Genomic DNA, 57,671 nt, shown 5'->3' with positions numbered 1-57,671 from the left:
GGAAGTCATCCTGATGGACGAGCCGACCTCGGCGCTCGACCCCGTCGCAGCCTCGAAGATCGAGGACCTCATCGACGACCTCGCAGAGGAGTACACCGTCATCATCGTCACGCACAACATGGCAGCAGGCGGCCCGTATCTCCGACCGCACCGCCGTGTTCCTCACGGGCGGCGAACTGGTCGAGTACGACGACACCGCGAAGATCTTCGAGGACCCCGAGGAACAGCGCGTCGAGGACTACATCACGGGGAAGTTCGGATAGATGCCCCGAGAGAACTACCAGGAGCGTCTCGATCAGCTCCGCGAGGACGTGGTCGCGATGGGCGAGACCGTCTGCGACCGGCTCGACGACGCGATCGAGGCCGCGGTCTCCGGCGACGACGACCTCGCTCAGTCGGTGATCGAAAGCGACCACGAGATCAACGAGACGTACCTCGCCTTAGAAGACGAGTGTACCGAACTGCTGGCGCTCCAGCAGCCGGTGGCCGGCGACCTCCGGCTCGTCGCGGCCTCCTTCAAGATCATCACCGACCTCGAACGCGTCGCCGACCTCGCGACGAACGTCGCGGCGTACGGCGGTCCGGAGGGCGGCGTCCACACCGCGGTCGACGTGCGCGACCTCGGAGACGGCGCCCGCGAGATGGTCGCGGACGCGGTCGCCGCCTACGCGGCGCGCGACCCGGACGCCTGCCGCGAGATTGCCGCCCGCGACGACGCGTTCGACGAGCGCTGTCGGGAGGCGAGCGAGGCGGTCGTCCGCGAGCTGCTGGAGGCCGACCGCGCCCGCAACGCGGCCCGAGACGGGCCGGCGCCGACGGACGGCGAGGCACTCGAAGCCTCGCTCGACGAGGTGTCGCAGGCGCTGCTCGCGGTGCGCGACCTCGAACGGGTCGCCGACCACGCGGTCAACGTCGCGGCGCGGACGCTGTACATGATCGAGAACGACGACGAGCTGATCTACTGAGCGGGCCGACCCGCCGAGCGCGGTTCGCTCCGCGGCGGGCGGTTCGCGGCCGACGAACGACACACTCCCCACGATGACGAACCCCACCGACACCACCGACGGCGGACCGACCGACGAGCCAACCGACGCGGAGACCGTCCTCACGTTCATGTGCGTCCGCAACGCCGGGCGCAGCCAGATAGCGACCGCGTTCGCGGAGCGTGAGCGCGACCGGCGCGGGCTCGGCGACCGAGTCGAGATCCGGACCGGCGGCACCGCGCCCGCCGACAGCGTCCACGATGTCGTCGTCGAGGCGCTCGCGGAGGTCGGTCTCGACGGCAACGGGCGGACGCCGAGAGAGATATCCGACGAGTCGCTCGCCGAGTCGGACTTCGTCGCCACGATGGGGTGTTCGACGCTCGAACTGGAGACCGTCGACACCGACGACTGGGACCTCGACGACCCCGGCGAGCGGCCGATCGAGGCGGTCCGCGAGATCCGCGACGAGATCGAGCGCCGCGTGATCGCCGTCTTCGACGAGCGGTTCGGCGAGTTCGACGGCGGTCGGTAGGCGACGCGAGCCGAGCCGACGGGGTTCGGGACCGAGACGGACCGCCCGCTTCCGGAACCACTAATCGGCTCCGAGCGGATCTATCGCACGGTGACGCTACTCTATGAGCTTATCGGCGACCAGTCGCTCGCCGTCTGGATCGCGCTCGGCGTGGTCGGGTTCCTGCTGACGTGGAAGGGCGCGAACATCGTCGAGTCGACGACCTCGAAGATCAGCGACCACTTCGGCGTCTCGCAGGCGATCCAGGGGGACTCATCGTCGCGGCCGCGACGTCGTTCCCTGAGCTCGCGATCATCATTATCTCGGTGCTCGTCCTCGGCGACTTCGGCGTCGGCGCCGGGGCGCTCATCGGGACCGCGGTGTTCAACATCCTGGTCATCCCGGCCGCCGTCTCCATCACGAGCGGCGACACGACGACGACACAGGGGATCGTCTACCGCGACGCCATCTTCTACATGGTCGCCGTCCTCGCCCTCTTCGGCGTGATCGCCTTGGGCGTCCTCGGGACCGACGGGCGGGAGCTGGCGCGGATCACCCCACAGATGGGCGTCGGGCTGCTGGTGTTGTACGGCGTGTACGTTATCCTCCTCGCCGGCGGCAAGAGCGGCGCGTCGGACATGAAGCGGACGGAATCGACGAACGTCCCGAAGCAGGCCGGACTGTTCGCGGCCGGACTGGTCGTCGTGCTCGTCGGCGTCGAGTCGATGGTGGGTATGACGGTGCAGATATCCGAGGCGCTCGACGCGCCGTCGTTCCTCGTCTCCGTGACGTTGCTGTCGGCGATGAGCTCGTTCCCCGACCTGCTCGTCGGCGTGAAGATGGGCAAGGCCGGCGACAAGCGGGCGGCGATCGCGAACGTCTTCGGGACGAACACGTTCAACCTCGTCGCGGCGCTGCCGATCGGCGTCATCCTCGCCGGCGGCGTCTCGATCGGCTTCCTCACGTCCGTGCCGCTACTGCTGTTCCTGTTTTACACCACTCTCGTCGTGGTGGTGATGGCCGCGACGGATTTCGAGATCACCACCGAGGAGGGGTACGTCTTCCTCGCGATGTACCTCGTCTTCCTCGCGTGGATGACGACCGAGGCGCTCGGGATCACCACGTTCCTGACCGAGTCGACGCTAAGGACGATCGTCGGGTGACCGGTCCGTGAGTCAGCCCCGAAACTGACTCGACCCCTGAACCGTCTCGCGGAGATCGGCTATTCCGTCCGAACGCGAACCTCGATCCCGTCGGCGTCGGTGACGGCGATCCCCTCCCCGCGCTCCTCGACGACGAACTCCGCGTCGCGCTCGGTCGCGACCGCGTCGAGTCGGGTTCGGACCGCGTCCAGCCCGACCGCGTCGGGGACGACCACCTCGAACCACGCGAGACCCCGCCCCACCGCCGGGGTCGTCCGCCCCCGCCACGTGTTCGCGCCGAGGTGGTGGTGGTAGCCGCCGGCCGCGACGAACCGCACGTCCGGGCCGCTCGTCCCGACCTCGAAGCCGAGACCGTCGACGTAGACCGCCTCGAACGCCGACAGCGAGGTCACTTCGAGGTGGACGTGACCCACGTCGGTCCCGGCAGGAGCGCGGTCGACGAGAGGGACCGAACCCGCTCGCTCCTCGCTCGACGCGGCCGCGGCGACCCCCTTGACGTCGAGCGGGTCGGTCGCCATCCGAACCGTTCCGTCCTCCTCTGTCGGCCACTCCTCGCGGGGCCGGTCGCGGTAGATCTCAACGCCGTTCCCCTCGGGGTCGTCGAGGTACAGCGCCTCGCTGACGAGGTGGTCGGAGGCGCCGGCGAGCTGCCAGCGGTCCCGTACGCGTCCCAGCGCCTCGCCGAGCGCGGCCCGCGAAGGGACCCGGAACGCGGTGTGGAAGAGTCCGGCGTCGGTCCGGCTCCGCGCCGGGCGGTCGGCGTCGCGTTCCAAGATCAGGAGCGGGGTCTCCCCGACGCCGAGCGTCGCTCGCTCGTCGTCGCGGTCGAGAACTGCGAGACCGACCACGTCCCGGTAGAACGCGGTCGTCTCGTCGAGGTCGGCGACCCGGAGCGCGGCGCGGCCGATCCGCGTCTCGGCGGGGAGTCGGTTGTCACCGTTGCCCGCGGAATCGTTGGGAGCGCCCGCGGCGTCGTCGCTGTCGCCGTCGGTCTCGTCGGTCATTGAGCCGTTTACGGTCGCCCGCGCGTTCAACGCGTCGGTCGCGGATCCCGCGGCGCCGATCGGTCCCGCCCTCTCGCCCGAACCTTCCCTATCTTCCGTTAGAATCAAACCCGCACGCGACCCAGAGTGGGGCATGAGCGCCGAACAGCAGGAACGGGCCGTCCGGTGTCTGGTCGCGAAGGTCGGACTCGACGGCCACGACCGGGGCGCACACGTGATCGCGCGGGCGTTCCGCGACGCCGGCTTCGAGGTCGTCTACTCCGGACTCCACCGCGCGCCGGAGGACATCGTCCAGGCGGCGGTCCAGGAGGACGTCGACGTGCTCGGCATCTCTATCCTCTCGGGCGCGCACAACACGCTCGTCCCGAAGGTGATCGAGGGACTGAAAGAGTACGACGCGTTCGACGACACCCTCGTTCTCGTCGGCGGGATCATCCCAGACGAGGACGAGGACGACCTGAAGGATCTGGGCGTCGCCGAGGTGTTCGGGCCGGGGACGCCGATGGAGGAGACGATCGAGTTCATCCGGAACAACGTCCCGGAGCGCGCGTAGATGGCCGGGCCGGACGCACCCGCGTTCGCGGACGCGCCGTCGCTCTCCGACGCGGACGCCGCGCTCGTCGAGGACCTCCTCTCGGGGAGCCACCGCGCGCTCGCCCGCGTGATCACCAAGATCGAGAGCCGGACGCCGGGGTACCGGGCGATCGTCTCCGCGCTCCACGAGCACACCGGGGGCGCGGACGTGATCGGGATCACCGGGTCGCCGGGCGCCGGGAAGTCGACGCTGGTCGACAAGCTCGCCGCCGCCTACCGCGAGCGCGGCGACACGGTCGGCGTGATCGCGGTCGACCCCTCCTCGCCGTACACCGGGGGGGCCGTCCTCGGCGACCGGATCCGGATGGGTTCGAACGTCGGCGACATGGACGTGTTCTTCCGGTCGATGAGCGCGCGCGGCCAGCTCGGCGGCCTCTCGACTGCGACCGCGGACGCCGTGAAGGCGCTCGACGCCTTCGGGAAGGACGTGGTCGTCTTAGAGACGGTCGGCGCCGGGCAGAACGAGGTCGACGTGGTCCGTACCGCCGACACGGTGGCGGTGCTGGTCCAGCCCGGCTCCGGCGACGACGTCCAGACGCTGAAGGCCGGTATCCTCGAGATCGGCGACGTGTTCGTCGTCAACAAGGCGGACATGGACGGCGCACAGCGGACCATCGCCGAGCTGGAGGAGATGGTCCACCGCCGCGAGGGCGGGACGACCGGCCGCGGCGCCGGCCACCACGGCGCGGCCTCGATGGTCTCGACCGAGGGAGGCGGATCCGGCGGGACCCACCACGACGCCGGCCATTCGGCGGACTCCGAGTCCGGTGAGTCCGACGCTCGCGACGCGGACGCCGACGACTCGTGGACCCCGGAGGTGTTAGAGACCGTCGCGAACACCGGCGAGGGCGTGGAGGCGCTGATCGAGACGTTCGACGCGCACGCGGCGTACCTGCGGGAGTCCGGCGAGATCGAGGCGACCGAACGGCGCCGGTACGCCGAGGAGATCCGCACGCTCGTTCGGGCGGACGTGGGGGCGCTCGCGACCGCCGAGATCGAGCGCCGCGGGGGGATCGACCGCCTCGCCGAGCGCGTCCGCGACCGGGAGACGGACCCGTACGCGGTCGCCGAGGCGATCGTGGGACCGATCGCCGACTGCGTGGAGGAGGTCGCGGACGGCGACCGCGACGACTGAGGCCCGGTCTCGTTCGGCGTCGCGGTCGCTCCGCGCCCCCGCCGCGTCCCACGGGTATAAGTCGCCAGCGAACCAACAGGTTTCCATGAAGCTCAGGAACCTCCTCGGCGGCGCCGCCCTCGGCGTCGGCGCGCTCGCCGCGCTCAACACCGGTCTCCGGTACGAGGGCGAGCTGGAGTCCCCGCTCGACGGCGACGACGGCACCTTCCGCTGGCGCGGGATGGACGTCGCGTACACCGAGGCGGGCGACCCGGACGACCCCGATCTGGTGTTGCTCCACGGGATCAACGCCGCCGGCTCCGCCGGTGAGTGGCGCGCGGTGTTCGACGGCCTGGCGGCCGACTACCACGTCGTCGCCCCCGACTTCCCGGGGTACGGCCGCTCGGACCGGCCGCCGCTCCGGTACTCGGCAGCGCTGTACGAGGACTTCGTCTACGACTTCCTCGCGGAGTTCGACGAGCCGGCGGTCGTCGCCTCCTCGCTGTCGGCCGCGTACGCGGCCGCGGCGGTCGACGGCGGCGACGCGGAGGGCGGCGTCGACCTGCGCGGGTTCGTCGCCGTCTGTCCGACCGCGACCGCGGGACCGAGTCCGGCGAAGGGGTGGCTCCGCGAACTGCTCCGCGCGCCGCTCGTCGGGCAGGCGCTGTTCAACGTCGTCGCCTCGAAGCCGTCGATCCGCTACTTCAATGCCGACCACGGCTACGACGACCCCGCGAACCCGAGCGCCGAGTGGACCGACTACGAGTGGCGCACGACCCACGTCGAGAACGCGCGGTTCGCGCCCGCCTCGTTCATTTCGGGGAGCCTGAACAGCGAGATCGATCTGGCCGCCGCGCTCGCGGAGCTGGACGTGCCCCCCACGATCGTCTGGGGGCGGGAGGCGACCGTGAGTCCCCTCACCGAGGGGCGCGAGCTGTCCGACGCCGCCGACGCGCGGCTCGTCGTCTTCGACCGCGCGCGGCTGCTCCCGCACGTCGAACACCCCGAGCGGTTCGTCGAGACGGTCGAGGAGGCGCTCGTCGCGGGCGTGACGGCCTGAGACCTCCGGCGGTCCGACTCGGTTACTCGTCGCGGCGCACGTACAGCGTCTTCTCGCAGGCCGCGTGGACTGCTCCCGCCTCGTCGACGAGCGAGACGAGGTACTCGCGGTCGGTCGACTCGCCCGAATCGAGCGCGTCGCGGATCGCCTCGGTCTCTGCGGCCGGCAGGTCGAACTCCGCGTACAGCGTGTCGCGGCCCGGTTCGATGAACTCCAGCGCGGCCGACTTGTCCCACACCGTGAACCCGTCACCCAGCGTTCGCCGGAGCATCGTCATGTACACCGGGTCGATCGCGCCGTAGATGCTGCCGCCGAATATCGTTCCGACTGCGTTCCGGGTGCGCCAGTTGAACGGGACCCGGATCCGGACGTAGCGCCAGTCGGCCGCGATGTGGTCGACGCGCGCCCCGGTTCCCCGGTACGCGGGCAGGAGGTTGAACCCGAGTCGCCAGAGCCGGGTCCGGCGGCTCTCCGCCGGCGGGTCCTCGCGCAGGGGCCGCGGGTCGGGGTCGCGGTCGACTCCGGTCGGGGAATCGCTCACGGCGATCCGGGACGCCCCGGCGACAAACCGGTGTCGGAACCGGCGACAACCGGCCCGGGGTTGTCGATGTCAGACGTGCGTTTACACCGACTGCGGTGGCGCGTGCCGACGAGCGCCCGGAGGGCGTGAGTCGCACGCGCGAGGTCGCCGGCGCTACGCGCCGGCTGCCAGAGGGACCTTCGGTCCCTCGCTGGAGTCAGTCGCCGGAGCGAAGCGGAGGCGACTGACGAGGCTGGGGAGGTGTGAGGTGCTGTGCTGGGCGGTGCGGGGCGGGACTCAAAGGGGCAGTCGCGAGGACGAAGCCCGGCGACGGAAGTAGCGTGGCGCTATGCGCCACGGAAAGCCGGCGGCAAAGCCGCCGGCGACATCGCAGGAACGAGCGAAGCGAGTGACGAGGAGCGCAACGAGCCGCGCGAGTCCTCGCGGCTGGGGCTTTGGGGTGGTTCGCCGTCGATCTGCCAGTAGCGGTTTACAACCGATCGACTGGAGCTTTGGCGGTGGTCCCGGCGGAGCCGTTAATCACGTATTCGGCCCGAAACCCGTATGCCCGCGCGACCGCAACCCGACACCGATGGAGTGCGACAAGTGCGGGAGCGACGCGATCCACCACGCCGCCTACTCCGGGGCGCACCTCTGTGGCCACCACCTCCGGGAGTCGGTCGAAAAGCGCGTGAAGCGTCGGATCCGCGAGGACGGTCTCCTCGACCCGGACGCGACCCCCGACGACCCCGACCGCTGGGTGATCGGTCTCTCCGGCGGGAAAGACAGCGTCGCCCTGACGCAGATCCTCGACGACGTGTTCGGGAAAGACCCCCGCGTCGAGATGCTCGCCTTGACGATCCACGAGGGGATCGAGGGGTACCGCGACGCCAGTGTCGACGCCTGCGTCGAGCTGGCCGACGACCTCTCCTTGCGCCACGAGCTGGTCTCCTACGAGGAGGAGTTCGACGTGCGCATGGACGACGTGGTCGAGGACGACCCGGAGGATATGGCCGCCTGCGCGTACTGCGGCGTGTTCCGCCGCGACCTGCTGGAGAACTACGCCGCCGAGTTCGACGCCGACAAGCTGCTCACCGGCCACAACCTCGACGACGAGGCGCAGACGGCGATGATGAACTTCCTCGAGGGCGACGTGCGACAGGTCGCGAAACACTTCGACGCCTCGCTCGGCCCCTTCGACGAGCGCGCGGAGACCGACGCGTTCGTCCCGCGCGCCAAACCCCTCCGCGACGTGCCGGAAAAGGAGATCGCCTTATACTGCCACGTTCGCGACCTGCCGACCCACATGGCCGAGTGTCCCCACGCCGAGGAGGCGTACCGCGGCGAGATCCAGTCGACGATCCACGCCTTAGAGGAGAACCACCCGGGCGCGCGCCACTCGATCATGGCCGGCTACGAGGAGCTGTCCGCGCTCGCGGCCGACGCCTACCGTGGGGGTGGCGAGAGCGGCGAGGACGACGAAGGCGACGAAACGGGCGACGACGCCGACGCCTCGGCCCTCGGCGAGTGCGAGCGCTGCGGCTCGCAGACGAGTCGGGACATCTGTCGGAAATGCCGGCTGCTGGAGTCAATCGAAGCCGTCTGACTGGACAGAAATTCCCACAAACCGTCGCAAAAAGCGGTCAGCCGTCTCTACTCCGGGAAAACGGGGACGACTCAGCGGATGACGTCGAGCCCGTTGTTCTTCTCGATCGGGTCGCTGCCGCCGTCGGACTCCCACGCGCTGCGCTCGGTGCCGCCGGAGACCGCCGGCTCGCCCGTGTCGCCGTGGCCGCCCGCGGTCTCGTTCGCCTCGGCCGCCCGCGAGCGCGAGTCGCCGATTTCGTCGCCGTTGACCGCGGCGCGGGACTTGTCTGCCTGCTTCTGGGTCGAGGGACCGAGCACCTGCGCGCTCTGGACGCCCGTCATGATCGCCATGACGCGCACCTTCCCCTTGTACTCCTCCTGGATGCGGGCGCCCCAGATCACGTTGGCGCTCGCCTCCAGCCGCTCGGTGATGTTGTTCGCGATCCCCTCGGCCTCCTTCAGCGTGAGGTCCGGGCCGCCCGTGATGTGGACGAGTCCGCCCGAGGCGCCGCGGTAGTCCACGTCGAGCAGCGGGTGGTTCATCGCGTCGTTGACCACCTCTTGGGTCTTGTTCTTGTCTTGGGTCTCGCCGACGAGCATGACCGCGACGCCGCCCTGGTCCATGATCGTCGACATGTCGGCGTAGTCGAGGTTGATGAGGCTCGGCTGGGTGATCGTCTCCGAGATCCCCTTGACCGTCTCCGCGATGATCTGGTCCATCACGGAGAACGCCTTCCCGATCGGCAGGTTCGGGACGTAATCGAGCAGCCGGTTGTTGTCGAGGACGATGATCGAGTCGGCCTCGTTGCGGAGGGTCTCCAGGCCCTCCTCGGCTTTCACCGTGCGGGCGCGCTCGACGTTGAACGGCGTCGAGACCATCCCGACGACGATGGCGCCCTGCTCTTTGGCGATCTTCGAGACGACCGGCGCCGCGCCGGTGCCGGTGCCGCCGCCCATCCCGGCGGTGACGAAGACGAGGTCGGCGTCGCCGAGCACCTCCTTGATCGTCCCCTGAGCCATCTCGGTGGCGCGCTCGCCCATCTTGGGGTCGCCGCCGGCACCGAGCCCCTGCGTGAGCGACTTGCCCACGAGGATCTTGGTGTCGGCCTCGATCATCTTGAGGTGCTGTTTGTCCGTGTTGATGGCGACGGTGTCGGCGCCGTCGACGCCGATGTTGTACAGCCGGTTGACCGTGTTGTTGCCGGCGCCGCCGGCGCCGACGATGACGATTCGGGGGTCCCCGAACTCGTCGTCGTCCATGTCGACGGAGTCCATGTCGCGCTTCTCCGCTTCCGCGTTGTCGAGGGCGTCCTGAACGAGATCTTGGATCAGTTTACACCTTCGCCCAGTTGCGGTTGCGGCCGCGCTCGTCGCGCTCGCCGTCCTGTTCGTTCAACATGTCGCGGACGGCCGACCGGATCGCCTCGCTCCGGTTCGGGAACTCGCCCGTCTCCACCATCTGTTCGACCTCGTCAATCTGCTGTTTCGGGATTCGTAGTGTCACACGCTCCATTGGTATTCCCCCGGTAAGACGGCGAACACGCGACGCGTGTGTCTTACAGCGCGGGACCGCCCGACTACGGGGCAACACCCCGAATCGGATCCTCTGTAAGACGACCGTCTTACGCAACTGGACTCACCGAGCCTACCACTATAAAACTACCGGTGGTTGTAAGACAAAATGTTAAACTACTGAATATGGCGCATACCGGTGTCTACCTCCTGTTATCGTCTTTCAGAACGTCTGCCGCCGGGGTTCTCCGCCCGCATCCCGGGCAGAACGCCCAGTCGGTCCGGAGCTCGTCGCCGCACTCGCAGAAGGCTCTGTGGGACTGCTTTTCGCCACAGTTCGGGCAGTACACGTGGTCTGAAGGCACGATATCGCCGCACCCGCCACAGGCGCCTTCGCGCGTTTGCGCGGTCGAGTCCGCATCCGTCTTACGCGCGCCCGGATCCCCGTCGGTCGCCGTCTCACGCGTCACACGAACGTCGCCTTCGGACTCGTCGGATTGGGCGTTCGGCGCGTCGAGCGTGACGTTTACGTTGATCTCTCCCGAGCTTCCGGGCGTATACGCCGGCGTCGCGGCGCCGGCCGTCGGACCGAGCCGCTCGTCGAGCACGGCGTCGAGCCGCTCCGCGATCAGCTCGTCGACGCGGTCCGCGAGGGCGTCGTCGACGCTTCCCGTCGACGCGTCGGACTCGTCCGGCGCGGCCTCGTCGCCTCCGTCGAGGTGTGTCCGGAGCGCCTCCCGCATCACCTCGCTTTTGGAGGCGTCACACGCTTCCAGCCGGTCGACGAGGTCGTCGTCCGCCCGGAAGGTGATCTTGCTCATACCGAAGGAGTATTGTCGGTCGGTACAAGTATCTTCCCCTGTTGTCTGACACGTTTCACATCTCCGAAACGTTCGGGAAACCCGCCAAATCGTGTGAATTGGTCACACATGTGTCTGACGCAGATTTATACGCGTCGCGCGAGCACACGTGTGTATAATGAGTAACCGCGTCGAGGACCTCGAACGGCAGGTCGCGGAGCTACAGGCGGCGGTCAACGGACTCACCGAAGAGCTCGTCGAGATGAAAGAGCGCGTCCGACAGCTGGAAGACGAGCGCTCGGTCGCGGTCGAGGCGGACGCGACCGGTGCGGAAACCGGTTCCGAGGACGACACGGAGGCGTCTGTCGGCGACGAGTCCGCGGCAGCCGGTAGCGAAGCCGAACGGGTGTCCGGCGGCGAGCGGACGACTCACTCTGACGACCACGTCGACGTCTTCGAGTCCGTCGAGGACTCCTCAGACGGTGCGTCCGAGGCCGACGCGACGGCCGCGGCCGACGCGAGCGACGGTGAGGACGTCATCGTGCCCGAACAGTCTGCGACGACGCCCGACGCCGACGCGTCGACCGACGCAACCGACGAGACCGACGACGACGACGGCGAGTCGAGCGACAGCGACATCATCGTCGCGTAAGCGGTCGTCCCGCCCCCATCGACATCACTGAAGTCGTTCTGGACGGGTTCAAGAGCTTCGGGCGGACGACGAGGATCCCCTTCTACGAGGATTTCACGGTCGTCACCGGCCCGAACGGCTCCGGGAAGTCGAACATCATCGACGGCGTGTTGTTCGCGCTCGGGCTTGCGCGCACCCGCGGGATCCGCGCGAAGAAGCTCACCGACCTCATCTACAATCCCGGCCACGATGACGGCGAGGCTGCGGACGGGCCGAACGAAGCCTCGGTGACGGTCGTGCTCTCGAACGAGAACGGCACCCTCGACCGATCGCAGGTTGTCTCCGCGGCCGGCACGGAGAACGTCGGCGACGTCTCCGAGATCACGATCAAGCGCCGGGTGAAAGAGACCGAGGACAACTACTACTCGTACTACTACCTCAACGGGCGCTCCGTGAACCTCTCGGACGTCCAAGACCTGCTCGCGGCGGCGGGCGTCACGCCGGAGGGGTACAACGTGGTGATGCAGGGCGACGTCACCGAGATCATCAACATGACCCCCTACCAGCGGCGGGGGATCATCGACGAGATCGCGGGCGTCGCCGAGTTCGACGAGAAGAAGGAGGCCGCCTACGAGGAGCTTGATACGGTCGAAGACCGGATCGGCGAGGCCGACCTCCGGATCGGCGAGAAGGAGGACCGGCTCGATCAGCTCGCCGACGAGCGCGAGACCGCGCTCCAGTACCAGGACCTCCGCGACGAGCTCGAGGAGTACCGCGGGTTCAGGAAGGCCTCGGAGCTCGAAGACAAGCGCGACGCGCTCGCGGACGTCGAAAGCGAGATCGGCGAGGCGGAGACGGACCTCGAATCGCTCCGCGAGGAGCTGGACGCCAGACAGGGGAAGCTCACCCGCCTGGAGGAGGACCTCGCGGACCTCAACCACGAAATAGAGACGAAAGGCGAGGAGGAACAGATCGAGATCCGCTCGGAGATAGAGGAGATCAAAGGCGAGGTCTCGCGGCTGGAGGACAAGATCGAGTCGGCCGAGTCGCGCGCCGAGTCGGCCGAGAACGATCGGCGGCAGGCGTTCGTCCAGATCGACCGCAAAGAGGAGAAGATCGAGGAGCTGGACGGCGAGATCCGCGAGACGAAAGTGGAGAAGGCGTCGGTGAAATCGGAGCTGGCGACGAAGCGCTCCGAGCTGGCCGACGTCGAGGCCGAGATCGAGGGGGCCGACACCGAGTTCGACGAGCTGAAAGCCGAGCTGTCGGAGAAGAAGGAGGAGATCGAGTCCCTCCGCGAGGAGAAAAACGAGACGCAACGCGAGAAGGACCGGCTGCTCGACGAGGCTCGCCGGCGGTCGAACGCGGTGAGCGAGGCCCGCGAGGAGCTGGAGGCGGCCCGCGAGTCGCTCCCGGAGCACAAGGCGCGGATCTCCGAGCTGAAAAGCGAGCTGGACAAAGCCGAGAAGAATCAGGCGACCATCGAGGACGCGGTCGCCGACCTGTTCGCCGAGAAGGCGGAGCAGGAGGAGCAGCTGGAGGAGATCGAGGCGACGCTCCGCGAGAAGCAGAACGAGTACGCCAAGCTGGAGGCGGCCGCCGACGAGCGCGGCGACGCCTCGTGGCCCAGAGCGGTCACCGAGGTGAAGAACGGCGGTATCGACGGCGTTCACGGCGCAGTCGGCGAGCTGGCATCGGTCGAGACCCAGTACGCCGAGGCCTGCGAGACCGCCGCGGGCGGTCGGCTGGCGAACGTCGTCGTCGACGACGACGGCGTCGGCTCGACGTGTATCGACTACCTCAAACAGCGGAACGCGGGGCGGGCAACGTTCCTCCCGATCACGAAGATGGACGACCGGAGCCTGCCGCGGAAGCCCTCGCTGCCGGGCGTCGTCGACTTCGCGCGCGACCTCGTCGACTACGACGCGGAGTACGAGTCTATCTTCTCGTACGTGCTCGGCTCGACGCTCGTCGTCGAGGACATGTCGACCGCCCGCGAGCTGATGGGCGACTTCCGGATGGTGACGCTTGACGGCGACCTCGTCGAGAAGTCGGGCGCGATGACCGGCGGCTCCGGCGGTGGCTCCCGCTACTCGTTCACGAAGTCCGGCGGCGGGAAGCTCGAACGGCTCGCGACGGAGATATCGGACCTCGAAGACGAGCGGCAGTCGGTCCAGTCGGAGATCGACGCGCTCGACGACGACATCGAGGACGCGCGCGACCGCAAGGCCGACGCGGCCGAGCGCGTGCGGTCGCTGGAGTCGGACGTCGAGCGCGCCGAGGACGACCTCGCGGAGGCCGAGAGTCGGATCGAGGAGCTGGAGACCGAACTGGAGGAGCTGGAGGCGGAACGCGAGTCGGTCGACAAGGAGATGACGGCGCTCGACGAGGAGCTGGCCGAGACCGACGCGGAGATCGACGAGCTCGCCGCGGAGATCGACGAGATCGAAGCCGAGCTGGCCGACTCGAAGATCCCCGAGCTCTCCGAGCGCGCCGACGAGATCCGCGCCGAGATCGACGACCTCGAAGAGCGGATGGACTCGTTCGACAGCCGGATCAACGAGCTGGAGTTAGAGAAGGGGTACGCCGAGGACGCGCTCGACGACCTCCACGACGACGTCGAGGAGGCGCAGAACACGAAGGCGGACGCGGAGGAGGCGATCGCCGACCACGAGGCCGCGATCGAGGAGCGGGAGGCGGAGTTGGCGGAGAAGAAGGAGGCGATCGCCGACCTAGAGGAGGAGCTCACGGAGCTGAAAGAGAAACGCGAGGACCTCCGCGAGGAGATCCGCGAGGCGACCCAACAGCGCGACGAGCAGCGGTCGCTCGTCTCGGAGGCGGAGTCGGACCTCTCGGACCTCACCGACCGGCGGGACCGCTTGGAGTGGGAGATCGACGAGCTGGAGTCGCAGGTCGGCGCCTACGACGCCGAGGAGATCCCCGACCTCGACGAGGTGGAGTCGCGGATCGAGGAGCTGGAGACCGAGATGGAGGCGCTCGAACCGGTGAACATGCTCGCGATCGACGAGTACGACGAGGTCCAGGAGGCGCTGTCGGAGATCCAGGAGCGCCGCGACGTGCTCGTCGAGGAGCGTGACGCCATCGAGGAGCGCATCGAGGGGTACGAGGCGGCGAAAAAGGAGACGTTCATGGAGACGTTCGAGTCGATCAACGACCACTTCGAGGACATCTTCGCTCGGCTCTCGGCCGGGAGCGGCGAGCTCGTCTTGGAGAACCCCGAGGACCCGTTCGAGGAGGGGCTGACGATGAAGGCCCAGCCCGCGGACAAGCCGGTTCAGCGACTCGACGCGATGAGCGGCGGCGAGAAGTCGCTCACCGCCCTCTCCTTTATCTTCGCGGTCCAGCGGCACAACCCCGCGCCGTTCTACGCGCTCGACGAGATCGACGCGTTCCTCGACGCGGTCAACGCCGAGCGCGTCGGCGAGATGATCGAAGAGCTGGCCGAGGAGGCCCAGTTCGTCGTCGTCGGCCACCGCTCGGCGCTGTTAGAGCGCTCTGACCGCGCCATCGGCGTCACGATGCAGGGCGACAACCTCTCGGCGGTGACCGGGATGCAGTTCGGCGACGACGCCGACGAGGAGGTGAGCGCGGATGACTGAGGAGGGGGGCGGCGAAGGCTCTGGCGGCGGTTCCGACGGCGGCGTTCCCGACCTCGACCTGACGAGCGAGCGCGACGGCGCCGACCCGTTCGCCGACGACGATCCGGGGGACGACGGCGGTCCCGACTCGATCGGCGACGACGCTCCGGGAGACGACGGCGGTTCCGACCCGTTCGGCGACGACGCTCCGGGAGACGACGGCGGTTCCGACCCGATCGGCGATTCCGGCGTCGACTCGACCGACGAGTCCGGGCCGGACGTGGCGGGCGTCTCACCCCCCGACGAGACCGACGACGACGAGGTCGAGCCGGTCGAACTCCTCGTCCAGCTCGCCGAGGAGGGCGAGATCGAGCCGTGGGACATCGACATCGTTCAGGTGACGGACGCCTTCTTAGAGAAGCTCGACGAGACGGACCTCCGGACGACCGGGCGGGCGCTGTTCTACGCCAGTGTCCTCCTCCGGATGAAAAGCGACGGCATGCTGGCGGACGACGACGAAGAGGCGGAGCCGGAACCGGAGCCGTGGGAGGTCGCGATGGAGGGCGGCGCGCCCGACCCGGCCGACGGCGACTTCGACCCGATCGACGAGCTGGAGGCGGAGATGGACCGCCGGCTCGAACGGAAGAACACCCGCGGCTCGCCGGAGACGCTCGACGAGCTGGTCCGCGAGCTGCGCGAGGCCGAGCGCGGCTCGTGGTGGAAGGACTCCCGCGAGTACGACACCTCCGAGTCGCCGCACGGCCACGCTCGCGGCACGCAGACGCTCGACTACCACGCGGACGACGAGTTCCGGCAGGACGGGGAGCCGACCGCGGGCGAGGCGACCGACCGCACCCACGACGAGGACATCGAAGAGGTGATAGTGGAGATCGACAACGCCCTCCGGACGCACTTCGACCGCGGGCGCACGGAGGTGCTGTTCGCGGAGATCGAGGGCGCGGGCGGCCGCCCGTTCATGACGTACCTCGCGCTGCTTTTCATGGCCCACCGCGGCTCGGTCCGGCTCCAGCAGGACGACCTGTTCGGCGACCTGTGGGTGAAGGACCCGGCCGCGATGACCGGGGAGTCGGAAGCGATCGCGGACTGATACGTGTTTGAGAGGACCGCTGTCTCCAGAACCCTCGCCGTTCGCTTATAAATCGTTGACCGCGGATCGGCGGAGAACACTTTCAAAGCCCCAGTCGCGAGGCCGCCGTACGCTCGCTGCGCTCCTCAGTCGCTCGTTTCACTCGCTCCCTGCGGTGCTTACGTCGCCTACGGCGGCCTCGCGACTGCCCCTTTGAGCCCCGCCCGACAGCGACCGCACCGCACCTCTCACCTCCCCAGCCTCGTCAGTCGCCTCCGCTTCGCTCCGGCGACTGACTCCCTCGCGCGTGCGGTTCGCGCCGCGGTGCGGCGCTCACCGGCACACGCCACCGCACCGCTTTGTCCATTTATAAGTAGTCGCCCAGCAGCGGCTCGACGCGTTCTTTGGTTTCTTCCGGAATCGCCTCCGTCGGCGTGTTGACGGTGCCTTCGAGCGCGGTGTGCGCGTCACACTCCAGATCCTCGGGGAGCGTCCGCACGGCCTCCTCGACGGCGGCCTTGATCGCTTTCTGGTTCTGCTCGGCGTTTTCGAGCACCTCTTCGAGCGTCACCTCGCTGTCTTCCTTCCAGACGTCGTAGTCGGTGACGCCGGCGATCGTCGCGTACGCGATCTCGGCCTCGCGGGCCAGCTTCGCCTCCGGGATCGCGGTCATACCGACCAGGTCCCACCCCTGGCTCTTGTAGAACTCCGACTCCGCGCGCGTCGAGTACTGCGGTCCCTCGATGCAGACGTACGTGCCGCCCTTCACGACGCCGGTGTCGGCGGACGTGGAAGACTCCGCGGCCTCAGTGAGGTGGTCGACGAGTTCGGGGCTGTACGGGTCCGCGAACGGCTGGTGGACGACGATCCCGTCGCCGTAGAAGGAGAGGTCGCGGTGCTTCGTCCGGTCGTAGATCTGGTCCGGGACGACGAGCGTCCCCGGCTCCAGCTCCTCTTTCAGGCTCCCGACCGCGTTCGACGCGAACACGTGGCTGACGCCGGCCTTTTTTAAGGCGTACATGTTGGCGCGGTACGGCAGGTCGGTCGGCGAGACGCCGTGGTCCGAGCCGTGTCGCGGGAGGAACGCCACCTCTCGGCCGGTGTCGCCGAACTCGCCGATCGTCACCGCGTCGCTCGGCTCCCCGTACGGCGTGTCGAACTCGACCTCGCGCACGTCGTTCAGGGGGAGCGCCTCGTAGATGCCGCTGCCGCCGATGAATCCGATGGTTCCCATACCCGGAGTGCGCCCGCTCGCTACTTATAAGAAGTGAACCCGCGTCGTCGCCCGGGGCGACGGCGAGCGGTCGACGGCCCGAGGGCGGGTCGACGACATGCGCGCGGCGCGCGACGCGCCTCACAGCAGCCAGCGCACCGCCACGAGCGCGACCGCGCTCACGACGAGCAGGTGGACGAGGACCGCGCCGACGGGCGCGGCGCCCACCGCGCGCATGTCGTCGACCCGGATCGAGAGACCGAGACCGACGAACGCCAGCGCGAACAGCGCGTCCGAGACGCGCCCGATAGACGCCAGCGCGGCCGGCGAGAGCAGCCCGCTGTTCGCGACCGCGGCGACGAGGAGGAAGCCGAGCAGGAACTTCGGGAACTCCGCCCACAGGCGCCGGACGCCCGGTTCGGCGGCCGAGCGCGCCGTGTACGCCAGCGAGTACGCGACCGCGACGCCGCCCAGAAGCGAGTTGCGCGCCAGCTTCGTCACGGTTGCCCACTGGCCCGCCTCGGGCGAGTGGGCGAACCCCGCGGCCGCGACGGGACCGGTCGAGAACATGCTCACGCCCGCCCAGACGCCGAACTGCCGACCGGTGAGACCGAGCCACTCGCCCGCCAGCGGGAACGCGACGAGCGTCACCGCATCGAAGAGCAGGACCGTCGCGGCCGCGAAGGTGATCGCGGCCCCGCGCGCGTCCAGCACCCTCCCGATCGCGACGACCGCGGAGACGCCGCAGACGCTCGCGCCGGCGGCCAGAAGCGAGGAGGTGGGCGAACCGATCCGGAACAGTCCGCGCGCGACGACCTCCGCGAACAGGAGTCCGCCGGCGACGAACGCCACCACGAGCCCGAGGACTGTCGGTCCCGCGGCGAGGAACTCCTCGACCGCGACCGCCGCGCCGAGCAGTACGATCCCCGTCTCCAAGAACAGCTTGTCGACGCCGACGCCCGGCTCCGCGATCTCCGGGATCCCGACGGTGTTCCCGACGATGACGCCGATCGCGACGGCGACGACGAGCGGCTGAACCCCGGGGACCGCGTCCGCGACGAGCGTCGCGGCGAGGGCGCCCCCGGCGAGCAGCGCGAGGCCGGGGAGATACGCCCGAACCCCCTCGACTACCCCCGTCACAGCGCCTGTCCGACGAGGTGGACGGCGACGATCCCGAGACCCAGCGCGAGCGCCTGCCAGCCGCGGTCGAGCGCGGTCCAGCGGTCGACGACCCCGGTGTCGGCCGCCGAGCCGTCCGATTCCGCTCTCTCGTCGCCGTTCGATGCCATGGGGGCGAATCGACCGGGGCGCTACTTACCCGTGTCGCTCGTGCCCGGTTCCGATCAGTCGTCCGCCTCGGCCGCGACCTCGTCGTCCGCGTCCGCGTCGGCGTCCACCTCCTCGTTCGCTTCGTCCTCCGCTTCCGTCTCGTCGAGCCGCGGGAAGTTCTCGATGGTCGCGTCGCGGAAGGCGGTCTCGTCGAACTCGTAGTCGTCCTCGAAGAAGCCGAGGACGGTCTCGACGTCGGTCATCGCGTTCTTCAGCGCGGTCGACGCGCCCGGCGAGGGCGTGATGTTGAACAGGATGCCGTCCTCGGTGATCTTCGCTTCGCCCATGTCCAGCTCCTTGTTCTCCGTGTCGACGATCTGCGGGCGCACGCCGCCGTACCCCTTCGCGCGGTCGATGTCGTCGACGTCGACGCTCGGCACGACCTTCTGGACGTCCGGCAGGAAGGCGCGCTTACCGACCACGGGCAGGTCGTACACGAGGTTGCGCACGACGTACGGGAAGAGGATCTTGTCCGAGAGGATGTTGACGTAGCTCAGCACGGAGTCGGGGTTGAAGCCGAACACGTCGACGAAGTCGCTCACCGTCGAGAGGTGGCCGCGTTCGAGCGCGGGCACGAGCTTCGCGGTCGGGCCGAACCGGGTGATCCCGTCGTCGTGGACGTCGGCGTCGCCGTGAACCGCCGCGAACGGGAGTTTCTTCATCTGGAGCGTGTACACCTTCCCGTTCAGCAGGTCGTCCGCGAGGAAGAAGCTCCCCGCGACCGGCAACAGCGACATCCCCTCGCCGTACCCCATCTCCTTGGCGAACTGGAGGCTGTGGGATCCGGCCGCGACGACGACCGCCTCGGCGTCGAAGTCGCCGTCGTCGGTCTCGACGAGGAAGTCGTCGCCGCGGTCGTCGACGTTCGTCACGGCCGTTCCGAGGTGGACCGAGACGCCCTCCTCCTCGCGGGCGGCGTCGACGAAGGACTTCGCGACCGCGCCGTAGTCGACCACGTAGCCGTCCGGCGTCTGGAGCGCCTTCAGCTCCGTGCCGGGGTCGCGCCCCTCGACGACCTTCGGCTCCAGCTCTTCGATCTCCTCGCGGCCAATCTCGCGGAGCTTCGGGAACAGGTCACCGAACCCGTTCTCGTGGTAGCGCTCCTCCAGCTTGGCGACCTCCTCGTCGCCGACGCCGAGGACCATCTTGCTCCGCTTGCTGTCCGATCTCGCGGTCGGGGTCCTCCCCTTCGAGGTAGCCGGCGAGCAGCTCCGCGCCCTCCTTGACCTCCTCGGCCTTCTCGAGGGTGTAGTTCGTCTCGATGTCCCCGAAGTGGAGGGTCTGCGAGTTGTTCGTCCGGTGGGAGTTGATCGCGGCGATCTCCCGCTCCTTCTCGATCAGCGTGACGTCCTCGACGTCGGTGAACTTCGCGACCGTGTACAGCAGCGACGCCCCGCTGATTCCCCCGCCGATGATTACGAGATCGGTGTCAGACATGCGTGGTGAAAGCTCACCTCGTGAGACGGACTCCCCGTTAACCCTTTTACCATCCATTGACGAAATCGAGCGGTAGAGAGCCTACAAACGTCGATTGTGTATTCGACGATCGTCGAATTTTACTCGTCCCGCGCGCTTCGGTACCGCTCGCGGACCGCCGCGAACAGCGCGCGCCCGGCGTTGGTCCGGAGCCGCGGCTCGGTCGTCGCGAAGAACTCGTCGAGGTCGTCGTACTCGCGGAACGCGTCGGGGTCGCCGCGCTCCGGGTCGTACCGGTCGCCGCGCTCGTAGCAGACGGCCTGAAAACAGGTGTCGAGGAGGTCACACTCCTTGACGAGGACCGCTTCCGGCGACTCGCGCGCCTCGTACACCTCCCACGCGTCCCGCACGCGCTCGGGGAGCGGTCCGGCGAGGTCGCGCAACGCCGCCCGCTCGGCGGCGGCCTTCGCCTCGCGGTCGACCCCCTCTGCGGTCGAATCGCTGCGGTCCGTCACGTCGGTCGCCCGAGTCGCCACGTCGCCCGTCTCCGCCTCGGCCACGTCGTGGACGACCGCGAGCCGGAGTGCGCGGTCGAGGTCGACCCCCGGGAGGTCGACGGCCAACCGGTCGCCGAGCGAGACGACGAGGTACGCGACCCCCCACGAGTGGGCGGCGACGGACTCGGGTTCGTCGATCCCGCGGAGCTGCCAGCCGGTGCGCCGCTCGTCTTTCAGGTCGTAGGCGGCGAGCACCGCGTTGAGGGCGTCGTCGAGGTCATCGTCAGCGTTGTCGTCGGCGTCTGCGTCGAGGTCGTCGTCCGCGCCTCCCTCGCTCTCGTCGTCTGTCGCGTCCATCGTTCGGCCGGCTACTCGGCGAGCGCCCAGCTCTCGTCGCCGACCGGCTCGGCCACGTCCCGCCGCACCATCTCCTCGATCACCTCATCGAGGCGGTCGGGCTGGGCGACCTCCATCTCGATCCGGCCGATGCCGTGGAACTCCTCTAAGTAGTGGCGCAGGTCCTCCCGCGAGAACGCCGACTCGTCGGCGCGCTCCATCGCGCCCTCCGTGAGGTCGACCATGTCTTCGAGGAAGTTCCACGGGTAGACGACCCAGGTCCACTGCTCCAGTCGCTCGCCGACGAAGTCCGGCTGGAACTCGGAGGTGCCGAGAAGCTGGAGCGTCGCGGTGCGGACCTCGCCCGCGTCGCGGTCCTCGACGTACTCCTCGGCGCGGCGGATCGACCCGCCGGTGTCGGCGATGTCGTCGATGATCAGGACGTTCTTCCCCTCCACGCTCCCCTCCGGCATCGGATAGCGGATCTGGGGTTCGCCGCTCTTCTCGGCGGTCCCCACGTAGTGTTCCATCTTGAGGCTGGTGAGGTCGTTGAGTCCGAGGAAGTCGCAGACGCAGCGCCCCGCGAACCAGCCCCCGCGGGCCAAGGCGACGACCACGTCCGGCTCGAAGTCGGCCCGCTTCACCGCGTCGGAGACGTTGCGGCAGAGCCCGTAGATGTACTCCCAGTTGGTGAGCGTGCAGTCGAAGTCGTCCGGGAGGTCGCTCATACGAGCGTACCTGCCAGCTGCGCGCTCATAAGGGTTTAGCTCCGCGGGCGCGCGACGACCGCACCTCACCGACCGGTGGCGTTCAGCGCGCCGCCCGCCCTCACCGAACCGCCGAGGTCAGCGCGATACCGCCCGCGAGCAGCAGCGCGAGCGCGGCCACCGGCTGTCCGCCGCCGACCGCGAGGGTGACCCCGTAGACGAGACCGGCCGCGAGCGCGCCGACGAGCAGGCTCGTCCCGCGTGGACCGCGACGTTCCGGCGGACCCGCGCGCCCCGACCGACCTGCTCGCCGAGACCGACGCCGTGGTCGGCGACGTCCCACGCGACCGCCAGCCCGACGGCGGCGACGAGCAGCGCCTCGGCGGGCGCGCCGCGGTACCCCGCGACAGCGACCCCGACCACGCCGACGGCGGCGCCCCACGTCAGGACCCGCGTCGACCTCCGGAGCGCGCCGCCGAGGAGCCCGAGCGCGGCAACCCCGAGCAGCGCGCCGCCGATCGGGCTCGCGACCGCGCCGGCGGTTGCCGCGACGCCCGCGGCCGCGAGGCTCGCGACTATCGCGACTGTCGGCGGCCGCGCGTCCGTCTCGTGGAAGTCGGCGGTCAGGTCGTCGGCCGGAGCTCCGGCCGACGACCCGTCGTCGCCCGCTTCGCTTTCCCCCTCGCTGCCCCTTCCGCTCTCCGCGTCGCGGACCGCGCCGCTCATCGCGACCACCGCCTCGTCGCGGCCGCGACCGCGACCGGGAAGGAGTCGTCTCGCCACTCCAGCGCGCGGATCCCACCCGACCGGAGCGTCCGAAGTCGCTGCCGGCGCTCGAAGGCGGTCAGCCGCTCGCCGGCCGTCCCGGTCGCCGTGGGATCCGGCGAGAGGACAGTCACGAGGTGGCCGTGCGCGTCGATCCGACGGGCGAGCGTCGCCGCGGTGTCGTCCGCGAGCGGCGTGAAGAACAGCACCTGCGCGTCGGCCGGGAGCCGCCGCCGGAACCGGCGGAGCCACAGCGACCGGTAGAACCGCTCCCCGCTCGGCGTCGGCGCCAGCGCCGGGTCGGTCGCGAGCGTCTCGCGGCCGCGGGCCGCGTGGACGGTCCCGCTGCCTGGCGGGAGCCAGCAGTCCAGCGGCGACAGCGCCGCGATCCCCACCCGGTCGCCGCCGTCGAGGAGCGCGGAGAACGCCTGGCCGGCGGCCGCGACGCTCGACTCCACCGCCGTCTCGGCGTCGGGGTCGGCGGCGACGTAGGCCGACTCGCGCGCGTCGACGAGCAGCACGACGGTGGCGGAGCGCTCCTCGCGGTGCTCGACGGTCGACAGCTCACCCGTCCGCGCGCGGCGGTTCCAGTCGATCCGCTTGACCGGGTCGCCGCGGCGGTACTCCCGGGTCGCGTGGAACTCGACGCCGGCCCCGCCCACGTCGGTCGGCACTCGGCCGTGGTGGACGGTCGTCAGTCCGCGCAGGGGAAGGTCCCCGCCGGCGGACAGCTCCGGCGTACAGGAGACGGCCGTCGGCGCGTCGAGGTCCGCCGTCCGCTCGCGGGCACCGGCCGCGTCGCGCGTGATCGCGGTCAGCGGTCCCCACTCGTGGTCGCCGCGCGCCGCCCGCACGGTGTACTCGAACGAGACCGCCGTCCCCGGCCGCAACGCGGTCGCGACGCGGGCCGGTCCGTCGACGACCGCCAGCCCCGGCGGGACGCCGTCGACGAGCCGGAGGTCCGGAAGCGTCGCTTCCCCGACGTTCTCTGCGCGAACGGTGACGCGAACCTCGTCGCCGGGCGCCGGCGTTTCGTCGCTCACCGACCGCGTCACCGCGAGCGTCGGCGTCGGCGCGTCTCCCGCCCGGGCGTACACGGCGTACCCGACGCCGACCGCGCCCGCGAGCACCAGCGACGACTGCCGGACGATCACGCCGAGACCGACGAGCGCCAGCGCCGCGCCCGCGATCCCCAGCCACCGATCCGTCTCGACCTCCCGTCTGCGCTCCCGGTCGGTCGGGGTCTCGGCCGGCCCCGTCGCGGCCGCGTCGTTCTCCCGTTCGGCCGCATCGTTCTCTCGTTCGGCCGCGTCGTTCTCTCGTTCGGCCGCGTCGCTCTCCACGCCGGTCGCGGTCGCGTCCGGATCGTCTCCCCGGGCCGAGTCGATTCCGGCCGCGACGCCGTCGTCGCCCTCGTCAGAACGCGGATCGGTCGAATCGGCCGGATCGGTCGAATCGGTCGTATCGGTCGAACCGGCGGAATCGGCGGAATCGGCCGAATCGGACGCGACCTCCCCCGCGAGTCGCTCACGCCGCACCCCCGGACTCGATCCGATCGATCTCATCTATCGCCGCCCGCAGTCCGTACCAGTAGCGCGACCGCCCCCGGACCGTGGCCGACAGACGGACCCGGATCGGGTACCGGGTCTGCGCGTCGAAGAACGCGGCGGCGACGGGGTCGTCCGTCCACGTCCCGTCGCCGACGGTCGCCTCGGCCGCCTCCCGCGAGCAGTTGCGGTCGCGGGCGACGGCGTCGACCGCCACCTCCCGGACCCGGTCGCGGAGGTCCCGGCGGTCCCGGTAGCCGCCCGGTCCCGGGCTGGCGACCCGAGCGATCCGCTCGTCGAGGGCCGCCCCAGGAACCCCGGCCGGCTCGCGGCGCTCCGGCTCTCCGGGATCCGTCGGGAGTCGCCGTCGGTCCCGGCGCGCGTTCGCGTATCGGATCCCCTGGACCACGCCGAGGACGCCGATCAGCGTGACGACGGTCGACGTGGGAGAGATGGCGGCCGCCACACCGCGGTCGAGCGCGGCGAGGAGACCGACGGCGACCGCCAGCACCCCCGCGACGACCAGGGGACGCACTACCGGTCACCCCCGTCGGCTCCGACGCGTCCGATCCCGGCGGGTCCGCGCGTCACGAGTCGCCCCCGTGTCGCTCCTCGATCCGGCGCAGCGCCTCGACGGCGCGGCGCTCGCGGTCGTCCGTCGCGTCCTCGCCGCCGTAGCGCACGCGCTCGAACGCCTCGGTGAGCGCGGTCACCGGCTCCTCGTCGACGCCGGCGTCGACCGCCGCGGTCGCGAACTCGGCGGGGGTCGAGGAGGCGGGGCGGTCGACGTCGAGGACGTCGGTCATGTCCCGCCACGCCCGGTACACCTCGTTGTCCGCGTCCGACGACTCGATCCGGTCGGCGGCCTCGCCGGCCGCCCGGCCGATCGCGTCCAACTCTGGGGGGTCGTCGTCCGTCGGATCGGGTTGGCCGCCCTCGTCGCCGTCGGTCTCGTCGTCGCCGCCGGCGAGGAGGAGGACGGCGACGCTCGCGACGACCGCGGCGAGGACGACCAGCGCGAACAGGGCCTCCGGCGTCGACGCCGCCCCCTCGCCGCCGCCGAACCCGCCGCCGCCGGGGGCGCCCTCGGGGAACAGTCCCGTCCCGTTGCCGCCGAGACCGAGCGACACCGAGAGGCTCTGTGCGGCCGATCCGCACGCCGACAGAATCCAGAAGAGGACCCCGATCGGGAGACCGATCACGCCGGCGACGGCGGCGCCCGCGAATGGCGACGCGGTGTCCCGGTAGGTCACCCCGGCGAGCAGCGCCATCCCGAGAACGAGTGCGGCCACGGCCGGCGGCTCCCTGAGGTACGGGAGACAGACCCCGGAGGTGGACAGCCCGCCCGCCTCCCCCGACGAGGTGAGGACGCCCGGGTCGCCCTCCGACTCTCCGACGCTGGGAGCGTCTCCGTCGCCGCCGCCGAACCCGCCGCTGCCGGTGTCGACGGCGGTGTCCAGCGTCGCGGCCGCGACGCCGAGCGCGACGACGGCGAGGAGGGCGACGACGACCGCGGCGAGGGCGTCCCGCTTCACGTCCCCGAATACGCCGGCCGGCACGAATACCTTTCGGCGGCCGAAGTCTGCCCGGTTATCGGGCCGGAACGCCCCGCAGTACCCGGCTACGCGTCTTCGCTGCCGTCAACGAGGCCGTCGAGCGGCGTGGTCGGGAACAGCGAGTCTACGTCCGGATCGGCGTCGACGAGGCGGTACGCGGTCCCGTCGCGCTCGACGACGCCCGCGGCCGCGAGGTGGTCGAGGTGCGAGAACGCCTCGCCGGGTCCGTGGAGGACGTGGATATTCTCCAGCGAGCCGAACAGCGCGGCCGAGACCTCCCACGCGGTCGCCGGTCCCGACTCGTCGAGCACGTCGATCACCCGCCGGGTGCGGTGGCGGTGGTGGTCGAGGATCGCCGCAGCGCGGCGGCTCGGATCGTCGATCCGCCAGCGGTGGCCGGGGTGGGCGGCGTCGAAGTCGCGCTCGACGATCCGCGCGAGGCTCTCGGCGTAGGCGGCGAGCGCCTCCTCGACGCGCACGTCCGCGCCGCCGACGTTGGGGGTGTACTTCGGGAGCAGCGCGTCACCGGTGAACGCCTCCTCGGTCGCGTCCGCGCCGGCGACCGGGTCGTGGTCCGGCACCGCTCGCGGGTCGAACGCGAACCCGGAGAGTCCGGCGGTGTGGCCGGGCAGGTGGAGCGCTTCGAGTTCGACGCCGCCCGCCTCGATCGCGTCGCCGTCGCCGAACGTCGTCACGTCGGCGGGTCGCCCGAGAGGTCCGCGCTGACCGCGTCGAAGAAGTCCGTAAGTCGCTCGCGGTCGGCGTCCGGCATCCCCCACCGATCGAACGTCTCGCGCTGGAGGTCGTGGTCGGCGAACAGCGGCGTCTCGCTCCCGTCGACGAGGGCGGCGTCGGCCTCGTGGACGTACACGTCGGCGCCCCCCTCTGCCTGAACCTCGCCCGCCAGCCCCGCGTGGTCCGGGTGCCAGTGGGTGAGGACGACCGCGTCGATATCGGCGAACGAGCGCCCGTACTCGGCGAGACCGTCGACCAACTCCCCGCGCACGTCCGGGAGCGCGACGCCGGTGTCGACGAGCGCAGTCGTCTCGCCGTCGAGCAGGTAGACGTCGTTTTCGCCCTCGAAGACGGTGTTGCCGAGCTGGATCCGTTTCACACGCACCGGTCGTCGGGAACCCTTTTGAGGGTTGCCACCGCGGAACGCGGAGCGAGGGGGGTTCGGCGACCTCGGCTCGGGCGGCACTCAGTCGAGCACGTCGACCCCGGTGAATTCGAACCGGGCGCCGCCGTCCGCGGCGTCGGTGACACGCACGTCCCAGCCGTGAGCCGCCGCGACCGTCGCGACGATTTCGAGGCCGAACCCGGTCCCGTCGTCGGTCGTGGAGTACCCCGTCTCGAACACCCTCTCGCGGTCGCTCTCGGGGATTCCCGGGCCGTCGTCGGCGACGTAGAAGCCGCCGTCGAGGTTGCCGACGGTCACCATGACGTCTTCGCCCGCGTGTTCGACCGCGTCGCCGGGCTCCGCCCGGCTGCCAGTGGAACCGTGTTCCACACTGTTTCGCAGGAGGTTCTCGAAGAGCTGTCTGAGCCGGCTTCGGTCCGCGCTGATCGCGCGGTCGGTCTCGACCCGGAGCGAGGCCGCTGCGGTCTCGACGCCCTCCCAACACGTCTCGGCGAACTCCCGGAGGAGGACCCGCTCCGTCTCCTCGATGCCCTCGCCGTCGCGGGCGAGCATCAGGAGATCCTCGATAAGCGTTGCCATTCGCTCGTGGGCGTCGGCGACGGAGTCGAGGTGTTCGGAGTCGTACTCCTCGCGGGCGAGTTCGAGCCGCCCCTGCGCGACGTTGAGGGGGTTCCGGAGGTCGTGAGAGACGATGCTCGCGAACTCCTCGAGTCGCTCGTTGTTCTCCCGAAGTACCTCCTCGCGCCGCTTCCGCTCGCGGATGTCTCGGATGACGCCGACGCGGTCGAGCTCGGACGCTCTGTCTCCGATCTCTCCGTCTTCAATCTGTCCGTCTACGAGCCGGTTGAACCGCATCTCCACCGGAAACTGGTCGCCGTCCGCGGTGAGGAACTCGTACTCGACCGCGCCGGCCGCTCGCTCTCCCGCTTCGATCTCGCGGCGAACCTCCCTCGCCTTCTCCGCGGCTTCCTCGGTCACCCAGTCATAGATGTTCGTTCCGATCAGCTCCTCGCGGCTCACGCCCTTCATCTCGGCGTACCGATCGTTGACGTACGCGATGGTCCCGTCGGGACGCACGGCGTAGACGGCGTCGTCGAGCGAGTCGAGGATCGTCTCGTACCGCCGTAGCTTCTTGTCCCGTGGTGACCTATCTGTCATGGCTACTCTCGCGTGTTCGTTTCTGCCGTTCGGTAATAAATGGGCGTCACGATCGTCGGTCGTGATGTCGTCTACTTCGTCGGTCGTGATGTCGTCTACTTCGTCGGTCGTGATGTCGTCTACTTCGTCGGTCGTGATGTCGTCTACTTCGTCGGTCGTGATGTCGTCTACTTCGTCGGTCGTGATGTCGTCTACTCGTTTCTCGGTCGACGATTCTCGGCGTTCAGCTCGTCGAAACAGGGTCGGTTCCCGCGCGGATCCGGTGTGTTTTCGTCGTCCCACGCCCGCCATCCCGTATGGAGTACCAACCGGGCGTGTCGGAACATCGGACCGACCCAACAGCGACGGCGCCTCCTCCTCGGCGTCGGGTCGCTGCTGCTCGCCGCGGCCTACGTCGCGGCCGTCGTCGCGCTCGCGTGGCCGCGGTGGGCGCTCGTCCTCTCGGTGTTCCCGCTGTACGGCGCCGCGATGGGCGTATTACAGTACCGCGAGCGCTTCTGTATCGGCTTCGCCGGCATCGGCGTCTTCGATGTCGGCGAGGGGACGAACGAGATCCAGAACGAGGCGGCGCTCGCCGCCGACCGCAAGAAGGCCGTCCGGCTCAACGCGAAGGCGGTGGCGATCGGTGTGGTCGCGACAGTGGTCGTCTACGGTGCCGTTGCCGTTCTTTTATAGGTAATTACGTGAGAGCGGTCGATCTCATATAAACGCCCTTGTTGACCAAGTAGCGAACAGCTCCAAGGAGCCGGCTGATCGCTTATAAATAGTCGACTGCGGATCGACGACGAACACCGCCAAAGCCCCAGCCGCTCACTTATAAATGGTTGACCGAAATTCGGCGGCGAATACCTCCAAAGCCCCAGCCGTGAGGTGGGCACACGCTCGTTGCGCTCCTCGTCACTCGCTTCGCTCGTTCCTGCGGTGCTTACATCGCCTGTGCCCACCTCACGGCTGCCCCTTTGAGTCCCACCCGACCGCACAGCAACCGCACCTCACACCTCCCCAGCCTCGTCAGTCGCCTCCGCTTCGCTCCGGCGACTGACTCCCTCGCGCGTGCGACTCGCGCCCTCCGGGCGCTCATCGGCACGCGCCACCGGCACAGCGTCGCGATCTGTTGGGGATCTCGATCCTCGAATACACACAAACGTGCGTATAGAAAAGCATTAGAACCGGCTCGGTAACCACGTAAGTGAATGAGTCTGTCCGATGCGGACCACGAGCTCGTGACCGCGGAGCTCGGTCGGGAGCCGACGGCGGCCGAGGCCGCGCTGTTCGAGAACCTCTGGAGCGAACACTGCGCGTACCGCTCCTCGCGACCCCTGCTGTCGGCGTTCGACAGCGAGGGCGACCAGGTCGTGGTCGGTCCCGGCGACGACGCCGCGGTCCTCGCGCTGCCGGACCCCGAGGCGGCGGATCGTCCGGCGAGCGAGCGCGACGCCGACGACTACGGCGACACCTACGTCACGTTCGGCGTCGAGAGCCACAACCACCCCTCCTTCGTCGACCCGTTCGACGGCGCGGCCACGGGCGTCGGCGGGATCGTCCGCGACACGATGAGCATGGGCGCGTACCCGGTCGGCCTGCTCGACTCGCTGTACTTCGGCGGCTTCGACCGCGAGCGCTCGCGGTACCTCTTCGAGGGCGTCGTCGAGGGCATCTCCCACTACGGCAACTGCATCGGCGTCCCCACGGTCGGCGGCAGCGTCGCCTTCCACGGCGGCTACGAGGGGAACCCGCTCGTCAACGTCGCCTGCGTCGGCGTGACGAACGAGGACCGACTCGTCACGGCGACCGCGCAGGAGCCGGGCAACAAGCTGGTCCTCGTCGGCAACGGCACCGGCCGCGACGGGCTGGGCGGCGCCTCCTTCGCGAGCGAGGACCTCGCGGAGGACGCCGAGACCGAGGACCGCCCGGCAGTCCAGGTGGGCGACCCCTACGCGGAAAAGCGGCTGATCGAGTGTAACGAGGCGCTCGTCGACGAGGACCTGGTCCTGTCCGCGCGCGACCTCGGCGCGGCCGGACTCGGCGGCGCCTCCTCCGAACTCGTCGCGAAGGGCGGGCTGGGCGCGCGGATCGAACTCGACCGCGTCCACCAGCGCGAGCCGAAGATGAACGCCACCGAGATCCTGCTCGCCGAGAGCCAAGAGCGGATGTGTTACGAGGTCGCGCCCGACGACGTCGACCGCGTCGCGGCGCTCGCCGAGCGGTTCGACCTCGGCTGCTCCGTCATCGGCGAGGTGACCGACGGGAACTACGTCTGCGAGTTCGCGGGCGACGCGGAGGAATCGGAAATCGTCGTCGACGCGGACGCGGAGTTCCTCGCGGACGGCGCGCCGATGAACGACCTCGCGAGCGAGCCGCCGAGCCCGCCCGAGCGCGACCTGCCAGACGACGAGCCCCCGCTCGACGAGGCGGTCGCGGCCGTCCTCGCTGCCCCCTCGACCGCGAGCAAGCGCTGGGTGTACCGCCAGTACGACCACGAGGTCGGCACGCGCACCGCGGTGAAGCCGGGCGACGACGCCGCGCTGCTCGCGATCCGCGAGACGGAACCCGATAGTACCTCCGCCGACGGCGTCGGTCTCGCACTCGCCTCGGGCGCGAACCCGAAGTGGACCGCGGTCGCGCCGTACGAGGGCGCCCGCGCGGTCGCGCTGGAGAACGCGACGAACCTCGCCGCGACCGGCGCGGTCCCGCTCGCCGCGGTCGACTGCCTCAACGGCGGCAACCCGGAGAAGCCGGACGTGTACGGCGCGTTCGAGGGGATCATCGACGGCCTCGCGGACGCCTGCTCGGCGCTCGGGACACCCGTCGTCGGCGGCAACGTCTCGCTGTACAACGACAGCGTCGAGGGACCGATCCCCCGACGCCGACGCTCGCGGTGCTGGGCACGACGCGGGGGTACGACGCCCCGCCAGCCGCGCTCGACGCCGAGCGCGCGGCCGACTCCGAACTCCTGCTCGTCGGCGCCGGCGGCGACGCGCTCGGCGGCTCCGAGTATCTCGCGCACGCCGGCGGGAGCGACCGGTTCCCGACGCTGCCCGACGACTCCGGCGCCGCCGACGATCTCGGCGACCTCGTCGCGTCGCTTTCGGCGGCCGCCCGCCACGAGTCGACGCTGGCAGCCCACGACGTGAGCGAGGGGGGACTCGCGGTCGCGCTCGCCGAACTGGTGACCGATGACGCGGGCGTCGACGCGACGCTCCCCGACCGCGTCGCGGCCTTCGACGAGACGCCCGGGCGGCTGCTCGTCCAGACGACCGACCCCGAGGCGGTCGCGGCCGAGGTCGGCGACCTCCCCGTCTTCCGGCTCGGCGAGGTGACGACCGACGGGACGCTCTCGCTCGCGGTCGGCGACGAGTCGGTATCGCTCTCGGCCGACGCGGTCCGCGACCACCGCGACGTGATCGCCCGGGAACTGGCCTGAACCGCCGCGGCACGCCGGACGGGCGCCGAGCCGTGCGCGACGAACTCCCGCGACCCCCGGTTTCGACGGCGCGAGAGCGAGCGATACGCTTTTAGGTACTCCTAAAGTATGTGACGGCAACCGCGGGACGCCGGTTCACCCGGCGCCCGCCACTCATCGATGGCATCCACGGAACCAGTCGGCACGACGCGCTCGGTCGAGTCGGACGACGCGACGGCCGAGGGATCGGACGACGCGACGGTCGATCACCGGGCGAGCGCCGCCTCCGACGACGACGCGAACGCCGCCGCGGACCCCGTCTTATCGCTGTCGGACGTCACGAAGGCGTTCGGTCCCGAGACCGCCGTCGAGGACGTCTCTCTCGACGTCCGGTCCGGCGAACTGCTGACGTTCCTCGGTCCCTCCGGCTGCGGGAAGACGACGACGCTCCGAACCATCGCGGGACTCGAAGAGCCGACCGAGGGCCGAATTTCAATCGACGGCGACGTTGTCGCGGGCGACGAGGCGTTCGTCCCGCCGGAGCAGCGCGACGTGGGAATCGTCTTCCAGAACTTCGCGCTCTTCCCCCACCTCACCGTCCGCGAGAACATCGCCTTCGGCCTGACGGACGCCGACGCCGCCGAGAGCGAGGCTCGCGTCGACGAGCTGCTCGAACTGGTCGAGATGGTCGACCACGGCGAGAAGACGCCGGACCAGCTCTCCGGCGGCCAGAAGCAGCGCGTGGCGCTCGCCCGCTCGCTTGCGCCCGAACCCGAGGTGCTCCTCCTCGACGAGCCGTTCTCGAACCTCGATGTCCGCCTCCGGGTGGAGATGCGCGAGGAGGTGCGCCGCATCCTGAAGGAAGCGGGCGTCACCGCGATATCCGTCACCCACGACCAGGAGGAGGCGCTGTCCATCTCCGACCGCGTCGCCGTGATGAACGACGGGACGATCGAACAGGTCGGTCGTCCCGAGTCGGTCTTCGAGCGCCCCGAGTCGAAGTTCGTCGCCTCCTTCCTCGGTCGAGCGTCGTTCCTCGAAGGGGAGCTCCGCGACGGGAAGGTCGACACCGGGATCGGCCGCTTCGACGCCGTGACGCTGGAGGGGTACGACACCGTCTACGACGGCGCGCCCGTCGACGTTCTCGTCCGGCCCGACGACCTCCGCGCGACGCCCGCGGCCACCGAACTCGCCGACGGCGTCGTCACCTCGCGGCAGTACGTCGGTCCCTCGTTCGTCTACCGCGTCGAACTCGACTCCGGCGAGGCCGTTCACTGCCTCCACAACCACGTCGAGGAGTTCGACCTCGACGAGCCGGTCGCCCTCGAACTCACCGCGGACCACCCGCTCGCCTGGTACCCACGATAGCGGGGTTCCGGGCTCGACTCGGGACGCGAGCTGCGGACCCCGACTCAGCGGTCCGCGCGCACGACGAGGACCGAGAGGTCCGAGTACGGCGTCGAAGCCCGGTCTTCCCCGCCGGCCGACTCGCGCAGTTCGCCCAGCGTCGTCTGCGTCGTCCGCTCGTCCGGGTGGGTCAAGCGCTCGAAGACGAGTGCGTCGAGCGCAGGGTCCGCACCGGCGTCCACGAGTCGCGCCGCGATGTCGCCGGGCATCCAGTCGAACGGGCGGGGGAGCACGAGCAGATGGCGCTCCCCGACCGCATCGACGAGCCGGTCGAGGTCGCCGTCGAGCGGCCCGCGCTTGTGGAGCGTGACGAACGCGCTGTCCTCCATCGGCGTCCGCGCTCGGCTCGCGGCAACTTGGAGCGACGAGACGCCCGGCACGACCCGTACCGGCGTGTCGACCGCGGCTTCGACTTTCCCGAGAAACTGGTAGCCGGAGTGGTTCGGGTCCCCCATCAGCACGGCGACGCCCCGGTCGCCAGCGTCGACCCGATCGGCGAACGCGTTGAGGGTCGTCGCCTCGTCGTCGTACCCGCAGGCGAGCAGGTCGGCGTCGGTCTCGTCGTCGACGTACTTGACGACCGTCTCGAAGCCGACGACGACGTCCGCCTCGCGGAGCGCCCGCGCGCCCCGCCGCGTGAGGTACTCGGGGTTCCCCGGTCCGATCCCGACCGCCTCGACCCGTCTGTCGTCCGAGTCACCGACCGGTTCCGGCGCCGACGCGGCTGCCGACCCGGACCCGGCGTCAATCTCGTCGCTCATGGGGTGGTCATCGACACACCGGACTAAAACGGCTGTCGGCGCCCGCGCGGGTCGTCCCGAGCGACGAGGCCGTGCGAGCGGCGACGTTCAAAAGGTCGCGAGGAGCGGAACCGCGTACGCGATCAGCAGGCCGACGAGCGTGACGGCCGCGCCGATACCAACCTCGCGGCTCCCGAACTCCTCCATCGGGGCGGTCACGCGCTTGTCCGGGTCCGGCTCGTGCGAGTGGTCGTCCATGTCCGCGGATCCGGTCGGGGGATACATAAGCGCACCTGAACGGAATGGTCGAACTCAGGTTACTCAGGTCGAAACCCCTCTCGTGGATTCGACTCGAAACGTGAATTGAACGACTCGATATCGAGGGTACTACGAGCGACTCGCGCCTGAGGTGGATCGACCGGAGGCGCCGTCGGTCCCGAGCGATCGCCTCGCTACGACCAAGTGAATTCCGCCGCGTTCACGCGGAGGAGAAGGTCAAACGAAAACCGCGGCGCATGTGTACACAAAATCGACGGAGGGGTCTCGACAGTGAATGATTAGAAAAATTTAATTATCTGATCATTAACTTCTATTCATTGATGGATCTGTCCATGCGTGACAGCGGGTTAATCATCGGCCCGACGTTGTCAGGACGGCGCCGGTTGCTCTACCGACTGTTACGGGAGTCGCCGGGTCGGCCAGCTGTGGTGGCAACGCGAGAGCCTACAGAGCGCCTCCGGTCGCGGTACCACCGGTTGACCGATGACGATGCGTCTACTCCGATCGTCGTCGACTGTATCACGAACTCGCTCGGCCGATCAGAGGAGGATACGGAAACGACGAAGTACGCCCAAGACCCGGGGAATCTCACGTCGATCGGTATGAAGTTCGCCGATGTTCTCGACCAGCACGAAACGGATCAACTCTCCGTCGGTCTCACGAACCTCTCGCCGCTGTTAGTGTACACATCGCCTTCCGACGTGTTCCAGTTCACACACATTCTCGTCCAGAAATCGACCGGTACTGACTGGCCGGTGATCGCGACGATCGACCCCAGTGTTCATGATGCGTCGACCGTCGAACAGTTCGTTCCGCTGTTCGACGATGTGATCGAGACGCAGCGTACCGACGACGGAGATCAAAAGCTTCGGGTACGAAAACCGGAACACACGGAGTGGGAGGCGTTCTGAGAGCGATGTGCCGAGTGACTCGGAGATCGGATCTGCGGTAGGTCGGACAGCGCTCTCGACGACGGCGGCCGCGAGATTCGTGCCCCTTGCTCAGCCGCCGTTCAGGGATCGTCCGCTCGCAGCCGTGAACTCACTCGCCTGTGTCGAGTGTCTCGCTCGGATCGACCGCCGTGGCGATGTCGTCGCTGTGGGTAGCCATAAGCCCGATCCCGACGACGGCGCCATAAAAAGCGATCGCCAACCAGCCATAGCCGATGAGCGTGAGGCCGGCCGCGCTCATCCCACCGAGGACCCACCCGAACGAGACGGCGGCCCACAGCACGAGCGCGCTGATGTACAGCTCAAGAGGGCGTCCGGTGAGTGTGCTCTCCTCGAACGACTCGATCCGCTCGTCGGTTGCGTCCGGTTCGATCACTTCCTCAGGGGCGGTGTACATCCCCGTCGCAACGACGGCGCCGACGACCGCAACTCCGATCCAGCCGTACCCGACGAGGGGAATCGGTACTGCGAGGACGTCGAGCGCCCACAGTGCGGTGAGACCGGCCAATATCACGGCGATAGCGCTGTACGCACGAAAGCTCAGCGTGACAAGACGTCTCATATAGTTTCACCTATCTTATTAATAGACAATAAATATACTGGCTCACTGATTGGTTCTGGCGGTGACCGAGTTGCAAAGCTCATCGCGAGAAGCCGGTACTACTGACGTATGCGCCGAGAAGTAGACTGGTTACCCCGAATACGGTTACAACGGCAATCACCTGAGCCAGCACGAGCCACGACTCCTGTATCGTCACTTGGACGCGTCCGATCGTCGCGTATCTACCGACAACGACGATCGAGACGGCCGCGAGACCCCAGAGTACCGCTCCAAGCTCTCTAGCGTGGCTTCGATGGACGGGACCAGGGGAGACGCTGTCGTCGAGGTTACTCTCCACGCCTCCGTTGCTCATACGACCATATTACCGTCAATTGATAAATACGGATCCGTTCATTTCGGAGTCATGTTTGTTATCTTTTTCTGAAACAACTCCAAATCAGATATCGACGACCGAAAAGACCGATTCGGGTGGCAGGAAGGCGATCTCGAAACGGGGCGTTGAATGTTACCCCGCGCACGGTGGCGCGGGGAATCCTGCTCTTACGAGGGCAGGCTTCCTGTTTCGATGACGTGACTTACAGACACCGACTCAAACTGAGTCGTGTCCGTAGCGGTCACAGTCTCCACAGGCGTTGACGAGAGCGAAGCTCTCGTCCGCACATCAGAATCGCAGAGCGATTCTGAGGACGTTGATTCGGGCCATCCCGGCCCTAGTTCAGCAAAGCCTCTCTGTAAGACGTTCATCGCCGCGTTCGCGTCCCTGTCTGTCTCGAACCCACACGACGGACACGAGTGTTCTCTGACCCAGATGGGTTTCACAATCTCCACGCCACACGACGCACACTCTTTCGACGTCCCTCCTGCTTCAATTTGTACAACGTGACAGCCGTACAGGTCAGCCTTGTATTCGAGGAGCGTGATGAATTGTCGCCACGCCGCATCTTGCTTGTTCCGAGCGTTGTGCGACTGTTCAAGCATCTCCTTGACATTCAAGTCCTCGACGAATACTGCGTCGTACGTCTTCACGAGCCATGTCGTAAGCTTGTGCTGGTAGTCCAGTACCTTCCGCTGGATGTGACGCCTAGCCTTCGCCACTGTCCGGCGTTGTGTCTCCCAGTTACTCGATCCTTCCTCTTTTCGGGAGAGTTTCCGTTGCTCGCGGCGGAGCCGATCGTACTCGTCTTCGAGATCAATCCAATCCATGGTCTTCCCGTCACTTGTGTGGATGTAGTTGAGAATACCGAGGTCGATCCCCACGCTGTTACTCGCGGTGAGGGATTCAACAGCGGGTTTCTCCGGGACGTGTTTGTCTTCAGTTTCGAGGCTGAACGTGACGAACCATTCTCCCGTGGGTTCCTTTTTGAAGGTGGCTTCTTTGATCGAAGCGTGGTCAGGAATCGGGCGAGAGTACCGATTTTCATCCACCCAATTGCTGAAGCGGACGTACGCATACTTGTCGTGGCCCCTCTTTTCATCGAGGTCAAAGCCAGACTGATTGTACGTGACGCTTCGGTAGTCGCTGGGTGCTTGCCGTTTGAGCCGACCGACATTGTACCCCTTTTCTTTGAGTTCACTCAGGAGTTTGTATCACGAGTTGTCGGCTTTATCCCCGACCACGGTGGGTCGGGGTATTCGTCTTGCTAACCAGTATAAACATCGCAGACCGCTACCGTAGTGGAGAGAGCCACCGCGAAAGCGACCGGACTTCCCGGCAGAAGGCAGGTGCCGATGACCCGGCTACGGATGGGGCCTCTTGACCAGGCCACAAGACAGTTAAGCCGATGCTGAAACCCGGCAGCCGACGCGTGGAACGCATGCGCCTTGAAACCAACAGGCCACAACAGTGAGCCTGATATCCGGTGGTGAGATTCCTCCGCGTTCACGCGGAAGAGGAGGTCAATACCTGAATTGTGGCGCTAATCGACTGGCTTCATTTGGGTTGAGGACATCAATCCAAATATGTAGATCCCGATACGCGTTCTCTTGGGTTGGTGTCTCCGGAACACTGTCTTTAAATAGTAAATACTTCACACGGATATTCTCTCCAGGTTGTGTCGGCTGTACTGTATGTGGTTCGTGGTGCGAGTTATTGTGTTCAACGGTTGCTTGAAACCGGTCAATTTCCTCACGCTCACGCACGATCGTGGTATTCCCATCTTGCTCAACGGTTTGTAGCTGGATGACGACCGTATACGTGGTTAGTTCATATTCGTTATTGCCGATCCCTACAACCAACTCGCTCTGTTCACCAACTTCCAGTTCATCTGGATACCCGTCCGCCACTAACTCACCATCATCGGATTCACTCAGCAGATAAAATTCCGAGAATTGCTCACCCTGCGGTGGAACAGCAACTGCGTACCCGACGCTGCCAACAGCAAGCAAAACCGAGAGCACAAGTGCGATATTAAGCGCCGCATCTGTCCGACTGTCTGGGTCAAATAGTTCGGCTTTCCCAGCCGCGATCCACGCTCTGTACGGGACGCGAAACCGTTCCTCAGCGGGTACTTCGCGGCGTCGCTTTGCTGCGATACTCACACAGGCAAGCGTGAACACCGTGACTGAGAGGGCGATCGGTGCCAGTCGAATTCCCCACGGTGTAAAGTTCAACACCAATCCAATAAGCGGTACAATGGCAATTGATAATCCGAATGATAATGCGACCCGTTCGATTCCATCGATTCCTTGCTGTTGTGTGTGCTCACTGCGCTCTGTAGACTGTGAGCTTCCAGTCTCTGCTGCGTCACTGCCCGGAACGGGACTGGGTTTTGTCTCAGTCTCAGATCCAGTCTCTGTTTGTGTCTGATCGTCGTCCGCCGAGACCTCTCTACTACCCTTTTCAGGAAATAATGCTGCAATTAGTGCGTAGCCGGGGAGAAACAAGACAAATCCAAGTCCAAAGATTACTCGTAGCGGCGTCTCATTTATCCCCGGAATAAAGACACTCCCCAACGTGAGCAGCGTCAGAACAACGACTGCTGCTAAGTCGGCCGGAAGCCGCCGGACTGGTTGTGGAAGAAGTAACCACGCCGTCCGCCGATCACTCATAGGAGATAATCGGATACCACAGTCAAAAGCTACACGGTGCTAACTTGTACTGATTATAGTCACTGCTCCAACAGTTCATCAAATCGCCACCTCGGACCAGTGATCGGGCCAACATTTGGGTACTATCGTTGAACTCCAGCGGAACCAGAGAGAATCCAACGGCCTTAGCGTGGGAAATATCCAACACATGTCACAATTCGTGACCAATAGTTGCGTGACCTCAGGTCCAAGGGCTGTTCCCGCCGCGGTGGCCAATCTGGTCCGTCGTAGGAAGGTCTGTTTCACAGTCTATCGCCGGTGACCCATGACTGGGCCCATCGATCTCGTTCCCACACACGTGTCTCTGGTCTTCTGGACCGTACCCCTCGGCAATCTCCAATCCGTCTGCTTCAGAGTAGACGACAGGGTACTGTACTGCGAGTCCGTCGTGGTCGCGAAATTCGTTGCCGTAAATCGAATTTTCTCGACCAAAACTTTCGGCTTCCTCAGGAAAGTCCACACCCTTGTTTTCCTCGAACTCTTCGGGATGGGCTATGTCCCAAGACCCAACTTCAACTGCTTGCCCCTGACTGTCCTCGATCGCGCACCACCGGAGAACACACTTTCGGCCGCCCAAGTGGACGACACATTCAGACGTGTCATCAGCCTCGTCGAGAACGTAGCGGCCGCCACCCGAATCGGTACAGTACTCGACGAGGACGTTCCGCGCACCACCTTTCACATCAACGAGCTCGTTGTGCTCGTATCCCGCACTGTTGTCGATATGATGAATGTGTATATCGCGAGAGACGTCGATCGGATAGCCTTTCCCGATGGGATTTCCGACGTAGACGATTTCACCGTTGTGGCCGACACTGTCACCGTAGAGGTACTTCACACCGGCAGGGCCGATGACCTCGAACTCCCCAATTTCAACGTTTCGTGACCAGTGAATTTTCACAAAGTCCGCGCGGCAGTTGCCGACCGCTTCGGGTTTCACAACGACATCCACGAGGTACTCTTCATCGGACACGGGCTCGTCGTTCGAGCGCTCACCGTTTTTGATACGTTCGAAAAACGTCTCGTTCACCTGAAGCAGCGACTCGCTGTACACATTATCGTCCTCAGGGGAGTCTGGATCGAGCAGGCCGTTGAACGTCAGTCCGGTCAGGTGAATATGACTGTGGTTGATCTCAAACGGAGCTTGTGACCGATAAACGGCTTCGCGTGGCCCGGTAATCGTGATCGGCTCTTCGGTGGTCCCCGCACGCACTGTTTGGACCTGCGTTGTGTACGTGCCTGGACTGACGTGGACAGTGTGTCCTGGCTGAGCTACATCGAGCGCAGACTGAATGGTTCCGAACGGATCCGGTGATGTACCCGTTGCCTGCTCCGTTCCAGCGGGGTCTACATGGATTGTTGCGGGCGGCTCGCCGGTGATTTCGCCGACTGCTTCGCCAGCGACAACCACCGGTTCCGTCCCGCGGAAGTCAACCGTCGCGGTGAGTTCGACTGCTGCCGTCTCGCCGGCGTCCAGCTCAACTGTTGTGTCGTCGACAGTGATGCCCCCGAATTTTACTGGTATCTCAACGACGCCGGTGCCACCCACGTTCCTAATCCGCACCGTCACTGTCACCACGTTTCCGGCTGGTATCGTTTCCGCTGACAGCGATACATCTTGGAGTTCTCCTTCCGGTTCGCCTTCCGTCGGTTCATCGTCATCTTCCGCTGTCTCACTATCACTGGTATCGGCCGTGCTCCCGTTGCCGCTCTCGGGGCCAGCGACATCCGGACACCCGGCGAGCAGCCCGGTCCCTGCGACAGCGAGCGCCCCCATCAGTTGCCGGCGGTGCGGTCGCCAGCTACGCCTGCGAAACTGATGACTGGGCTCGCCGTTGCCGTCGTCCTTGTGCCCATCTTCGTTGCCCAAGGGCATACCGGCGAATATTGCCCACTGACAATAAATCCATGCGTACCACGGACATCCAGTTCTCAGCCTTGACATCCTCCCACGGCTAAAGTCGTGAGCTCTCTCCTTGCTTATCCCAGAGAGGCATCGCTCGGGAACGCCGCTAGCGCGGCGTTCCCTCGCTCTCTCACTGAATCTGTCACAGCGAAATCCGCTACGATCGTGAAATGCGCGAACGCAACGGCGTGGTTAGTACAGAGCAAGATTTGATTCGGCAACTACTGTTCAGGGCGGAGAGGATGTCAAACACGGAGGGGTGGCTATTTTGGGAAGTAGATACTGATGGTGTCCATGTACGATTTCATCGTCGTTGGCGCTGGCCCTCCGGGGTCACGATTTGCGTATCAAGCGGCCAGTGAGGGATATGACGTGGCACTACTGGAAAAAGGCGAGGTCGGGAAACCACTGGCGTGTTCTGGACACGTCTCAACAGATATTTGGGAGTATTTGCCTGACAGTGCGGCAGCCGATCTGCTACAAAATCGGATTTCGGGAGCTCGGTTTCACGTAGGGGGGCCGGACTCGAAAGCATATCCGTTCTATAAATCTGAAGTCATCTCACACGTAATTGACCGCGTCGGGCTCGATAAGACGCTTGCCCGCCGTGCTGCTGACGCCGGGGCGGACCTCCGCGAACATCACACCCTTGTTGATGTCGATGAGCGGTCGGATCGAGTTGTTGTGACAGTCACGACACCAGACGGGACCCAAACAACCCTCGAGAGTCATATGGTCGCCGGGTGTGATGGACCCACTTCACGGGTCCGCGATCGCGCTGGGCTCGCAGCTCCATCTGAACACCTCCATGGAGTGTTGGCGTTTACTGACACGCCCGACGATGGTGATCGTGTTGATGTCCATCTCACCGCGCCGACGTTTTTTGCCTGGCGGATTCCCCGTGGAGACGCCGGCGTCGAATACGGACTTGCGGCCCCGCCGGGCGCCGAGGTGGGGTCGCTGTTCGATGATCTGACAACGGCGTACGCTGTCGAGCCTTCCCGTCGTTGTTCAGGTACCATCCCGATTGGCCCGCCCGATTCGGTCACGACTGATCGCATCTTCCTCGTTGGAGACGCTGCCGCCCAATCAAAGCCGTTCACTGGTGGTGGGATCCTGTACAGCATGACGGCAGCTGACATTGCGGCGTCAACAATCGACCCGACGATGCCATCCACACTCGACACGTATGAGAGTGCGTGGCGCGATGCCCTCGCGACGGAGATCCAGCTTGGATCGCTGATTCGGCGGTGTTACTCTCTGCCTGAACCGCTCCAACACCTCGGGTTGAGCGTGCTTGATGGCGAAATTGGCGTTCATATGGACCGGCCGACCACGCTCTTCTCGCGGGCGCAGTTGCGTCGGCTGTTTTCCTGACTTGATCCCCCGTCAGTGGCCTACATGTGACCTCGTGAATCCCTGTCTGGTACCGCTGTCACCCGCGGATTTTTCTCGCTTCTCTCTCAAATCGTTCGTATGGCCCCCGCAATCGCGCACTTCTTAATTGGCGCCGCCTGCGTGCTCACCACAGCGGTGCCAGTTGTCCTCCGATACGAGTTCGACCGTGAGCACGCACTTTGGTTGATCCCACTTGGAGGTGTCTGGGGACTTGTCCCCGACATCCACAACATTGCGCCTGTCTTCGTCGAGACGTTGTATGCGTTTCACAACACGCCGTGGACAGACCTATTTGGATTTCACTATACACTCGATCGTCCGGCCGTGAGAGCCCAGTACGAGGCGAGCGTGTTTGGCTCCATCACTATTTTTTTGATCGCAATTGCCGGGTTTTGGGCTGCGGGTCGCATTCGGCGCGTCGGACCTGTTGCTCGTCGACCGCGTGAACACGCAGTTGTCATCTTGCTCGCAACCGGGCTTGCCAGCGCACTCGCGACGCTCGTCCTCTGGATCGCCGATAGTGTCCAGTATGGGTTTCCTCTTGTCGCACGCCTTGTCGGGGGCACCGGTGTGCTTGTCGGTGGCTTGTTGACCCTGCTTGCTGGCGGGACGCTCGGTGTGCTCTGTGTGGGACTACTCGAGGTTAGCTTGTCTGAACCAACGCGGATTGACCCCCTCTCAACTGCGGGTGTCGGTCTCATCTTTGGTGTTGGTGTCTGGCTGATCGCTGTCCCTGTGCCACTTGCCGTCGTCACCGGGAGCGACGTCCCCCTCCTCCATTTCGGGAGTCTGGGTGCGGTAGTCGGTCATAGTGTCGTCTGTGGCGCTGTGTACGGTCTCGTACGCGGTGCGTTCAGTCCGCAGTCGCCGGTGCGGCTTGGCTCCACCTAATACAGCGAGGGAGTCCCGCCGTTCACGGCGGGCGGGAATCGCGCCATGAGCAACACCCAACCACAAAACACAATGCTAACCAACTCCCCAATTTATATAAATACATAGCACCACATGTGATGTGTAGATGGAGCTTCAACGTACCGCTGTCGTGAAACTCTCCGTTCCCAACGACCGCCGGGACGACCTGAAGGAAACAATGGATACCTTCAGGAACGCCGCCCAGCGGTTCGCTGATCGAGGATGGGAGGGCAACAACGACGGGTACGTGATTACCTCTCGCTCCCGGCTTCAACCATACCTCTACGACGACATCCGAGACGAAACCGGATTGCACTCTGACCTCTGTGTTGCTGCGGTCAACCATGCCGCCGATGCACTCCGTGGTGTCGTTGACCGCATGAAAGAGGGTGAGAAAGTTTCCAAGCCGGTGTTCACGTCGAACACGACCGTTTACAATACCAGTGCAATCAGCTATTTTGATGGATATTGTACGCTTGCCGCCTACGGCAGTGGTCGTGTAAAAGCCGAATACGTCTATCCAGACGATTCCATTCAGGCTGAGTACATGGAATCAGACGAATGGGACAAACAGGGGGCGAAGCTCCGATACGACCAGCAGACAGATACCTACTACCTCCACGTCTCAGTCAAGCAGGAACGTGACGACACGCAGGAAGAAGCCGAGGGCCGAACAGTCCTTGGCGTAGATCGCAACGTAGACGGGTATCTCGCTGTGACCAGCTCCGGTGCGTTCATCGGTAACGCAGACCTGTTGAACCACAAACGCCGCGAATACGAACGCCGACGCGGCAACCTACAACAGACCGGAACGCGATCAGCCCATCTCACAATCCAGTCGATTGGTGATCGCTTCGCCAATTGGAGCGAGAACTATCTACACCATGTGTCGAAAGAGGTAGTTACTGAGGCTGTCGCCAACGGGTGTGAGACGATTGTACTGGAAGACTTAGAGAATATCCGAGAGCGGATGTCGGATCTCTCAAAGTTCCAGCAGTGGGCGTTTCGAGAGCTATCGCGGAAGATAACCTACAAGGCGAAAGCTGAAGGAATCACTGTTGAAGTGGTGAATCCAACCTACACAAGCCAGCAGTGTAGTCATACCGAGTGTGGGTTCACACATGAGAATAACCGCGACGGCGATGAGTTTGTGTGTCAGAAGTGCGGCAAAGAGCTACACAGCGACTACAACGCGGCGCGAAACATAGCAGCGCGGTATCTCCGGAATCGGCGTAAGTCTGGTTCCGGAGGGGCAACCAATCACCTTGCCCTGAAGTCAGGAACAGTGAATGGGAGCGGCGATTTCACGCCCACCGTATCACGCGGGTAGACCGGGAGTTCACTGACAAACCCCGGCGTTTACGCCGGGTGTAGGTGATTGCGGTACAACCCTCTCACGAATCGAACTGAGGTATTTTTGGGTTGCGCAGCCTTGGATCGTTGCTCACTCCGCGGTCGGTGTGTCGGGAACCTCGTATGGGGCGAGTAGCGCTGAGACTTCTGTGAGTGTTCCCTGATCAATTCCATCTCCACCGGTGAGATCCCAGGAGAGTCGGAGGGGGAATGTTTCTGTGTAGTCGGCGCGGATGAGCGTCTCTGGCGGGACTGATTCGACGAGCGCGTAAAGCTTGGTAGTCGAAAACGCTGAACGAACCGATTCAGTCGGGTTAGCACCTGGTAGCTGCTCGCGAGGGCAGTGAAATCGGGTTGTTGTCTCCAGAGCAGTATCTCCGATTGTGGCCTCTTCGAGGTAGCACTCATCTTTCGAGTCATCGTATCCGAATGCTACAACGGATGCGTGGTCTGTGAAATACTGGAGTGCGTGTGCGAGGTCGTTACGCTGATGGTATGTTGTTGTGTCCGGGGAGCCATCGATCTCCGGTTTCTCAACGGCAACATCAACCGCAACGGTCTGCGTGTGGACGAACGAGGAATGGGTGAATTGGAGTGTTGAGTCTTCAGAGTCGTAGTGAAGCTGTACGACCCCGGTGTTGCGCTCCGCCGTAAGCACATTCAACAATTCCCCAGCATCGATCGCAATACTCCCCGGTACCGCTTCGTAGCTGTGACAGAGGCTCTTGTGTAGTGTAGCTTCAACGGCAGTGACAACCTGTTCGTCCACACTGGTAGCTACGAGAGCATCTCCACCAATATTGAGTATCGTCTGGCCGTCAACGACGACAAGCGGCTCGAGCAATTGATGGAGGTGAGCGTGTGGAATTTCCGCCTCGAGTTGTGGCGGTGTCGGTGACGAGGTTGGGAGCCACGATCGCATTCCCAGTCTCTGGTTACTCAAACTACACATATCTTTCGATACTTAATGTTGATATTAGTTACCCACGAGTACAATCGGGAGCTTCTGCCCAGAGAATCAATCTGAGATCAAAACCGCAGACTCGTCACAATACAGCGGACAGATCTCAGAACCGGGCAGACCGATCGACGAGCAACGAGACAAAGACGACGATGAATGCTAAGGCATAGGCTACAAAATGGATATAGATATTAATACGAGATCCGCCGGGTGTTGGCGTCGGAAAACCGACAACCGGGTACGCAAATAACACAACCGTTCCAACGGCGACGAGTTCGGCCTCACCTCGGATCGTGAATACACGAGCGATTGTGTCCTGAACCGATCGCGTTGAGTGGCGCGCCCCAACGCGTCCGTACGAAATCGCAGTACCAAGTCCTACAAGTATAAGTCCCATCGATATCGCGGATACGGGCAACGCAATGATCGCGATATAGGTTGTAGACGCAAAGAATAGCGCCGGTGGGTAGTGTTTCCCGTCAGAACCGGCTCGATTGTCAGTGATGGTGACGAGCATGACTGCGACGTACCCAAACAATGCCATATTGATCCCAGAAAAGCCGAACCCGATGGCGTTTCGTGGGATTGCGAGGTTCATTCCAGACAACACAAATGGAAAGCCGAGCAAGAACGTCACGAGTGAGATAAAAAAGAATCGCCGATATCCGGCAACGAGGCTAAGCCCATACGCTACCGTCGCTAACAGTGTGTATCCGATGAGATTTCCAATAAGGTGTGACGGCGTTAAATGAATGTAGTGGGCGGTGAACGCTGTCACTAGTGACGGTTCCGTATACGAGAATGCGTACGCCTGTCTTATCTCAATTGGCAGCGTGAACAACGCGAGTAACACACACGGAATCACAAGCAAAATAGATAGCTCTCCGAGGAATCGACGCTTGCTGGGGCGCCTGTGTGAGACGGCGTAGAAACTGGTGCCCCTCGCCGATTCGAAATAATTCGAACCATCCATATGTGGACACGCTCCGTGAGAGTGTATAGTTATTAACCACTAGTTATCACGTCGTATATTTGCTCAGGTGTGTGGTAGCTGCTACTCTCTCGCCGGGGGTGCTGTGACATCCCCTCACAAGTGAACTCCCCCTACTACTCGCCACCTTCGGCGGCTCCTTGAGGTAGGGATTAGCGCCTGAAATTAGCTAAAATTGTGGGGGGACTCAATCTTGACGCCGGAGGAGTATGACACCGGCAGCGACGATGAGCGCTAAGATGAGGACCACAGCAATCACGCCCGTATCAAGGGCCCCCGGTTCCTCAACCGGACCGTCAATGTCCCCGTCGTCGGTTGCTCCGTCATCGGCTGTACCGTCGCCGGGAGTTCCGTCGTCGGTCGCTTCGTCATCAGCTGTACCGTCGCCGGTAGTTTCGTCACCATCGGTGCCGTCGCCAACTGCCTCGACGACGATATCGGCGGTGGTCGTGTCCGTCTCGCCGGCGTCAGTAGTCACAGTCAGCTCGACTGTGTACTCTCCGGCCTCATCGAACGCTGTCTGGGCGGTTTCGCCGGTGAGAGTCTCGCCGGCAATAGACCATTCATAGGCGACGATCTCGCCGTACTCTGTTTCGGAGTCAGTCCCGGCCAGAACCACTTCGTCACCGGTTTCGACTGAGTCCGACCCCAGGTTAATCACAGCGTCCGGTTCACTCACCGCGCTCACCGAGAACACGGAGAACCCAGGCGTCTCTGCGGTGACTGTAGTCGTGTTGTTACCCACAGCTTCGACGCTCGTCTCGAGTGGCTCTTGTCCGTCGTCGACGCCGCGGTAGACACGGAGCGCTTCTGGAGGTGCTTCAATTTCGTTGAGCCGGTCTTGCGAGATGTTGAACTCGATCGTTGCGGCCGTGTCGGCCGACTCATTCGGGACGGTAATGTCCTGAACCGCAACGACAGATCCGGGTGTGTCAATGGCGTTCGTGTCCGGCTCGATATCCGACACCTGGACTTCTCCAACCTGCTGATCTGTCTGGAACGTTATCGATTCGACAGTATCCACCGTGTCGAACTCGGCAACCTGTTGGTCACCTCCCGAACGTGTTTCCGGAACCTCAATCTCGGCCGCGGTCACCTCAATCTCGTCGAGATCCTCGGGTGGTGCCGGCGGTTCATCGGCGGTCTCACCGCTATCGCCACTGTCATCGTCACCCTCGGTGCCATCACTGTCACCGTCAGTGTCCCCATTGCCACTTCCAGGCGCGACCGGTTCTGTCACGCTCACGTTAACCAGCACGCTGTCGTCTACAGAGCGGATTGTGGCGGAGAGATCGTCGCTGCCGGCTGTGGGAGGGGTATACGCAAGTTCGACCGTCTCAGACTGGTTCGTTCCGAGCCCGTCGATGGTCTGTGTATCGACCACGCCCCCGTTAACGAGTAGCTCGATGGTTTGTCGGTTCGAAGTACCCGCGGTGCCGCCGTCGTTCCGAATTGTCGCCTCAAGAGTGAGCGTCTCGCCTTGCGTCACCTCAAAGGTGTCCGACTCAGGTTCGACAACGCTGAATACTGCGTCGTTGTAGGGTGCGGACTCAGGCGAGGGGAATTCGACGTTTGAGAGGATGTCTGCCTCTTCCTCGGAGACACCTGGGTTCTCTGCAACCGCTGGGCCGGCGGCGCTCCCCCACCAATTGTCCGGTGCGTCAATGAACACCTGACTCTCGGTGCCGACGGTCTCGATTGCCGCATCGTTGCGCTCGATATTGTTCGCTTTCATCGTGTGGCTGCCCGCGTCCGCGAACAGTGCGCGGTTGTTGCCGACGAAGTTATTGTCGCGGATTGTGGCGTTTGAAGCACTGTTGCCCGATCTATCGCTCGTCAGTTCAACTGCGTATCCGTCGTTATTACGGAACTGGCTGTTGCGAACGATAAGACCATCGCCGACATTGACGACTCCGTTATCCGTGTCTCTAATGTCTACATACCGGATCTCCGTACGGTCTCCAGACACGTCTATGGCTTGGGCCCAATCGCTCCCGGTAATCTGAACGCCGTCGAGGACGACGTCGTTCGCACCGTCCTCAACCGCGATCCCGGTCGCAGTGCTCGCGTCGGCCGCTCCCATATCAATCCCATCGAGGACGACCTCGTTTGCGTCGACCTCGAAGACAGTCCCTGAGATGTCCGGGTCCATCCGTCCGTCACCGACGTAGCTCACAGCGACACCCGGCTCATCGACAGTCACGGAGCCGTCGATACCGGGATCATCGCCGAGCAACGCTGGAACATCCGTGTCGGCGCCGGTCCCGACGGCGGTCTCGACGGCGTCGGCTCCGGTACCGAACTCGAGAGTGACGGGGACGGAGGCGTTTGCCTCGTCGTCGCCGGCCACGTCAAGGACGGCCTCACCGTCGAACCCACCGGCACGTGCGAGATTCACTGAGATCAACCGTGAGGTCGACAGTCGTGCTCCCGCCGGCAGGGACGGCGACTCCCTCTTGGGTTGCGTTGTCGGAGAAGGAACGAACTTCTGTCGTTCCGTACGTGAGTTCTACTGCCGCGGTAGCGTCGAGTTCGCCCGTGTTCTCAATCTCGACAGTGACCTCATCGCCGTTGGCGAGCGTGTCGTCGGGGCTGAGATCGGTGAGTTCGGTCTCGAACGTTGCCGGCTCGGGCTCGCGCACCGTCACATCGGCCGCCCGTTCGCTGTCTTGAGTCGTGATCGTGAATGTTTGATCCCCGGTAGACAGGTCGGTTGCTGCGACCGAGAAGTCGACGTTGGCCGTCTCATCACTGTCCAGTTCGACCTGCTCGGTGGCGAGTTCCTCGCCGTCGACGGCAAAGACGACAGTGTTGGTTCCTGTCTCATCGCCGGTGTTGCGCACCGTCGCCTCTGCAGTCACCTCCTCGCCTTCGAGTTGCGGGACTTCGCCCGGTTCGAACGTCGGGTTCTCGACACGGAAGAACGGTTCTGCGGGTGCTTCAAGCACCTCGACGCTCCCATCAGTTGAGTCATCCGAGCCCTCGACCATGATGTCGAGGGTGCCTGGTTCGACACCTTCACCGGCGACATCGTACTCGAGCGTGACTGTCTCGGTGGCTTTGCCGTCTACGTTGATCGTCGCCTCATCAACCGACTCGCCGTCAACGAGGAGTTCGACAGTCTCCTCGCCGGCCTCGCCGCCGACGTTCTCGACCGCGATGTCGGTGGTGAACGTCTCGTCAGTAAACACCGGATCTGTGGCGGCGGTGACCGTAAGGTCAAATGTCGGCGGCTGAAGCACGTTCGTGACTGCGGTCTCCTCGTCGTCGCCGGCATCGATAGTCAGTTCGGTCTCACCGGGCGTGGCCGACGCCTCAACGTCTGTTGTCAGCGTGATCGTGTCGCTTTCGCCACCCTCGAGTGTCACGTCAGTCTCGTCGCCGGTCAGTCCCGATCCATCGAGTGAGACCGTCTGTGTCTCTTCGGCCCCACCAATATTCGCAACCGTGGCGTCAACGGTGACTTGGCCGCTGCGTGCGACTTCTGTGGTTACGTCATCCACTGCGACGTCGAATTCGGCCGGCTGTTGGACGGTCACCGTCTCACCCGACGTATCGTTCTCGGTGAACACTGTCACTGCCCGGTCGGCGCTCGCCACGTCCTCGAGGTCGCGTTCGTCGATTTCAGCTTCCAGCTCGACGGTCCCGGTCTCGCCGGCTGTGATCTCTTCCGTGGCGAAGTCGACGCGCTCGGTGCCGAACTCGAGCCAGACGCGGGCTTCGCCGCCCGGGCCGCCCTCGGCGGCAGCGTTCGAGATTGTGGGCTCGACGACGAGTTCTGCTTCGCCGTCCTCATCGAGGGTTATCGTGTCCGTGTCGATCCCGTCCTCGTCGATGTCGAACGTGACCGGATCGGTCACGGAGACAGTCCCGGCGTTGCTCTCTGCGGTCGGGGTCTGTGCCCGAATGCTCACATCGCCCCCTGCGACGCCGCGGGTCGGCACGTAGGGCAGTTCGATTGTGGTCGTCTCGCCAACGTCAAGCGTCAGGTCGCGTTCGGAGACACTCTCCTCGTTCGCGAGGAGTTCGACTGTCCCCTCGCCCTCATCGGCGCCGACATTCTCGACGGTCACGGTCGCGTTGACCGTCGAGCCGGCCGTGACCGACTCAGGGCCGAGCGAGAGCTCGGAGACGTCGAACTCAGAGGTCGGCTCGGCGACCTGGACAACCGCTGCGCCGTCGGCGGCGGGGTCGAGCGCGTCGTCGATGGTATCCACGCCAAAGCGGAGGTCACCCACATCGGCCGCGCGCGTGGAGTATTGAAACTCCACTGTGCGGGTCTCGCCTTGATCGAGGCTGACAGTCCGGGATGCAACGCTGTTCTCGCGGTTAGCAGCGTTTAGTGTGACCGTCCGTGGGAACCCATCCCCTTGATTCTCGATGGTTGCTTGGACGGTCACGTCTTCGCCGGCGGTGACGCTTTCTTGAACCGTCTCGACATCATTCACTTGGAAAGCGGGGTTGACTGCGCGTGCGACGACTGTGGCCCCGTCGAGGACCGCCGTGTCAGTCTCTCCGTCGGCGGTCACTCTGACGCCGAAGGTACGCTGGTCGTCGCTCGACGTGAGGACCACGGCGTCGTTCTCGGTCTCAACCGGTTCACCGGTCTCCACATCATAGATCGTGACATCGGAGCCAGTGTCCTCAAAATGGATTCGGGCCTCCTGATTGCCGTTGTACGTCGCCGTAAAGACGTTATCGACCTCGCTGGTGGCGAGCTGATTTAGATCGTCGATCTGGACGCGTAGATTCTCGCCCGAGTCCGTGGCGACGAAATCAGCATAGACGTCGCCCTCGGGTGAGTCGGCCGGCTGGAGGACGACTGCGTCATCTTCAATCTCCACGTCGTCGGCGTCAGTGAACACTTGGTCGACCGCTCCAGTGCCGACAACGGCTCCAGAGACGAGGACGACCGCGAGAAGTCCAAGCAGCAGTCGTTTCATTAGTGGGTTGTCCCGTGGGCTGTTGTGGGTCCGAATCGATCGCTCTGTGGGTGGGCCGCCTGTCCCTGTCCCGGGCCGGGGTCGGCGTCGGGGGTCCCCGAGGGGATGCCCGGCGCGAACGTCCTGCGCATGTGCGGGATGTGATCCGTTACTGCTGCGCTACGCGCCGACTCTCGGCCTGGGGGGATGCGGTCCATTGTGTCCGTGGTCGATCGGTGTCTGATCCGCGGTCGATTCGGTCGGTTTCGGAACGATGCGTGTTACGTCGTCGTGGTCGAGCGCACGGCCTCGACAGTGAGCGTGACGTTCAGCGTCTGGTCTGTTGCCCCGACGGTCGTATCAACGAGGAGACCACACGCGATCTCGGCATCGTCGTCGGTCGTTTCTCCCTCAGTGGACGGGACGTTCGATATCGTCACACCGGCACCACTTGTGTCTGCCACCGATACGCTGTCCTCGCTGGGATCGATGACTGCCAGCTCGACCATCGCGTCCGGGTTGGCCTCGAACCCGATTTCGAAGGTGACGTCGATGTCTTCGCCGGTGTCGTTCTCGTTTCTGACGACGAAGACCCCCCGTTCGAGACTCGTCGCATCGGTGATGGTCTCGAACTCACCGTAGGTGGTGTGCGCGTCCGGCGCGACGTTACTCGCGTTGATCGTGAACGCCCCGTCGGTGCCTTGCTCGATAGCGCCAGACTCCAAGTCGGAGTTCTCCTCGATAACTAGCTGGGAGCTAGCGTCGTTACTTGCGAGTCCGACGTCGAATGTTCGGTCGGCTTCCACCTGTGTGAACGCTCCGGAGGCGAACGTGAGCCCGACAACTCCCGCGACGGTAGTCACGCTTGCTAGTAATTCTCGTCGTGTGTTCATAGCCGATTACTTATCGCCGACAGCCGATCCCTATCCGACACAGCATCTGAAGGAACATCGCTTGGATACATATTCAGGATCGGTAATGGGTTCTATCAATCTGTCCTCAGAGTGTTGATTGCTAATACGATTCAGGCACCACTATTGATATTGGTACCATCAACAGTCTGTGCTTTAAATGTAAGAGTAACTATATCAGAATCCGATGTTGGATCTCCAGTGAAGCTGACTGTTCCAACTTCGATCGGTGCCGCACTAGAGCCCCCGTAATCGCTGGAACTTGTTGAGCCAGAATCAATAGCAGCAACAACACCTGTGCCAGTATCTGAACTTGTGTCACTAACTAAGTCGACACTACCAGCGAGATCATTGGTATCGTTGGCTGGCGGGCTGGAGCTTGTATCTAGAAGAGCAGTAGTACTAGTAGTTGAGTTTGATACATTAAATTCAATGAAACCACTCCGATCGTTTCCGTTACCATCGACCGCTTCAACAACGAATTGGATGGCGTTGCTATTTTGAGTATTATTTGACAGAGCTAAGTCGATATCAATCTCCGATCCAGGTTCAACCTGGAGAGTCGCAGGGCTATCGGCGGACGGGTTTTCACCGATAGTGAAAACAGAGTCACCACCAACGTGAACGAACTCTGAACTGTTTCCGTCTAAGTTGGTCGTATTCGCTTCAGGTTCAATACCAAGTAACGCCTCGCTCGCGTCCACAACTTCAACAGCAACGTCGCGGTCTGCATTCACGCTTGTAAACGCACCCGAACCGAATACCGCACCACTACTTGCCGCTGCTGTACCGAGTCCAATGAGGACGTTTCGACGGTTCATGGCTACCATTAGTGATCTCCCCCTTTTCGGGGTAGTAGCGTGTACCCCCCATAACTACTTATTCATGGTCTCACTGAAGATACGGAGAAGTATGCTGAAGCGGATCAATGACTCCCTGATCCCTAGAAAAGTGTTCAATAACGGTATGAGCATAGATCGTCTATTCAGTAATGATAAGAATATATGGTACTGTAGTTTCGGTACATGGCGGCGGATTCATGGTATCGGACGCTCCGACGGGGGGGGTTGTAGACGGTGGCTTTCAGCAACATTTCGCGGAACTATAACCACCAGGTTCGCGCACGCACGGCAGCGCTGAGCGTGCGCTTAATCGACGAGAAGACGGTTTCTGACATGGTATGTTGGTGGGTACCGATCACCCGTCCATGCGGGCGTTGTGGGCGATGTTGACTGAATCTTATTCTATTTCAACATCTCGATGTATTTCCGTAGTCAAACTATCATCTGTCGCATTCGCATAAAATTCCACAGTATTATTCGTTGAGGATGAGTCTCCGGCTGTTAGTGTTACGGTGTTATTTGTCGTGTCCGCAGTTAGTGTGATCGAAGAGGGATCGATTGATGCTAATCCAGCCCCTTCGTCGGTGATTGTTACTTCTATTTCGGTATTGGCAGTTTTATTCGACACTGAAATATCGGTTGAATCGTTAGTTGATAAGGTAGCAGGAAAATTATTGACTGCCAGGATCGAATTATTAGTACTGTCATCGATGATTTCAATACTTGCGTCACGTTCCGATCGAATACTGAGTAAACCCTATCGTCTCAGAGATTACCGTACCGCCTCCAACGATCATCAGCCCTAACGCACTCCGACGCGTGTACTCCCGCCAGTCGCGGTCGTCACTCATCACCGATCACCCCGTCGGTGACCCCGAGCCGGTTGCGCTTCGTCTGTAGGTAGTGGACTGCTGCCGACACGCCGAGCACCCCGACGAGGAGCGCTAGCCACGCGATCGGCGGTATCGCTTCCGAATACAACCCGACCCACACGGCCGCAGTCAAGGCAGCAGCCACCCCCGCCAGTCCAAGATAATACTCCGCCCATAGAATCTCGTCGCCCGGCACGACCTCTAGATAGAACTCCAACTCCTCTAGTCGCTCCGTCGGCTTGATCGTCTTCCGCTCGCACTCGATCACGCCAGCGTCTTCCAGCTTGTCGAGATGTACCTGCTGGAGCGAGCTATACACCCGGCGGCGCTCCTCGCTGGTGATCTCCGATATCGGCTTGCCGCACTCCTCGGCCGCGACATACTCCGCGAGCTCGCCGAGTTCGAAGGGCGGGTCGAGCTGCTGGCACGCGCGGATCGTATACCGCCGCCGTTGGTTGCTGAGAATGCTGAACACGTCCTCCCCTAAGGACCCCGTTGTATGTATGTCTGACATCTACAGCACACCAATTGGCGTAGTAGCAATAAAAATAAATTTGTGGGTTGATATGAGGGCAGATAGATGTTGAGATAAGGCCGAAGGGTGAAGTAGTCAAACGGCGGAGTGGTCGATGCCTTCGTTTATCGCTCTCAGCGTCGATTGTAGTTGTATTGAACTAGATCTTCTTCTGTGAAGGGCAGCACTCGAGTCGGCAATGGGGCTTGGGATCTGGCTCTATTTGGTTGATTTGGGTAAAACGGCGACCAAACCAGTTCTCAAATGCGTGTAGTCATGTGACCCAGGTTCTGCTAAAAATTGGCTCCAAGCGCTCCTTTCGCATGGAATCTGCTTATCCAAATACTGCCACTGAGTGGCACTGGGAGCGGCGGAGTGGGCCCGGTTCGGTGCGGCGAAAGACACATGTTTCTTGCCAAATGTCTCGTGCGTATGAACGGTCGTTCGGCGACGACGAGTCGACGTCGGAAAGCGGTCGGTTCGGGCCGGCGTCGAGGAGCGAACACACCGGACCGACGGCGGGGGGCGAATACGCTGAATGGACGGCGAATTGGGGCCACGCGACCGTCAGCCGACCACGGGTCCCCGACCGGTGAGGAATGAGCGACGGGACCGATCCAGACGCGTCCGACGCCAGAACAGGACCAGACGAAACGACTCGGATCGAACGCATTCGTCGGGTCGTCAGCGATCCGGACCGACTCCGGCGAGCGGTTCGCAACAGAGTCTCGATCGGTGATCGCGCAATACTCTCGAAGTACCTCCCGCTCGTCCTCGTTGTGTGTCTTCTGCTCGCGGCGGGTGGCGGCTACCTCACGTATCAGGCCCAGACCGCTCCCGATACCGAGACGCGGACGGAGGTCGCGGGCACCTGGTCGGTTGAGACTGGCTTCACCCATGGAGCTGATGTCGTGAACGGCACCGCGACGTTCACCGAGGGCGACCGACTCACGAATCGGTCGCTGTATTTCACCCGCATCACCCCGGTGCTCGATGGCGAGTACGTTGTCACCCCCCAGGGTGACGGCGGGCCGGCTAACGGCAGCGTCGAACTCCGGATGGTGATAGAGGCCGTCGATGCCGGAGCGGGGGGGACCCAAGGAGAGCCGACCGTCTACTGGCGCGAATCTGAAACGATTGAGACGGTCACGGTTGAAGGGCTCGACTCCGGTGAGGAACGTCGGATCGCCTTCGAAGCAAATACGACGGCCTTGAGCCAGCGTGTCGCCGAAATCGAAGAACAGGTTGGGGCGTCTCCGGGCACAACCCGGATCGCCGTTGTCGCCGAGACCGGCCTTGAGACGACGGTCGAAAACGACCGGTTTGTGGACGCACGCACTGACCGCCTGACGATCGAACCGACCGGTAACACCTACGGCGTCGAGCAATCGGTGACGGAGGGCCAGACCTACGAGGCGACTCAGACCGTCGAGGTTCCCGTCGAGCCTTCGCCGCTTGCCCTGTATGGCGGTCCAATCTTGTTGGTCGTCGGACTGCTCGGTGCGGGTGTAACCGTACTTGCTCGGCGCGGCGACCTGTTTGCCGTGAGCGACGCGGAGTGGACCCGGCTCGAGTTTGTCCGGGCGAGAGACGACCTCGACAAGTGGATCTCGACCGGGCGCGTCCCGACGGATGACGATCGGACGGTCGCCGAACTCGACTCGCTGCGGGACCTCGTCAACGTCGCTATCGACAGTGACCGCCGGGTAATCGAGCGGGCGGATGCAACGCCACGGTATGTCGTCTTGGACGACGATGTCAGGTACGTCTTCGACCCGCCTGCCGCGGCGACAGCAGGTGGCATCCCTGAATCAAATAGCTTGGGTGAGACCGATTCTCGGGATGCCACTCGTGACGACGACGCCAACCCGACTCGGACGAGAGCCGGGACTGACAGCACGCGAGGCGAGTAAGCAGAGCCGGATGCGAAATATAGACACCTTGTGGGCGTGAACTACGCTTCTCTCACCGGCTCATCGCAGCCACTGTTTGATCCGGATCCGAAGCGGCACATCACGAGAAGTGTCTCGAAACCGGACCTCACTGAAGCCGAGCAGGCCACCGATGAATCCGATGAACCCGCCACCGATGAGGAGGTTCAACGCCCCGAGCGCCGCGAGCGGGTGAATCTCGTGGAGCCACACAATGAACGACTCGGGTAGAACGACGAGATAGCGATCCTCGGCGACCGTGACAGTCCGCTGGACGCCCGGTTCCGGTGCCGGAACAGTCACCGTTGCGGTCGTGCTCTGGCCAGTGGGAAGCCCGGGTGTGGACGGCTCGATTGTCACGTCGTCATCGATTGGTTCGAACACAAGTAATAGCGTGATCAGCCCGTCGTTGCGCGCGTTGAACTCCGTCTCAACCGGATCGCCGGGTGCGACCCCGTCAGCTTCGGCGACCTCGTCGCCGTCGATCGTGAGTGAGGTCTGCCCACTCGGGAGTATCATCGCCGCGTTCGCCGGCACGAGTACAAGCACGAGCAGGACGACCGCTACTTTGCGTGGGTCAACACCGCCCGCCTCCTCGGGCGACCGAGTCATGTCCCGTTCGAGTTCTGAGTCGTCTCCAGGCCGGAACGACAGCGCAAACAGCACAAGCCCGAGCCCAAAGATCCACGTCCCAACCGTTCCCGGAGATGGATCGACGTCAATCCCGATGGCAGTGACGGCAGCTGTGACCCCGGCGAATAGGGTCCCTTGAACGGTCTCGATCGCAGTCCCGAGGCCAGGGATCGTGACGACGGTCCCGCCGACTTGAACGGCTTCAGCGACGATCCGATCCTCTGTAACCGGTGGTTCGCTCCCGTCCTGGTCGGTGAAGGGATTCGCGTCTCCCTGCGTGATGTATCCCTCGCTCGTTTCCCCGACGATCCGGTGGGTGGTGAGTCCACCGTCCTCGATCTCTTGGGCACGGAAGGTGATCACATCGCCTTCGGCTGGTGGGCCAGTAACCGCAGCCGGGACGGTCAGGAAGCCATCACCCTCGTCTATCGTTGGCTCCATGCTCCCGGAATCGACATACGCGAGGAGAACCGGCTGGCCGAACACCTGTCCAAGGATGAGCGAAACCAACACGACCACGAGTAACGCGGTCCCGGCCGATTTGACCACCTCGCGGAGCATTCGGGCTATCGGTTACACCCACACCTACCTGAACGTTACTCCCAGTTATTGCTGATCGGCAGTACCACCGGGTTGGAGACGACTGAAAACTTGGTGAGCGAACCAAGATGACCATCGCCAAGTTGTTCGCAGAAAAAGCGACCAGGGGATGAACAGAGAGTCCGTTTCACTGTGCCCTGGCGAGGTATACAACAGGAGTCCACAGTTGGTCTCTACCCGTACTTACAGTCGGGTGCTGTGTTTTTTCGCCAGCTGTTCTGGTCTTGGTACATGATCGACTTCATACGGGTTAGAACCCTAGTTAAGGGGATTCCATCGAGAGGCAGGGGGTATCAAGGAAAATCCCCATACGGGGGTGGTTAGAGGGGGCCAGAAACGACTGATAAGAAGAAGAAAAGACCAGAACAAAAACGCACCGACTGTGTGAGGACCTGGACGCTGTCCAGCCCGGAGGCAAGACCGATCAGCGAAAAGCACGGAGCACTCCCACCCCATCTATGGGAGACACTCTCCCATTCATCTGGCGAGTTCCACCGATTCGATCTGTTCGCGTTTCTGGGTCGTGTTTGACTCCACAGAGTTTGCAACGTCACCCATAGGCGGGCCGATCGAGAATATAAGAGATATAATATGTTCATTCAATATCACAGAAATTGAAGCGCGATCCGGATCGACGAAGAATTCAGAATGAAACAGCAACACCCAG

General features: G+C 64.7%; 43 protein-coding genes and 10 pseudogenes (1 of these 53 cut by a window edge). 20 read left to right on the top strand and 33 right to left on the bottom strand.

What is annotated here, in order from left to right:
* The 4 genes and pseudogenes from pstB to ACODNG_RS06250 all read left to right on the top strand — a co-directional run.
* Positions 1-263 (top strand): annotated as a pseudogene (gene pstB, locus ACODNG_RS06265) (phosphate ABC transporter ATP-binding protein PstB) (its annotated part extends 464 nt beyond the left edge of the window); the annotation flags it as partial.
* Positions 264-965: a phosphate signaling complex protein PhoU gene (gene phoU, locus ACODNG_RS06260; protein ID WP_434522873.1), complete on the top strand. Its 702-nt coding sequence runs from the start codon at positions 264-266 to the stop codon at positions 963-965.
* 73 nt (positions 966-1,038) lie between these two features.
* Complete coding sequence (locus ACODNG_RS06255) at positions 1,039-1,515, top strand: low molecular weight phosphatase family protein (protein WP_434522872.1); 477 nt, start codon at positions 1,039-1,041, stop codon at positions 1,513-1,515.
* Positions 1,516-1,605: 90 nt separating this feature from the next.
* Positions 1,606-2,657, top strand: a pseudogene (locus tag ACODNG_RS06250) (sodium:calcium antiporter).
* 59 nt (positions 2,658-2,716) lie between these two features.
* Here ACODNG_RS06250 and ACODNG_RS06245 read toward each other — a convergent pair.
* A complete protein-coding gene (locus ACODNG_RS06245; RefSeq protein WP_434522871.1) occupies positions 2,717-3,661 on the bottom strand; it encodes a VOC family protein in 945 nt (314 codons plus the stop codon).
* Positions 3,662-3,794: 133 nt separating this feature from the next.
* On the opposite strand from ACODNG_RS06245, the gene ACODNG_RS06240 reads away from it, so the two are divergent.
* The 3 genes from ACODNG_RS06240 to ACODNG_RS06230 all read left to right on the top strand — a co-directional run bounded on the left by ACODNG_RS06240 (position 3,795) and on the right by ACODNG_RS06230 (position 6,429).
* Positions 3,795-4,214 carry a cobalamin B12-binding domain-containing protein gene (locus ACODNG_RS06240; protein WP_434522870.1) on the top strand — a complete coding sequence of 140 codons (420 nt, stop codon included), beginning with the start codon at positions 3,795-3,797 and terminating at the stop codon, positions 4,212-4,214.
* Positions 4,215-5,390, top strand: coding sequence for a methylmalonyl Co-A mutase-associated GTPase MeaB (gene meaB / locus ACODNG_RS06235; protein ID WP_434522869.1), 1,176 nt, complete (start codon positions 4,215-4,217; stop codon positions 5,388-5,390).
* An 85-nt stretch (positions 5,391-5,475) separates the two neighbouring features.
* Positions 5,476-6,429, top strand: coding sequence for an alpha/beta fold hydrolase (locus ACODNG_RS06230; protein WP_434522868.1), 954 nt, complete (start codon positions 5,476-5,478; stop codon positions 6,427-6,429).
* 22 nt (positions 6,430-6,451) lie between these two features.
* On the opposite strand, the gene ACODNG_RS06225 is transcribed toward ACODNG_RS06230, so the two are convergent.
* Positions 6,452-6,970: a DUF4442 domain-containing protein gene (locus ACODNG_RS06225; RefSeq protein ID WP_434522867.1), complete on the bottom strand. Its 519-nt coding sequence runs from the start codon at positions 6,968-6,970 to the stop codon at positions 6,452-6,454.
* A gap of 571 nt (positions 6,971-7,541) precedes the next feature.
* Here ACODNG_RS06225 and ncsA point away from each other — a divergent pair.
* On the top strand, positions 7,542-8,555 hold the full coding sequence (gene ncsA, locus ACODNG_RS06220) for a tRNA 2-thiolation protein NcsA (protein ID WP_434522866.1): 1,014 nt from the start codon (positions 7,542-7,544) through the stop codon (positions 8,553-8,555).
* A 71-nt stretch (positions 8,556-8,626) separates the two neighbouring features.
* Here ncsA and ftsZ read toward each other — a convergent pair whose 3' ends face one another.
* The 3 genes from ftsZ to ACODNG_RS06205 form a co-directional block, all read right to left on the bottom strand.
* On the bottom strand, positions 8,627-9,865 hold the full coding sequence (gene ftsZ, locus ACODNG_RS06215; RefSeq protein ID WP_434523064.1) for a cell division protein FtsZ: 1,239 nt from the start codon (positions 9,863-9,865) through the stop codon (positions 8,627-8,629).
* Positions 9,866-9,869: 4 nt separating this feature from the next.
* The gene (locus ACODNG_RS06210) at positions 9,870-10,049 is read right to left on the bottom strand and encodes a ribbon-helix-helix domain-containing protein (protein WP_004595187.1); all 180 of its coding nucleotides are present in this window, start codon (positions 10,047-10,049) and stop codon (positions 9,870-9,872) included.
* A gap of 202 nt (positions 10,050-10,251) precedes the next feature.
* A complete protein-coding gene (locus ACODNG_RS06205; RefSeq protein ID WP_434522865.1) occupies positions 10,252-10,869 on the bottom strand; it encodes a double zinc ribbon domain-containing protein in 618 nt (205 codons plus the stop codon).
* A gap of 157 nt (positions 10,870-11,026) precedes the next feature.
* On the opposite strand from ACODNG_RS06205, the gene ACODNG_RS06200 reads away from it, so the two are divergent.
* Genes ACODNG_RS06200 through ACODNG_RS06190 form a run of 3 tightly spaced genes read left to right on the top strand, consistent with a single transcriptional unit; the run spans position 11,027 to position 16,186 of the window.
* The gene (locus ACODNG_RS06200; protein WP_434522864.1) at positions 11,027-11,500 is read left to right on the top strand and encodes a DUF7518 family protein; all 474 of its coding nucleotides are present in this window, start codon (positions 11,027-11,029) and stop codon (positions 11,498-11,500) included.
* Between the two features lie 17 nt (positions 11,501-11,517).
* The gene (gene smc / locus ACODNG_RS06195) at positions 11,518-15,099 is read left to right on the top strand and encodes a chromosome segregation protein SMC (RefSeq protein ID WP_434523063.1); all 3,582 of its coding nucleotides are present in this window, start codon (positions 11,518-11,520) and stop codon (positions 15,097-15,099) included.
* Positions 15,092-16,186, top strand: a complete 1,095-nt coding sequence (locus tag ACODNG_RS06190; protein ID WP_434522863.1) for a segregation/condensation protein A — start codon at positions 15,092-15,094, stop codon at positions 16,184-16,186. The genes smc and ACODNG_RS06190 overlap by 8 nt, the downstream gene beginning before the upstream one ends.
* Positions 16,187-16,532: 346 nt before the next feature.
* On the opposite strand, the gene mtnP is transcribed toward ACODNG_RS06190, so the two are convergent.
* From mtnP to ACODNG_RS06130, 12 genes and pseudogenes are all read right to left on the bottom strand, one after another.
* Complete coding sequence (gene mtnP, locus ACODNG_RS06185; protein ID WP_434522862.1) at positions 16,533-17,399, bottom strand: S-methyl-5'-thioadenosine phosphorylase; 867 nt, start codon at positions 17,397-17,399, stop codon at positions 16,533-16,535.
* A gap of 120 nt (positions 17,400-17,519) precedes the next feature.
* A complete protein-coding gene (locus ACODNG_RS06180) occupies positions 17,520-18,518 on the bottom strand; it encodes a YeiH family protein (protein ID WP_434522861.1) in 999 nt (332 codons plus the stop codon).
* Positions 18,515-18,667: a hypothetical protein gene (locus ACODNG_RS06175; RefSeq protein WP_434522860.1), complete on the bottom strand. Its 153-nt coding sequence runs from the start codon at positions 18,665-18,667 to the stop codon at positions 18,515-18,517. Before ACODNG_RS06175 ends, ACODNG_RS06180 begins: the two co-directional genes overlap by 4 nt.
* A gap of 54 nt (positions 18,668-18,721) precedes the next feature.
* A pseudogene (locus tag ACODNG_RS06170) lies at positions 18,722-20,144 on the bottom strand (FAD-dependent oxidoreductase).
* A 119-nt stretch (positions 20,145-20,263) separates the two neighbouring features.
* Positions 20,264-20,977 carry an HD domain-containing protein gene (locus tag ACODNG_RS06165; protein WP_434522859.1) on the bottom strand — a complete coding sequence of 238 codons (714 nt, stop codon included), beginning with the start codon at positions 20,975-20,977 and terminating at the stop codon, positions 20,264-20,266.
* An 11-nt stretch (positions 20,978-20,988) separates the two neighbouring features.
* Positions 20,989-21,684 (bottom strand): phosphoribosyltransferase, encoded by a 696-nt coding sequence (locus ACODNG_RS06160; protein ID WP_434522858.1) that lies wholly within the window; start codon positions 21,682-21,684, stop codon positions 20,989-20,991.
* A 100-nt stretch (positions 21,685-21,784) separates the two neighbouring features.
* A pseudogene (locus tag ACODNG_RS06155) lies at positions 21,785-22,446 on the bottom strand (DUF7519 family protein).
* Positions 22,386-23,993 (bottom strand): DUF58 domain-containing protein, encoded by a 1,608-nt coding sequence (locus ACODNG_RS06150; protein WP_434522857.1) that lies wholly within the window; start codon positions 23,991-23,993, stop codon positions 22,386-22,388. Before ACODNG_RS06150 ends, ACODNG_RS06155 begins: the two are co-directional and overlap by 61 nt.
* Positions 23,956-24,510: a DUF7269 family protein gene (locus tag ACODNG_RS06145; protein WP_434522856.1), complete on the bottom strand. Its 555-nt coding sequence runs from the start codon at positions 24,508-24,510 to the stop codon at positions 23,956-23,958. Before ACODNG_RS06145 ends, ACODNG_RS06150 begins: the two co-directional genes overlap by 38 nt.
* Before the next feature lie 52 nt (positions 24,511-24,562).
* Positions 24,563-25,510: a DUF4129 domain-containing protein gene (locus ACODNG_RS06140; RefSeq protein ID WP_434522855.1), complete on the bottom strand. Its 948-nt coding sequence runs from the start codon at positions 25,508-25,510 to the stop codon at positions 24,563-24,565.
* Between the two features lie 86 nt (positions 25,511-25,596).
* A pseudogene (locus tag ACODNG_RS06135) lies at positions 25,597-26,645 on the bottom strand (MBL fold metallo-hydrolase).
* Between the two features lie 87 nt (positions 26,646-26,732).
* Entirely contained in the window at positions 26,733-27,830 is a 1,098-nt protein-coding gene (locus ACODNG_RS06130) for a two-component system sensor histidine kinase NtrB (RefSeq protein ID WP_434522854.1), read from the bottom strand.
* 296 nt (positions 27,831-28,126) lie between these two features.
* Between ACODNG_RS06130 and ACODNG_RS06125 the strand changes: the two are divergent.
* From ACODNG_RS06125 to ACODNG_RS06115, 3 genes and pseudogenes are all read left to right on the top strand, one after another.
* A pseudogene (locus ACODNG_RS06125) lies at positions 28,127-28,505 on the top strand (hypothetical protein).
* A gap of 518 nt (positions 28,506-29,023) precedes the next feature.
* Positions 29,024-31,254, top strand: a pseudogene (purL, locus tag ACODNG_RS06120) (phosphoribosylformylglycinamidine synthase subunit PurL).
* Between the two features lie 159 nt (positions 31,255-31,413).
* Positions 31,414-32,601 carry an ABC transporter ATP-binding protein gene (locus tag ACODNG_RS06115; protein WP_434522853.1) on the top strand — a complete coding sequence of 396 codons (1,188 nt, stop codon included), beginning with the start codon at positions 31,414-31,416 and terminating at the stop codon, positions 32,599-32,601.
* A gap of 44 nt (positions 32,602-32,645) precedes the next feature.
* On the opposite strand, the gene ACODNG_RS06110 is transcribed toward ACODNG_RS06115, so the two are convergent.
* Complete coding sequence (locus ACODNG_RS06110) at positions 32,646-33,401, bottom strand: cobalt-precorrin-7 (C(5))-methyltransferase (RefSeq protein WP_434522852.1); 756 nt, start codon at positions 33,399-33,401, stop codon at positions 32,646-32,648.
* A gap of 87 nt (positions 33,402-33,488) precedes the next feature.
* Positions 33,489-33,638, bottom strand: coding sequence for a DUF7550 family protein (locus ACODNG_RS06105; RefSeq protein ID WP_434522851.1), 150 nt, complete (start codon positions 33,636-33,638; stop codon positions 33,489-33,491).
* A 341-nt stretch (positions 33,639-33,979) separates the two neighbouring features.
* On the opposite strand from ACODNG_RS06105, the gene ACODNG_RS06100 reads away from it, so the two are divergent.
* The gene (locus tag ACODNG_RS06100; RefSeq protein WP_434522850.1) at positions 33,980-34,570 is read left to right on the top strand and encodes a DUF7504 family protein; all 591 of its coding nucleotides are present in this window, start codon (positions 33,980-33,982) and stop codon (positions 34,568-34,570) included.
* Positions 34,571-34,700: 130 nt separating this feature from the next.
* Here the strand turns inward: ACODNG_RS06100 and ACODNG_RS06095 are convergent, their stop codons facing one another.
* The 3 genes and pseudogenes from ACODNG_RS06095 to ACODNG_RS06085 form a co-directional block, all read right to left on the bottom strand.
* Positions 34,701-35,117 carry a hypothetical protein gene (locus ACODNG_RS06095; protein WP_434522849.1) on the bottom strand — a complete coding sequence of 139 codons (417 nt, stop codon included), beginning with the start codon at positions 35,115-35,117 and terminating at the stop codon, positions 34,701-34,703.
* 133 nt (positions 35,118-35,250) lie between these two features.
* Positions 35,251-35,523: a hypothetical protein gene (locus ACODNG_RS06090; protein WP_434522848.1), complete on the bottom strand. Its 273-nt coding sequence runs from the start codon at positions 35,521-35,523 to the stop codon at positions 35,251-35,253.
* A gap of 188 nt (positions 35,524-35,711) precedes the next feature.
* Positions 35,712-36,749: pseudogene (locus tag ACODNG_RS06085) on the bottom strand (RNA-guided endonuclease InsQ/TnpB family protein); the annotation flags it as partial.
* A 68-nt stretch (positions 36,750-36,817) separates the two neighbouring features.
* Here ACODNG_RS06085 and ACODNG_RS06080 point away from each other — a divergent pair.
* Positions 36,818-36,948: pseudogene (locus tag ACODNG_RS06080) on the top strand (RNA-guided endonuclease TnpB family protein); the annotation flags it as partial.
* Positions 36,949-37,067: 119 nt separating this feature from the next.
* Here ACODNG_RS06080 and ACODNG_RS06075 read toward each other — a convergent pair.
* Together ACODNG_RS06075 and ACODNG_RS06070 are read right to left on the bottom strand one after the other, a co-directional pair.
* Positions 37,068-38,219: a DUF1616 domain-containing protein gene (locus ACODNG_RS06075; protein WP_434522847.1), complete on the bottom strand. Its 1,152-nt coding sequence runs from the start codon at positions 38,217-38,219 to the stop codon at positions 37,068-37,070.
* A 220-nt stretch (positions 38,220-38,439) separates the two neighbouring features.
* Positions 38,440-40,134: a DUF1565 domain-containing protein gene (locus ACODNG_RS06070; RefSeq protein ID WP_434522846.1), complete on the bottom strand. Its 1,695-nt coding sequence runs from the start codon at positions 40,132-40,134 to the stop codon at positions 38,440-38,442.
* A 324-nt stretch (positions 40,135-40,458) separates the two neighbouring features.
* On the opposite strand from ACODNG_RS06070, the gene ACODNG_RS06065 reads away from it, so the two are divergent.
* The 3 genes from ACODNG_RS06065 (at position 40,459) to ACODNG_RS06055 (ending at position 43,804) form a co-directional block, all read left to right on the top strand.
* The gene (locus tag ACODNG_RS06065; RefSeq protein WP_434522845.1) at positions 40,459-41,541 is read left to right on the top strand and encodes a geranylgeranyl reductase family protein; all 1,083 of its coding nucleotides are present in this window, start codon (positions 40,459-40,461) and stop codon (positions 41,539-41,541) included.
* Positions 41,542-41,640: 99 nt separating this feature from the next.
* Complete coding sequence (locus ACODNG_RS06060; RefSeq protein WP_434522844.1) at positions 41,641-42,453, top strand: hypothetical protein; 813 nt, start codon at positions 41,641-41,643, stop codon at positions 42,451-42,453.
* Positions 42,454-42,580: 127 nt separating this feature from the next.
* Positions 42,581-43,804 (top strand): RNA-guided endonuclease InsQ/TnpB family protein, encoded by a 1,224-nt coding sequence (locus tag ACODNG_RS06055; protein ID WP_434522843.1) that lies wholly within the window; start codon positions 42,581-42,583, stop codon positions 43,802-43,804.
* Positions 43,805-43,918: 114 nt separating this feature from the next.
* Here the strand turns inward: ACODNG_RS06055 and ACODNG_RS06050 are convergent, their stop codons facing one another.
* The 8 genes and pseudogenes from ACODNG_RS06050 to ACODNG_RS06015 all read right to left on the bottom strand — a co-directional run bounded on the left by ACODNG_RS06050 (position 43,919) and on the right by ACODNG_RS06015 (position 53,840).
* Entirely contained in the window at positions 43,919-44,749 is an 831-nt protein-coding gene (locus ACODNG_RS06050; protein ID WP_434522842.1) for a hypothetical protein, read from the bottom strand.
* Positions 44,750-44,894: 145 nt separating this feature from the next.
* Positions 44,895-45,761: a hypothetical protein gene (locus ACODNG_RS06045; RefSeq protein WP_434522841.1), complete on the bottom strand. Its 867-nt coding sequence runs from the start codon at positions 45,759-45,761 to the stop codon at positions 44,895-44,897.
* A 205-nt stretch (positions 45,762-45,966) separates the two neighbouring features.
* Positions 45,967-48,129, bottom strand: a complete 2,163-nt coding sequence (locus ACODNG_RS06040) for a PKD domain-containing protein (protein ID WP_434522840.1) — start codon at positions 48,127-48,129, stop codon at positions 45,967-45,969.
* Positions 48,130-48,142: 13 nt separating this feature from the next.
* Complete coding sequence (locus ACODNG_RS06035) at positions 48,143-50,722, bottom strand: CARDB domain-containing protein (RefSeq protein WP_434522839.1); 2,580 nt, start codon at positions 50,720-50,722, stop codon at positions 48,143-48,145.
* 260 nt (positions 50,723-50,982) lie between these two features.
* Positions 50,983-51,564 carry a hypothetical protein gene (locus ACODNG_RS06030; protein WP_434522838.1) on the bottom strand — a complete coding sequence of 194 codons (582 nt, stop codon included), beginning with the start codon at positions 51,562-51,564 and terminating at the stop codon, positions 50,983-50,985.
* A gap of 161 nt (positions 51,565-51,725) precedes the next feature.
* On the bottom strand, positions 51,726-52,442 hold the full coding sequence (locus tag ACODNG_RS06025) for a hypothetical protein (RefSeq protein ID WP_434522837.1): 717 nt from the start codon (positions 52,440-52,442) through the stop codon (positions 51,726-51,728).
* A gap of 155 nt (positions 52,443-52,597) precedes the next feature.
* A pseudogene (locus tag ACODNG_RS06020) lies at positions 52,598-52,836 on the bottom strand (hypothetical protein); the annotation flags it as partial.
* Between the two features lie 461 nt (positions 52,837-53,297).
* Positions 53,298-53,840, bottom strand: a complete 543-nt coding sequence (locus tag ACODNG_RS06015; protein WP_434522836.1) for a DUF7344 domain-containing protein — start codon at positions 53,838-53,840, stop codon at positions 53,298-53,300.
* Positions 53,841-54,439: 599 nt separating this feature from the next.
* On the opposite strand from ACODNG_RS06015, the gene ACODNG_RS06010 reads away from it, so the two are divergent.
* Positions 54,440-55,753 carry a DUF5305 domain-containing protein gene (locus ACODNG_RS06010; protein WP_434522835.1) on the top strand — a complete coding sequence of 438 codons (1,314 nt, stop codon included), beginning with the start codon at positions 54,440-54,442 and terminating at the stop codon, positions 55,751-55,753.
* 60 nt (positions 55,754-55,813) lie between these two features.
* Here the strand turns inward: ACODNG_RS06010 and ACODNG_RS06005 are convergent, their stop codons facing one another.
* On the bottom strand, positions 55,814-56,965 hold the full coding sequence (locus ACODNG_RS06005; protein ID WP_434522834.1) for a signal peptidase I: 1,152 nt from the start codon (positions 56,963-56,965) through the stop codon (positions 55,814-55,816).
* Positions 56,966-57,671: the final 706 nt, after the last annotated feature.

Origin of the sequence: Halorubrum sp. AS12, assembly GCF_051122765.1 — an archaeon.
Lineage (GTDB): Archaea > Halobacteriota > Halobacteria > Halobacteriales > Haloferacaceae > Halorubrum > Halorubrum trapanicum.
The sequence above is the reverse complement of the archived record's forward strand: the minus strand, read 5'-3'. Positions and strand labels throughout refer to the sequence as shown.

Bases quoted from the DNA above. Each gene is read 5' to 3' on its own strand.
- phoU (WP_434522873.1), top strand. From the start codon at position 264: ATGCCCCGAGAGAACTACCAGGAGCGTCTCGATCAGCTCCGCGAGGAC.
- ACODNG_RS06255 (WP_434522872.1), top strand. From the start codon at position 1,039: ATGACGAACCCCACCGACACCACCGACGGCGGACCGACCGACGAGCCA.
- ACODNG_RS06245 (WP_434522871.1), bottom strand. From the start codon at position 3,661: ATGACCGACGAGACCGACGGCGACAGCGACGACGCCGCGGGCGCTCCC.
- ACODNG_RS06240 (WP_434522870.1), top strand. From the start codon at position 3,795: ATGAGCGCCGAACAGCAGGAACGGGCCGTCCGGTGTCTGGTCGCGAAG.
- meaB (WP_434522869.1), top strand. From the start codon at position 4,215: ATGGCCGGGCCGGACGCACCCGCGTTCGCGGACGCGCCGTCGCTCTCC.
- ACODNG_RS06230 (WP_434522868.1), top strand. From the start codon at position 5,476: ATGAAGCTCAGGAACCTCCTCGGCGGCGCCGCCCTCGGCGTCGGCGCG.
- ncsA (WP_434522866.1), top strand. From the start codon at position 7,542: ATGGAGTGCGACAAGTGCGGGAGCGACGCGATCCACCACGCCGCCTAC.
- ACODNG_RS06210 (WP_004595187.1), bottom strand. From the start codon at position 10,049: ATGGAGCGTGTGACACTACGAATCCCGAAACAGCAGATTGACGAGGTC.
- ACODNG_RS06205 (WP_434522865.1), bottom strand. From the start codon at position 10,869: ATGAGCAAGATCACCTTCCGGGCGGACGACGACCTCGTCGACCGGCTG.
- ACODNG_RS06200 (WP_434522864.1), top strand. From the start codon at position 11,027: ATGAGTAACCGCGTCGAGGACCTCGAACGGCAGGTCGCGGAGCTACAG.
- ACODNG_RS06190 (WP_434522863.1), top strand. From the start codon at position 15,092: ATGACTGAGGAGGGGGGCGGCGAAGGCTCTGGCGGCGGTTCCGACGGC.
- mtnP (WP_434522862.1), bottom strand. From the start codon at position 17,399: ATGGGAACCATCGGATTCATCGGCGGCAGCGGCATCTACGAGGCGCTC.
- ACODNG_RS06175 (WP_434522860.1), bottom strand. From the start codon at position 18,667: ATGGCATCGAACGGCGACGAGAGAGCGGAATCGGACGGCTCGGCGGCC.
- ACODNG_RS06165 (WP_434522859.1), bottom strand. From the start codon at position 20,977: ATGGACGCGACAGACGACGAGAGCGAGGGAGGCGCGGACGACGACCTC.
- ACODNG_RS06160 (WP_434522858.1), bottom strand. From the start codon at position 21,684: ATGAGCGACCTCCCGGACGACTTCGACTGCACGCTCACCAACTGGGAG.
- ACODNG_RS06150 (WP_434522857.1), bottom strand. From the start codon at position 23,993: ATGAGATCGATCGGATCGAGTCCGGGGGTGCGGCGTGAGCGACTCGCG.
- ACODNG_RS06130 (WP_434522854.1), bottom strand. From the start codon at position 27,830: ATGACAGATAGGTCACCACGGGACAAGAAGCTACGGCGGTACGAGACG.
- ACODNG_RS06115 (WP_434522853.1), top strand. From the start codon at position 31,414: ATGGCATCCACGGAACCAGTCGGCACGACGCGCTCGGTCGAGTCGGAC.
- ACODNG_RS06110 (WP_434522852.1), bottom strand. From the start codon at position 33,401: ATGAGCGACGAGATTGACGCCGGGTCCGGGTCGGCAGCCGCGTCGGCG.
- ACODNG_RS06105 (WP_434522851.1), bottom strand. From the start codon at position 33,638: ATGGACGACCACTCGCACGAGCCGGACCCGGACAAGCGCGTGACCGCC.
- ACODNG_RS06100 (WP_434522850.1), top strand. From the start codon at position 33,980: ATGGATCTGTCCATGCGTGACAGCGGGTTAATCATCGGCCCGACGTTG.
- ACODNG_RS06090 (WP_434522848.1), bottom strand. From the start codon at position 35,523: ATGAGCAACGGAGGCGTGGAGAGTAACCTCGACGACAGCGTCTCCCCT.
- ACODNG_RS06075 (WP_434522847.1), bottom strand. From the start codon at position 38,219: ATGAGTGATCGGCGGACGGCGTGGTTACTTCTTCCACAACCAGTCCGG.
- ACODNG_RS06070 (WP_434522846.1), bottom strand. From the start codon at position 40,134: ATGCCCTTGGGCAACGAAGATGGGCACAAGGACGACGGCAACGGCGAG.
- ACODNG_RS06065 (WP_434522845.1), top strand. From the start codon at position 40,459: ATGTACGATTTCATCGTCGTTGGCGCTGGCCCTCCGGGGTCACGATTT.
- ACODNG_RS06060 (WP_434522844.1), top strand. From the start codon at position 41,641: ATGGCCCCCGCAATCGCGCACTTCTTAATTGGCGCCGCCTGCGTGCTC.
- ACODNG_RS06055 (WP_434522843.1), top strand. From the start codon at position 42,581: ATGGAGCTTCAACGTACCGCTGTCGTGAAACTCTCCGTTCCCAACGAC.
- ACODNG_RS06050 (WP_434522842.1), bottom strand. From the start codon at position 44,749: ATGCGATCGTGGCTCCCAACCTCGTCACCGACACCGCCACAACTCGAG.
- ACODNG_RS06045 (WP_434522841.1), bottom strand. From the start codon at position 45,761: ATGGATGGTTCGAATTATTTCGAATCGGCGAGGGGCACCAGTTTCTAC.
- ACODNG_RS06035 (WP_434522839.1), bottom strand. From the start codon at position 50,722: ATGAAACGACTGCTGCTTGGACTTCTCGCGGTCGTCCTCGTCTCTGGA.
- ACODNG_RS06025 (WP_434522837.1), bottom strand. From the start codon at position 52,442: ATGGTAGCCATGAACCGTCGAAACGTCCTCATTGGACTCGGTACAGCA.
- ACODNG_RS06015 (WP_434522836.1), bottom strand. From the start codon at position 53,840: ATGTCAGACATACATACAACGGGGTCCTTAGGGGAGGACGTGTTCAGC.
- ACODNG_RS06010 (WP_434522835.1), top strand. From the start codon at position 54,440: ATGAGCGACGGGACCGATCCAGACGCGTCCGACGCCAGAACAGGACCA.
- ACODNG_RS06005 (WP_434522834.1), bottom strand. From the start codon at position 56,965: ATGCTCCGCGAGGTGGTCAAATCGGCCGGGACCGCGTTACTCGTGGTC.